At 51.7% G+C, this 46,134-nt stretch carries 44 protein-coding genes, 1 rRNA gene and 2 other annotated features (1 of these 47 running past the window's edge); of the genes, 44 read left to right on the forward strand and 1 reads right to left on the reverse strand.

The window, feature by feature from the left end; translation table 11 throughout:
* The 3 genes from clpP to ispG form a co-directional block, all read left to right on the forward strand.
* Positions 1–73, forward strand: the 3' end of a protein-coding gene (clpP, locus tag ACE41H_RS10800; RefSeq protein ID WP_375355234.1) for an ATP-dependent Clp endopeptidase proteolytic subunit ClpP. The gene continues 518 nt to the left of window position 1, outside the view; only the last 73 of its 591 coding nucleotides appear in the window; its start codon lies off the left edge, out of view; it ends in the stop codon at positions 71–73.
* A gap of 12 nt (positions 74–85) precedes the next feature.
* Positions 86–1,345, forward strand: coding sequence for an ATP-dependent protease ATP-binding subunit ClpX (gene clpX, locus ACE41H_RS10805; RefSeq protein WP_375355236.1), 1,260 nt, complete (start codon positions 86–88; stop codon positions 1,343–1,345).
* 100 nt (positions 1,346–1,445) lie between these two features.
* The gene (gene ispG / locus ACE41H_RS10810) at positions 1,446–2,561 is read left to right on the forward strand and encodes a flavodoxin-dependent (E)-4-hydroxy-3-methylbut-2-enyl-diphosphate synthase (RefSeq protein WP_375355237.1); all 1,116 of its coding nucleotides are present in this window, start codon (positions 1,446–1,448) and stop codon (positions 2,559–2,561) included.
* On the opposite strand, the gene ACE41H_RS10815 is transcribed toward ispG, so the two are convergent.
* The gene (locus ACE41H_RS10815; RefSeq protein WP_375355238.1) at positions 2,558–2,698 is read right to left on the reverse strand and encodes a hypothetical protein; all 141 of its coding nucleotides are present in this window, start codon (positions 2,696–2,698) and stop codon (positions 2,558–2,560) included. The genes ispG and ACE41H_RS10815 overlap by 4 nt on opposite strands.
* Before the next feature lie 46 nt (positions 2,699–2,744).
* On the opposite strand from ACE41H_RS10815, the gene lonB reads away from it, so the two are divergent.
* From lonB to ACE41H_RS11020, 41 genes are all read left to right on the forward strand, one after another.
* On the forward strand, positions 2,745–4,457 hold the full coding sequence (gene lonB / locus ACE41H_RS10820; RefSeq protein ID WP_375355239.1) for an ATP-dependent protease LonB: 1,713 nt from the start codon (positions 2,745–2,747) through the stop codon (positions 4,455–4,457).
* A 164-nt stretch (positions 4,458–4,621) separates the two neighbouring features.
* Positions 4,622–6,958 carry an endopeptidase La gene (lon, locus tag ACE41H_RS10825; RefSeq protein WP_375355240.1) on the forward strand — a complete coding sequence of 779 codons (2,337 nt, stop codon included), beginning with the start codon at positions 4,622–4,624 and terminating at the stop codon, positions 6,956–6,958.
* Positions 6,959–6,975: 17 nt separating this feature from the next.
* Entirely contained in the window at positions 6,976–7,584 is a 609-nt protein-coding gene (yihA, locus tag ACE41H_RS10830) for a ribosome biogenesis GTP-binding protein YihA/YsxC (RefSeq protein WP_375355241.1), read from the forward strand.
* A gap of 260 nt (positions 7,585–7,844) precedes the next feature.
* Positions 7,845–8,432, forward strand: a complete 588-nt coding sequence (locus ACE41H_RS10835) for a non-ribosomal peptide synthetase module (RefSeq protein WP_375355243.1) — start codon at positions 7,845–7,847, stop codon at positions 8,430–8,432.
* Positions 8,433–8,692: 260 nt separating this feature from the next.
* On the forward strand, positions 8,693–9,091 hold the full coding sequence (speD, locus tag ACE41H_RS10840; RefSeq protein WP_375355244.1) for an adenosylmethionine decarboxylase: 399 nt from the start codon (positions 8,693–8,695) through the stop codon (positions 9,089–9,091).
* Positions 9,092–9,336: 245 nt separating this feature from the next.
* Entirely contained in the window at positions 9,337–10,731 is a 1,395-nt protein-coding gene (hemA, locus tag ACE41H_RS10845; RefSeq protein WP_375355245.1) for a glutamyl-tRNA reductase, read from the forward strand.
* Positions 10,732–10,746: 15 nt separating this feature from the next.
* On the forward strand, positions 10,747–11,574 hold the full coding sequence (gene ccsA, locus ACE41H_RS10850; protein WP_375355246.1) for a cytochrome c biogenesis protein CcsA: 828 nt from the start codon (positions 10,747–10,749) through the stop codon (positions 11,572–11,574).
* A gap of 6 nt (positions 11,575–11,580) precedes the next feature.
* Positions 11,581–12,231, forward strand: a complete 651-nt coding sequence (locus ACE41H_RS10855) for a precorrin-2 dehydrogenase/sirohydrochlorin ferrochelatase family protein (protein ID WP_375355247.1) — start codon at positions 11,581–11,583, stop codon at positions 12,229–12,231.
* Between the two features lie 2 nt (positions 12,232–12,233).
* The gene (hemC, locus tag ACE41H_RS10860) at positions 12,234–13,163 is read left to right on the forward strand and encodes a hydroxymethylbilane synthase (RefSeq protein ID WP_375355248.1); all 930 of its coding nucleotides are present in this window, start codon (positions 12,234–12,236) and stop codon (positions 13,161–13,163) included.
* A 4-nt stretch (positions 13,164–13,167) separates the two neighbouring features.
* Positions 13,168–14,709 carry a uroporphyrinogen-III C-methyltransferase gene (gene cobA / locus ACE41H_RS10865; protein WP_375355250.1) on the forward strand — a complete coding sequence of 514 codons (1,542 nt, stop codon included), beginning with the start codon at positions 13,168–13,170 and terminating at the stop codon, positions 14,707–14,709.
* Positions 14,710–14,780: 71 nt separating this feature from the next.
* The gene (gene hemB, locus ACE41H_RS10870) at positions 14,781–15,788 is read left to right on the forward strand and encodes a porphobilinogen synthase (protein ID WP_375355251.1); all 1,008 of its coding nucleotides are present in this window, start codon (positions 14,781–14,783) and stop codon (positions 15,786–15,788) included.
* 1 nt (position 15,789) lies between these two features.
* Complete coding sequence (gene hemL, locus ACE41H_RS10875; RefSeq protein ID WP_375355252.1) at positions 15,790–17,091, forward strand: glutamate-1-semialdehyde 2,1-aminomutase; 1,302 nt, start codon at positions 15,790–15,792, stop codon at positions 17,089–17,091.
* Entirely contained in the window at positions 17,088–17,996 is a 909-nt protein-coding gene (locus ACE41H_RS10880) for an RluA family pseudouridine synthase (protein WP_375355253.1), read from the forward strand. Before hemL ends, ACE41H_RS10880 begins: the two co-directional genes overlap by 4 nt.
* Positions 17,997–18,202: 206 nt before the next feature.
* Positions 18,203–19,522 (forward strand): LysM peptidoglycan-binding domain-containing protein, encoded by a 1,320-nt coding sequence (locus ACE41H_RS10885; RefSeq protein ID WP_375355254.1) that lies wholly within the window; start codon positions 18,203–18,205, stop codon positions 19,520–19,522.
* A 175-nt stretch (positions 19,523–19,697) separates the two neighbouring features.
* Positions 19,698–19,957, forward strand: a binding site (T-box leader).
* Positions 19,958–20,024: 67 nt separating this feature from the next.
* Positions 20,025–22,691 carry a valine--tRNA ligase gene (locus ACE41H_RS10890; protein ID WP_375355255.1) on the forward strand — a complete coding sequence of 889 codons (2,667 nt, stop codon included), beginning with the start codon at positions 20,025–20,027 and terminating at the stop codon, positions 22,689–22,691.
* Between the two features lies 1 nt (position 22,692).
* Positions 22,693–24,099 carry a bifunctional folylpolyglutamate synthase/dihydrofolate synthase gene (locus ACE41H_RS10895; RefSeq protein ID WP_375355256.1) on the forward strand — a complete coding sequence of 469 codons (1,407 nt, stop codon included), beginning with the start codon at positions 22,693–22,695 and terminating at the stop codon, positions 24,097–24,099.
* 4 nt (positions 24,100–24,103) lie between these two features.
* Positions 24,104–25,486 (forward strand): UDP-N-acetylmuramate--L-alanine ligase, encoded by a 1,383-nt coding sequence (murC, locus tag ACE41H_RS10900; RefSeq protein ID WP_375355257.1) that lies wholly within the window; start codon positions 24,104–24,106, stop codon positions 25,484–25,486.
* A gap of 163 nt (positions 25,487–25,649) precedes the next feature.
* Positions 25,650–26,762 carry an SPOR domain-containing protein gene (locus tag ACE41H_RS10905; protein ID WP_375355259.1) on the forward strand — a complete coding sequence of 371 codons (1,113 nt, stop codon included), beginning with the start codon at positions 25,650–25,652 and terminating at the stop codon, positions 26,760–26,762.
* Positions 26,763–26,881: 119 nt separating this feature from the next.
* Positions 26,882–27,124 carry a DUF4321 domain-containing protein gene (locus ACE41H_RS10910; protein WP_375355260.1) on the forward strand — a complete coding sequence of 81 codons (243 nt, stop codon included), beginning with the start codon at positions 26,882–26,884 and terminating at the stop codon, positions 27,122–27,124.
* A gap of 23 nt (positions 27,125–27,147) precedes the next feature.
* Entirely contained in the window at positions 27,148–27,756 is a 609-nt protein-coding gene (locus ACE41H_RS10915; RefSeq protein ID WP_375355261.1) for a Maf family protein, read from the forward strand.
* 13 nt (positions 27,757–27,769) lie between these two features.
* Entirely contained in the window at positions 27,770–28,459 is a 690-nt protein-coding gene (gene radC, locus ACE41H_RS10920; RefSeq protein WP_375355262.1) for a RadC family protein, read from the forward strand.
* Between the two features lie 138 nt (positions 28,460–28,597).
* On the forward strand, positions 28,598–29,632 hold the full coding sequence (locus tag ACE41H_RS10925; protein WP_375355263.1) for a rod shape-determining protein: 1,035 nt from the start codon (positions 28,598–28,600) through the stop codon (positions 29,630–29,632).
* Positions 29,633–29,684: 52 nt separating this feature from the next.
* A complete protein-coding gene (gene mreC / locus ACE41H_RS10930) occupies positions 29,685–30,515 on the forward strand; it encodes a rod shape-determining protein MreC (protein WP_375355291.1) in 831 nt (276 codons plus the stop codon).
* Positions 30,515–31,045, forward strand: a complete 531-nt coding sequence (gene mreD, locus ACE41H_RS10935; RefSeq protein ID WP_375355264.1) for a rod shape-determining protein MreD — start codon at positions 30,515–30,517, stop codon at positions 31,043–31,045. Before mreC ends, mreD begins: the two co-directional genes overlap by 1 nt.
* A gap of 95 nt (positions 31,046–31,140) precedes the next feature.
* Positions 31,141–31,806, forward strand: coding sequence for a septum site-determining protein MinC (locus ACE41H_RS10940; protein WP_375355265.1), 666 nt, complete (start codon positions 31,141–31,143; stop codon positions 31,804–31,806).
* A gap of 3 nt (positions 31,807–31,809) precedes the next feature.
* A complete protein-coding gene (gene minD / locus ACE41H_RS10945; protein ID WP_375355266.1) occupies positions 31,810–32,604 on the forward strand; it encodes a septum site-determining protein MinD in 795 nt (264 codons plus the stop codon).
* Positions 32,605–32,765: 161 nt separating this feature from the next.
* The gene (locus ACE41H_RS10950; protein WP_375355267.1) at positions 32,766–33,608 is read left to right on the forward strand and encodes a peptidoglycan DD-metalloendopeptidase family protein; all 843 of its coding nucleotides are present in this window, start codon (positions 32,766–32,768) and stop codon (positions 33,606–33,608) included.
* The gene (locus ACE41H_RS10955) at positions 33,601–34,461 is read left to right on the forward strand and encodes a M50 family metallopeptidase (protein WP_375355292.1); all 861 of its coding nucleotides are present in this window, start codon (positions 33,601–33,603) and stop codon (positions 34,459–34,461) included. The genes ACE41H_RS10950 and ACE41H_RS10955 overlap by 8 nt, the downstream gene beginning before the upstream one ends.
* Before the next feature lie 143 nt (positions 34,462–34,604).
* Entirely contained in the window at positions 34,605–35,801 is a 1,197-nt protein-coding gene (locus ACE41H_RS10960) for an Rne/Rng family ribonuclease (protein WP_375355268.1), read from the forward strand.
* A gap of 79 nt (positions 35,802–35,880) precedes the next feature.
* Positions 35,881–35,963: a sequence feature (ribosomal protein L21 leader region), on the forward strand.
* A gap of 12 nt (positions 35,964–35,975) precedes the next feature.
* Entirely contained in the window at positions 35,976–36,287 is a 312-nt protein-coding gene (gene rplU / locus ACE41H_RS10965) for a 50S ribosomal protein L21 (RefSeq protein ID WP_375355269.1), read from the forward strand.
* A gap of 13 nt (positions 36,288–36,300) precedes the next feature.
* Positions 36,301–36,627, forward strand: coding sequence for a ribosomal-processing cysteine protease Prp (locus ACE41H_RS10970; RefSeq protein ID WP_375355270.1), 327 nt, complete (start codon positions 36,301–36,303; stop codon positions 36,625–36,627).
* Positions 36,628–36,645: 18 nt separating this feature from the next.
* Complete coding sequence (gene rpmA / locus ACE41H_RS10975; RefSeq protein ID WP_305753298.1) at positions 36,646–36,957, forward strand: 50S ribosomal protein L27; 312 nt, start codon at positions 36,646–36,648, stop codon at positions 36,955–36,957.
* Positions 36,958–37,122: 165 nt separating this feature from the next.
* The gene (locus ACE41H_RS10980; RefSeq protein WP_375355271.1) at positions 37,123–37,860 is read left to right on the forward strand and encodes a Spo0B domain-containing protein; all 738 of its coding nucleotides are present in this window, start codon (positions 37,123–37,125) and stop codon (positions 37,858–37,860) included.
* A gap of 13 nt (positions 37,861–37,873) precedes the next feature.
* Positions 37,874–39,187, forward strand: coding sequence for a GTPase ObgE (gene obgE, locus ACE41H_RS10985; RefSeq protein WP_375355272.1), 1,314 nt, complete (start codon positions 37,874–37,876; stop codon positions 39,185–39,187).
* A 156-nt stretch (positions 39,188–39,343) separates the two neighbouring features.
* Positions 39,344–39,781, forward strand: a complete 438-nt coding sequence (locus ACE41H_RS10990; RefSeq protein WP_375355273.1) for an ACT domain-containing protein — start codon at positions 39,344–39,346, stop codon at positions 39,779–39,781.
* Positions 39,782–39,817: 36 nt separating this feature from the next.
* Entirely contained in the window at positions 39,818–41,104 is a 1,287-nt protein-coding gene (locus tag ACE41H_RS10995) for a homoserine dehydrogenase (RefSeq protein WP_375355274.1), read from the forward strand.
* A 90-nt stretch (positions 41,105–41,194) separates the two neighbouring features.
* Positions 41,195–42,166 carry a homoserine kinase gene (gene thrB, locus ACE41H_RS11000; protein WP_375355275.1) on the forward strand — a complete coding sequence of 324 codons (972 nt, stop codon included), beginning with the start codon at positions 41,195–41,197 and terminating at the stop codon, positions 42,164–42,166.
* Complete coding sequence (gene pheA / locus ACE41H_RS11005) at positions 42,163–43,083, forward strand: prephenate dehydratase (protein ID WP_375355277.1); 921 nt, start codon at positions 42,163–42,165, stop codon at positions 43,081–43,083. Before thrB ends, pheA begins: the two co-directional genes overlap by 4 nt.
* Positions 43,076–43,960, forward strand: a complete 885-nt coding sequence (gene ilvE, locus ACE41H_RS11010) for a branched-chain-amino-acid transaminase (RefSeq protein WP_375355278.1) — start codon at positions 43,076–43,078, stop codon at positions 43,958–43,960. Before pheA ends, ilvE begins: the two co-directional genes overlap by 8 nt.
* A 167-nt stretch (positions 43,961–44,127) precedes the next feature.
* On the forward strand, positions 44,128–45,579 hold the full coding sequence (locus tag ACE41H_RS11015; RefSeq protein ID WP_375355280.1) for a LysM peptidoglycan-binding domain-containing protein: 1,452 nt from the start codon (positions 44,128–44,130) through the stop codon (positions 45,577–45,579).
* A 482-nt stretch (positions 45,580–46,061) separates the two neighbouring features.
* Positions 46,062–46,134: ribosomal RNA gene (locus ACE41H_RS11020) — 16S ribosomal RNA — on the forward strand; the annotation flags it as partial.

Raw genomic sequence — 46,134 nt, forward strand, 5'->3', positions numbered from 1 at the left:
TTTTATGGATGCGGAAGAGACAAAGGCTTACGGCATCATTGACCAAATTCTCACGAAGCCGATCAATTTGTAAAGGGGTGGCCCCATGTTTAAGTTTAATGATGAAAAAGGACAGCTGAAATGCTCATTCTGCGGTAAGTCTCAGGAGCAGGTGCGCAAGCTGGTAGCCGGTCCCGGCGTATATATATGTGACGAGTGTATTGAGCTTTGCACTGAAATTGTGGAAGAGGAACTGGGTCATGAGGAAGAATTGGACCTGAAGGATATTCCGAAACCAAAAGAAATCCGTGATATTCTTGACCAATACGTTATCGGACAGGATCAAGCCAAAAAGTCGCTTTCCGTGGCGGTTTACAACCATTATAAGCGCATCAACACCCAAAGCAAGATCGAGGATGTTGAATTGACGAAGAGTAATATTATGCTGCTTGGACCGACCGGCTCGGGTAAAACCCTGCTGGCGCAAACGATGGCCAAAATTCTTAACGTGCCGTTTGCTATTGCCGACGCTACATCCCTGACAGAAGCCGGCTATGTTGGTGAAGATGTGGAGAACATTCTCCTGAAGCTGATCCAGGCGGCCGACTATGATGTAGAGAAAGCTGAACGCGGTATTATCTACATTGATGAAATCGACAAGGTTGCACGCAAGTCCGAGAACCCTTCCATCACACGCGACGTTTCCGGAGAAGGCGTTCAGCAAGCCCTGCTCAAAATTCTCGAAGGAACGGTTGCATCCGTACCGCCGCAAGGCGGACGCAAGCATCCGCATCAGGAATTCATCCAAATTGATACAACGAACATCCTGTTCATCGTAGGCGGCGCCTTCGACGGACTGGAGCAAATGATCAAACGCCGGATCGGTAAAAAGGTCATTGGCTTCAATGCTTCCTCCGAGCAAAAGGATCTTAAGCCGGGTGAATATCTGCAGCTCGTGCTGCCTGAGGATCTGCTGAAATTCGGACTGATTCCGGAGTTTGTAGGACGCTTGCCTGTCATCTCCACACTGGAGCCGCTTGATGAGGCAACGCTGGTAAGAATCCTTTCCGAACCGAAGAACGCTTTGACCAAGCAGTATCAGAAGCTGCTTGAAATGGATAATGTCAAACTGGAATTTACGCAGGATGCGCTTCAGGAGATTGCCCGCGAGGCGATCAAACGCAACACAGGCGCCCGCGGTTTGCGTGCGATCATTGAAGGCATCATGCTGGATGTGATGTACGAGGTGCCTTCACGCAACGATGTCACCTCCTGCATCATCAATGAGCAGGTTGTGCGGGAGAAGGTTGCCCCTGAGCTACACAGCAATAACGACAAGAACAAGAAGCAAGAAGAGAGCGCCTGAGCATCGAATCTTCGCGATCTCTAATACATGAACAGCCAGCCTCCACTTCCCACTCTTCCGGTGCGGGGGTGGAGCTTTGGCATTATGGGAGAGATAAACCATGTTTTTAAGACAAGACACACGTCCTGTTAAAGTTGGGGACTTGACGATCGGCGGAAGCAACGAAGTCATCATTCAAAGCATGTGTACGACCAAGACGGCAGATGTGAAGGCCACCGTCGCGGAAATTTTGCGTCTGGAAGAGGCTGGCTGCCAGATTGTCAGAGTGACGGTCAATAACGAAGAGGCCGCGGCGGCGATCAAGGAAATCAAAAAGCAGATTCATATTCCGCTCGTTGCGGACATTCATTTCAACTATAAGCTCGCACTGCTGGCGATTGAAAATGGTATCGATAAAGTCCGCATTAATCCAGGCAACATCGGCCGGCGCGAAAAGGTCGAAGCGGTGGTTAAAGCCTGCAAGGAAAAAGGAATTCCGATCCGGATTGGTGTTAACGCCGGTTCCCTGGAGCAGCATTTGCTCGATAAATACGGTTATCCGACGCCGGATGCCATGGTGGAGAGCGCCCTTTTTCATATCGGCATCCTGGAAGAGCTGGATTTCCACGATATTATCGTATCTCTTAAAGCTTCCGATGTGCCAATGGCCATCTCGGCTTACATGAAAGCCGCTGAGATCATTAAGTATCCTCTTCATCTTGGTATTACTGAAGCAGGCACGCTGTTTAGCGGTACGGTAAAAAGCGCTGCCGGCATGGGTGCGCTTCTGTCAGCCGGTATCGGTTCGACGATGCGTATCTCCCTGAGCGCCGATCCGGTAGAGGAAGTGAAGGTTGCGCGTGAGCTGCTGAAAACATTCGGGTTGATTACGAATGCGGCCACCCTGATTTCCTGCCCGACCTGCGGACGTCTGGACATCGACCTGTTCTCCATTGCGAATGAGGTGGAGGAATATATCGCGAAGCTGAAGGTGCCTATCAAGGTTTCTGTCCTCGGCTGTGCCGTTAACGGTCCGGGAGAGGCGAAAGAAGCGGATATTGGAATTGCCGGCGCCCGTGGGGAAGGCCTGCTGTTCCGTTATGGACAGATGATCCGCAAGGTGCCGGAGGCGGACATGGTCGCCGAACTGAAAAAGGAAATTGACATTATTGTCAAAGCCTACGAAGAAACCGGGGAAATACCGGGCCGCAAGGAGCGCCATGCTCCAACCGTTTAGAATATACATTCTTCATGCGCCGGGCAGGTGATTTTTAACGTCATCGCCCGGTTTTTATATTTTTCTTCTGCCGCTTTTGTGAATTCTTTCGTCCATATCCGTTTAGCAGTCTTCGAAAAGGAAATACTGATTTCCATAGAATCCCTCCGCTATGCGGCGAAGGGAGAAACGGAGGCTTAAAACATGGATTGGACGATGATTGTGATTATTGTGCAGCTTTTTTTTGGAATTGTGATCGGGCTGTACTTTCTGAATCTGCTGCGCAGCCAGAAAACGAACCGCAGCGCCGTAGACAGGGAATCGCGCAAGGAACTGGATAAGTTAAGAAAACTGAGATCGGTAACACTGAGCAAGCCCCTGGCAGAGAAAACCCGTCCTGCATCAATAGAGGATATCGTGGGGCAAAAGGACGGATTGCGTGCGCTCAAGGCGGCGCTGTGCAGCGCCAACCCACAGCATGTTATTATTTATGGCCCTCCTGGTGTCGGCAAAACAGCGGCGGCGCGCGTAGTGCTTGAAGAAGCGAAGAAAAACCCGCTGTCCCCGTTCAAGAGTGATGCTAAGTTTACTGAAATTGATGCAACGACGGCCCGTTTTGATGAGCGGGGCATTGCCGATCCCCTGATCGGCTCTGTGCATGATCCGATTTATCAAGGAGCTGGAGCGATGGGGGTGGCAGGCATTCCGCAGCCCAAACCGGGTGCCGTTACAAAAGCCCATGGAGGCATTCTGTTTATTGATGAGATCGGCGAGCTGCATCCAACGCAAATGAACAAGCTGCTGAAAGTGCTGGAAGACCGTAAAGTATTTTTGGAAAGTGCGTACTATAATTCGGAGGATACACATACACCTGCATATATCCACGATATTTTCCAGAACGGGCTGCCGGCTGATTTCCGTATGGTGGGTGCTACGACACGCTCACCTCACGAGCTGCCGCCTGCGCTTCGTTCAAGATGTATGGAAATCTATTTTCGTTCGCTGCTTCCTGAAGAGATCGGGCGGATTGCGGAGGATGCGATCAGCAAGCTGGGCTTCGGAGACTGTCCGGAAGCGGTGCAGGCCGTACAGCGTTATGCAACAAACGGTAGAGAGGCTGTCAATATGATTCAGCTTGCAGCAGGGCTGGCTTTAACGGAGAAAAGAGACAGGTTGGAAGCAGACGAGGTGGAATGGGTTGCAAACAGCAGCCAGCTTCAGCCTCGTCCAGAGCGTAAAATTCCGAACGGCCCGCAGGTCGGTTTCGTAAATGGCTTGGCTGTATACGGGCCCAATCTGGGCATGCTGCTGGAAATTGAGGTGACCGCTGCACCATCTGCCAAAGGGCAGGGTGGCTTTAATATTACCGGGGTCGTAGAGGAAGAGGAAATCGGCGGAGGCTCCAGGACGCTCAAGCGTAAGAGTATGGCCAAAGGCTCGGTTGAAAATGTGCTGACTGTTCTGCGCGCCTGCAGGCTGCGTCCGCAGGATTATGATCTCCATATTAACTTTCCAGGGGGGACGCCTGTGGATGGCCCTTCGGCCGGGATGGCGATGGCTGTGGCAGTCGCATCGGCGATCCGCGGCATCCCGGTTGATCATGAGCTTGCAATGACGGGTGAAGTCAGCATTCACGGACGCATCAAGCCCATCGGAGGTGTTCTGGCCAAGGTGGAAGCTGCTCTGCAGGCCGGTGCCAAGCGGGTGCTCATCCCTGCCGATAACTGGCAGAACGGCTTTGATAAACTGGAGGATATTGAAGTTATCCCCGTGCAGTCCATTCATGAGGCTTTCAGACGGATCTTCGGGGAAGAATGGGAGGAAGCAGCGGAGGTTCGTATTTCTCCTGATACGTTTACGCCCGCTCAATCGCCTTATTTGCAGGCAGATGGATCCGGACAGGGAAGCACCGTGTAAAAAATGGGCTTGCGGAATAAAGCACCTTCATTGGTTTTTCCATGGAACATTTGATAAAATATGAACTATCCCTATCAGAGTAAGCTATGTAAGCGGAACCGCTATAATTATAACCGGTGCATGCAACTTGCTGAACCTGTGAACCATTTGGAGGTGCGAAAGCGATGGGACCAAGCAAAATGAAAGGCCGTCGTTTTCCATTGCTGCCTTTAAGAGGACTTCTTGTCTACCCGAGTATGGTTCTGCATCTCGATGTGGGCCGGGACAAATCGGTCAAGGCTTTGGAAAAAGCGATGGTTGAAGACAACTTGATTCTTCTGTGTTCCCAATCGGAAGTGAACATTGAGGAACCTACACAAGAGGATATATTCAGAATAGGCACGATTGCCAAGGTGCGGCAGATGCTGAAGCTGCCCAACGGTACAATACGTGTGCTCGTCGAGGGGCTCGAACGGGCAGAAATTATTCAGTATATGGACAACGAGGAATATTATGAGGTTCATGCCCGTGAACTGCCTGAGGATGAAACGCTGCATCCGGAGACAGACGCCCTGATGCGGACCGTCCTGAATCAGTTCGAGAACTATATTAATCTGTCCAAGAAGGTGACGCCGGAGACGCTTGCTGCGGTATCCGATATTGAGGAGCCAGGAAGATTGGCCGATGTCATCACCAGCCATCTCTCCCTCAAAATCAAAGACAAGCAAGAAATTCTGGAAACCGTCGATGTCCGCAAGCGCCTCGAAAAGCTGCTCGATATTCTGAACAATGAGCGCGAGGTGCTTGAGCTGGAACGCAAGATCAGCCAGCGGGTCAAAAAGCAAATGGAGAAGACCCAGAAGGAATACTACCTGCGTGAGCAAATGAAGGCGATCCAGAAGGAATTAGGCGAGAAGGAAGGACGGGCCGGAGAAGTCGAGGAGCTCCGCAGTCAGATGGAAGGTCTCGTTCTGCCGGAGAAGGTCCGGGAGAAGATTGAGAAAGAAATCGACCGCTTGGAAAAAACACCGGCAAGCTCGGCGGAGGGCGGAGTCATTCGCAACTATGTGGATTGGCTGCTCAGTCTGCCCTGGAGCAATGCGACGGATGATGACCTGGATATCGCCAAGGCCGAGGAGATACTGGACGCGGACCACTATAGTCTGGAGAAGCCGAAGGAACGGGTGCTGGAGTATTTGGCGGTGCGCAAGCTTGTGAAAACGATGAAGGGGCCTATCCTTTGCCTCGTCGGACCACCGGGTGTCGGCAAGACGTCGCTGGTCCGCTCCATTGCCAAAGCGCTCGGTCGTGAATTCGTCCGCATTTCGCTCGGCGGTGTCCGTGATGAGGCGGAAATCCGCGGGCACAGAAGAACCTATGTAGGAGCCATGCCCGGCCGGATCATTCAGGGTATGAAAACGGCAGGCACGGTCAATCCTGTCTTTCTGCTGGATGAAATTGATAAAATGGCTGCCGATTTCCGCGGGGATCCTTCCGCAGCGCTGCTGGAGGTGCTTGATCCGGAGCAGAACAATACGTTCAGCGACCATTTCGTGGAGCTGCCGTTTGACCTCTCCAATGTGATGTTTGTCACGACAGCCAATGCGATTCACAATATCCCGCGTCCGCTGCTGGATCGGATGGAAGTGCTGAATATTCCGGGTTATACGGAGCTGGAGAAGCTCCAGATTGCCGGACGCTATCTCCTGCCAAAGCAGAAGCGTGAGCATGGCCTGACAGACGAACAGATCACGGTGGAGGAAGACACGCTGCTTAAAGTCATTCGTGAATATACACGCGAATCCGGGGTGCGGAATCTGGAGCAGCAGATGGCCTCCCTGTGCCGCAAGGCGGCAAAATCGGTCGTGTCAGGCATGGAGGAGCATATCGTCATTACCCCGGATAACCTGAAGGATTACCTTGGCATTCCGCGGTTCCGCTATGGCATTGCGGAGCTGGAGGATCAGGTTGGAACCGTAACAGGACTGGCTTGGACGGAGGTTGGCGGAGAAACGCTTACGATCGAGGTTACGGTGGTGCCGGGGACGGGCAAGCTGATCCTGACCGGCAAGCTGGGTGACGTGATGAAAGAATCCGCGCAGGCGGCTTTCAGTTATACCCGGTCGAAAGCGGTCGAGCTTGGAATCAAGCCTGATTTTTATGAAAAGAACGATATTCACATTCATATCCCCGAAGGAGCGATTCCCAAGGACGGTCCTTCGGCAGGAATTACGATCGCAACGGCACTTGTATCTGCCTTGACCAACCGGCATGTGTCCAAAAGCGTTGCAATGACCGGTGAAATTACCTTGCGGGGAAGAGTGCTGCCTATCGGCGGACTCAAGGAAAAGTCACTGGCTGCACACCGTGCAGGCTACAAAAAAATACTGCTCCCCAAGGACAATGAACGCGACCTGCGGGATATTCCCGACAGCATCAAGGAAGAAGTTGAATTTGTGCCTGTAGCCCATATGGACCAGGTGCTGCGGCATGCGCTGGTGGAGCAGACCGGGTTGCAATAGAGAGGAAACCGTAAAACATGAAGGTTACAAAATCCGAATTTATTATCAGTGCTGTCCGGCCGGAGCAATATCCTGCCGACGGCCTGCCAGAGGTAGCTCTGGCAGGCCGCTCCAACGTAGGGAAATCCTCTTTGATTAACAGAATGATCAACCGCAAAAATCTGGCCAGGACGAGTTCGACGCCGGGGAAAACCCAGCAGCTTAACTACTACCTCATCAATGACGAGCTGTACTTTGTGGATTTTCCGGGCTACGGGTTTGCGAAGGTATCCAAATCATTGCGGCAGGCCTTCGGGGATATGATTGAGACCTACCTTACACGGCGTGAGCCGTTGAAGCTGGTGCTGCAAATGGTCGATCTTCGCCACCCGCCTTCCAAGGACGATCTGATGATGCATGAGTGGCTGAAGCATTACAATTTGCCTTTATGTGTCGTCGGCACTAAAGCGGACAAAATACCGCGCACCCGGAGAGATAAGCATATTAAGGTGATCAAGCAGGAACTGGGCATCGGCCCTGGTGACTTATTCATTCCGTTTTCATCCGAGGAAGGTTTGGGCAGAGAAGAATTATGGGAGGTCATTTCCCGATATACCGGGGCAGGACAAGGGCTGTATAAAGAATAAAACATTAAAGAGCGCCTGCGGGTGCTTCTTTTTTTGATGAATAACGGCGTAATGCGATTTATTCTCATTTTTGCAGTTATTTTATATTTGAACCGTAGAGAAAACTGAAGGAGGGATGGTGTATAATATTCGTGTAAAGTTGTAAGCAAGTATCACCGTATGAACCCGCCGGGTGTACGGCAGTCGACCTGAAGAGCATTCGCGCCCTGGTTGGCATGGGGAGTCGGAAAGGCTGTCAGGAAAGAATTGAGGAGATTTTTATGGCTCAGCGGTTAGCCACAGAGTATGTTAACGCCATTTTAACATTGTCGGAAGTTCAAATGGACCAATTTTTGCGTGCAGCAGAAGACCCTCTTGTTCATAGCAGGATCAAAGTGCTGGACAATGGCGGACATGAAATTGTGCTGGAGGATGCTGTGGGAGAAGAAGTTCATTTGCCTTTTGACCGGAAAAAAGGCATGTATGTCTGTGAATTGACTTGCCGCTTGGTGAATCAGCCTTTGACAAATATGATCAGAAAGCTGTTCGTGCGCTTTAAGGGCGAAGGTATCGTAAACCGGGTGTATTATGGATTCACGATGATTTATACCTATCATCAGGGTTCCGTCCGCAGGATTGTAGAAAAGACGGGCAGTGGCTGCAAACTGGTGTATGAGTATAAAAATACATTGCAGGAGCTGCAGCACAAATTTTTGACCCGGGATGTTGAACGTGAAATTATCAGGGCCTATGACGAAATCAATCGTTTATTGGATCTGCGTATCCGAACCCGGGACCATGAACGGATCAAGGAAATTGATCAGCAGCTCCGTACCCTTAGCGCTGCACTATTTACGCTTGAGGCCTAAAGGGGTTCTGCATGATGATTTACAGGCTTGTTTGGTGACGGCGGAAGCGCAAATTTTAACATGTAAACTTTTTCGAAAAACTATTGCATTTGCTCAATATAGATGTTATTTTTAATCTCGTTGAAAACGAATATAGGAACCAGGATTCACTCAGGACATTAATGTTGCGAGAGATTATTCCCTCGGGAAGTGAATGACGTAGGTCCTAGCGGATGAAATTTTTTTTAAACATTTTATTCCTAGGAAGGGGGAACCGGAAGATGGAATATTCAACTTTCGGAAGACACGTTGCTGTTGACACTTGGGGAGTCGGTTTTGAGCTGTTGAATAATGCGGAATTCCTGCAAGTGCAACTGGTGGAAGCGGCCGAGGCTTGCGGAGCAACAGTGATGTCTGTGCAATCGAAGCAGTTTGAGCCACAAGGCGCAACAGTGCTTGTACTGCTGTCGGAAAGTCATCTCTCCATTCACACGTATCCTGAGAGAGGTTTTGCGGCGATTGATTGTTATACCTGCGGTGAGACTGTGGACCCACAATTGGCCATTGATTACCTGGTATCCGTACTGAAGCCTGAGAAGACCTATGCCAAGAAACTGGTCCGCGGACTTGGGGAGCTGCAGGTCGAAACTCCGGAAATGCAGCATGCTGAATTTGTGTAACCTGAAATAGCAATATGCATATACAATAACCATGGATGAGCTCCATGGTTATTTTTTGTCGGTCGAATAAGAAAATGAAGGAATAGCAGGTATCGGGCAAGCTTACACTAATTTAGGCAGACAGGATCTTCATAAAGATTTCATATTACCCCCTCTTTGCAGCGGATTCTCTGTGATATAATTAACATAGTTTGAAGCAGGATAGGATGTTTTCATTTTAGGATTAGAAGGCAGGTGAACTTGCAATGCACATCCTCGTTGTAGGGCTAAACTATCGCACAGCGCCGGTGGAGATTCGTGAACGTTTTACATTTGCGGAGAAGGATTTGCCGGAGGCGCTGAAGCAGCTAAAGCTAACCAAGAGTGTATTGGAAGGCGTCATAGTCGCAACCTGCAATAGAACCGAAATCTATGTCGTTGTTGACCGTCTGCATGTGTGCGGATTTTATATACGGAATTTCATGGAACAGTGGTTCGGAATACCCAGGGATGACTTCACACAGTATTTATATATTTATGAAGATGAGCAGGCTGTTCGGCACTTGTTTCGGGTAGCATGCGGTCTTGATTCCATGGTGATCGGAGAGACGCAAATTCTGGGTCAGGTCAAGCAGGCGTTTCTCCAGGCCCAGGAACAGAAAGCAACCGCCACCTGGTTCAATATGCTGTTCAAGCAGGCGGTTACACTTGGCAAAAGGGCGCATTCAGAAACTTCGATCGGCGAGAACGCCGTGTCTGTGAGCTACGCCGCCGTGGAATTGGGCAAACAGATATTTGGTGATTTTACCGATAAAAAAGTGCTGATTCTCGGTGCAGGCAAAATGAGCGAGTTGACTGTAAAGCATCTGTACGCAGGTGGAGCGGCTGAGGTTATTGTTGCTAACCGGACCTTGGAAAAGGCGCAGGAGCTTGCCGCCCAATTTAACGGCACCCCGTGCACGCTGGAGCAGGCTGCCGAACGGCTGGCCGATGTAGATATCGTGATCAGCTCCACGGGAGCGAAGGGCTATGTGCTGAACAGCCAAACGGTGCGCGGACAGATGAAGCGCCGCCAGTCACGGCCGCTCTTTATGATCGATATTGCCGTGCCAAGGGATATTGATCCGGCCGTCGGCGAAGTGGACAACGTGTTTCTGTATGATATCGACGACCTGGAGGGGATTGTCGAAAGCAATCTGGCAATGCGCCGTGCGGAAGCAGCCAAAATTGAAGTCATGATGGAGTCGGAGATGGAGCAGTTCTATCAATGGCTGAAAACACTGGGAGTCCGTCCGGTGATTCGCGCGTTGCAGGAGAAGGCTTCTTCCATTCATGAAGAGACACTGAACAGCCTGTTCAACAGGCTGCCTGATCTAGACGAGCATCAACGGAAGGTGATCAGCAAGCTGACTAAAAGCATGCTGAACCAAATGGTGCATGATCCGATTAATCGGATCAAGGAAATGGCCGTAGAAAAACAGGGCAATGACGCTTTGGAGATATTTGCGGAAATCTTCGCCCTGGAGGATCGGCTGGAGGAAGCGGCCCAGAAAGTGGAGCAGAGCCATGAACAAGCTTTGCGCAAGCCTGAAGCTGCCGCAAAAAGAGGCTCCAAATCATCCGATTCCATACCGGTGTCTTATGCGCCGGTCGGTCTGTGAGGCAGGTGATCGGCTGTGTTGCCGGGCAGCGGTGTCTATGACGCCTTGATCTATACTTACGCCCTGAGCCTACTGTTCGTATTCTCGGATTGCATTCGGCGCAATACGAGTGCCAAACGGATAGGCACAGGGCTTCTTGTCGTCGTGCTGGTCTTTCAGCTCGTATTTATGGGAATCAGAACCTGGGTGGAGGGTCATCTTCCTTTTCTGATCACCTATGATTTTTTGTTTTTGTTCACCTTTATCCTTGTCATCATATCCTTGATTATGAGCAGGTATCAGCGTCTGGAATTTACGGTCTTCCTGCTGAATCTGATCGGCTTCAGCGTCATCGTGCTGAACAAGCTGTGGTTTCAGCCGGTCGACAATCCGCTGGCCAACTGGCAAACGGTGCATGGATTGCTGATTCTGCATATTGCACTGGCAAATTTGGGGTTTGCGGCTTTGACGGTTGCCGCGGTCTTTTCCGTGATGTATCTGTTTCTCCATCATAGATTGAAAGCCAAAAAATGGACTGAAACGACACGCAGGCTGCCAAGCCTGCAGGTGCTGGACCGCTATACGCATACGGCGATGCTTATCGGTGCGCCGCTGCTCGCTGTTTCCGTGCTTATTGCCGCGATATCGATTATCGCCGAGGGAAGATGGGGGCTGCTGCTTGATTTGAAGGTGCTGGCCACAGCCGCGTCCATGTGTGTATATGTCATCTATCTGATCAGCAAGCGTTCTAACCAGCATTCCGGCCTGGTTATGGCCCGGTGGGCGCTTGTGGGCTATGCTTTTCTGATTATGAATTTCCTTGCGAATTCGTGGTCTGCATTTCATCAATGGACAGGGGAGTGAGAGGGCATGGGCAGGCATTTGGTCCCTGTTATGCTGCGATGCGAGGGGAAAAGCTGCTGTATAATAGGTGGAGGTCCGGTTGCAGAGCGAAAGGCAAAGGGGCTGCTGGGTAGCGGCGCGACGCTTACGGTCATCAGCCCCTTCATAACTCGTGGCCTGCAGGCCATGCTGGAAAATAATCAGCTCCGCTGGATCAAACGCCCTTATCACGAGGGGGATATCCAGGGAGCGTTTCTTGTATATGCGGCTACGGATGATCCGAAAGTGAATGATGATGTGATGCGCGAAGCACGTCGTAGGAGTATACTGGTGAATGTGGCAGATCATTCGGAAAAAGGGGACTTCATTACGCCTGGCGTGGTAAGGCGGGGCAGACTCGTTTTGAGCGTTTCAACCTCGGGGGCTGGCCCTTCTGTATCCACAGCGATAACTTCGAAGCTTGAAGAGACGTTTGGCTTAGAATATGAGGCCTATTTGGATTTTATGTATGAGATGAGAACCCGTATCAAAGGCAGGGTGCCTGATCCGGCTGTCCGGGCCCGTCTGCTCGGAAGGCTGGCACACAGCGGTGTATTGGAACAGATCCGGTGCGGCCGTTTCGCGGAGTGGACGAAGCCTGAGATGGACAGATGGATTGCCGAGAACCAGGAGGAGTAGACATGCGAACGATAGTGGTAGGGAGCAGACAAAGCGCGCTTGCGCTTACACAGACCGGTTATGTTATAGATGACTTGAAGGCGCTTTGTGTCAGACATGGGATCGATATGGACTTTGAAATCCGCAAAATTGTAACGAAAGGCGACCGGATTCTTGACGTAACCCTGTCCAAGGTGGGCGGCAAGGGGCTGTTTGTGAAAGAAATCGAACAGGCGATGCTGGACCACGAAATTGATATGGCGGTGCACAGTATGAAGGATATGCCTTCCGAGCTCCCGGAAGGGTTAGTAAACGGTGCTGTGCCAAGGAGAGTCGATCACCGCGATTGCCTTGTATCGAGGTCTGGGAAGGGGCTCATGGATCTCCCGCATGGCGCGAAGGTCGGCACAAGCAGCCTGCGCCGTTCCAGCCAGCTCCAGTCGCTTCGCCCTGATCTGGTTCTGGAGCCGCTGCGCGGCAACATCGACTCCAGGCTGCGCAAGCTGGAGACGGAAGGCTTTGACGCGATCATTCTGGCTGCAGCCGGACTTCACCGGATGGGCTGGCAGGACCGCATTACGGAATACATACCGGAGGATGTCTGCTTGCCTGCGGTTGGGCAGGGGGCGCTCGGAATTGAATGCCGCGGGGATGACAAGGAATTGCTGGAGCTGCTTTCTTTATATAATGACGAAGCTACTGCAGCGACGGTGGCAGCGGAACGGCGGTTTCTGGGCGAATTGAACGGAGGCTGTCAGGTTCCCATTGGTGCCCATGCCATGCTGGAGGAATCCGGGGTCATTCGGCTGACCGGGATGGTAGGCACTCCGGATGGAGCGGTTATTCTTAAAGATACGCTTGCAGGAAAGGATCCGCTGCAGTTGGGAGAGCGGGTTGCGGCAAGCCTGAAAGCCAAGGGCGCAGAACAGATTCTGTCAGAAGTAAGGGGATGACGTGATGGCGGGTAAGGTTTATTTAGTGGGGGCAGGACCCGGCGATGCGCGGTTGATTACAGTGAAGGGCTGGCAGTGCATGCAGAAGGGGGACGTTGTCGTCTATGACCGTCTCGCGAGCCCGCGGCTGCTGGGATTGATGAAGCCTGGGGCAGAGAAGATTTATGTCGGCAAGCTTCCGGACCGCCATACGATGAAGCAGGAGGATATTAACCGCCTGCTGGTGGATTTGGCGCTGGAGGGAAAAACGGTCATCCGTCTTAAGGGTGGCGATCCTACCATTTTCGGCAGGGTCGGCGAGGAAGCGGAGCTGCTGAGACAGCATGGAATTCCTTATGAAATCGTACCAGGCATCACTTCTGCCATCAGTGTGCCGGCTTATGCCGGTATCCCGGTTACCCATCGGGACATAGCCTCATCGCTTTCGATTATTACCGGGCATGAAAGTCCCGACAAGCTGGACCGGAGCATTCATTGGGACAAGGTGACGAATGCGACCGGTACGCTCATTTTCCTGATGGGGGTCGCGAAGATTGGGTATATCAGCGAACAGCTGATCAGACACGGCCGCTCTCCGGAAACGCCGATAGCGCTCATCCGCTGGGGGACGCGCGCCGAGCAGGAGACGCTGGTGGGCACGCTGGCGGATATTGAAGCCAGAGTGAAGGAAGCGGGCTTTAAGCCCCCGGCGGTGATTGTGGTCGGGGAAGTGGTCCGCCAGCGTGAGCAGCTGAAGTGGGCGGAAGACATGCCCCTGTTCGGCAAACGCATCCTCGTCACCCGGGCCCGCAGCCAGGCGAGCTCTTTGGTTCAGTGTATCGAAGATCTGGGCGGAGAGCCGTATGAATTTCCTGTGCTGGAGACCCGCCTGCCACAAGGGGAAGAACAGTACGGGCAAATACGTGAGGCATTGACCCGGCTGCATGAGTATGACTGGGTTTTCTTTACCAGCGTAAACGGGGTGGATTATTTCTTCCAGCATCTGGAGCGGGAAGGGAAGGATATACGTTCTTTGCATAAGGCGCGTATTGCAGCTGTCGGACCTGCTACCTGTACGGCGCTGCGCAGCCGCGGCGTGGCGGCTGAACAGCTGACAGGCAACTTTCAGGCTGAGGGAATAATAGAGATGTACGGGCGGGAAATGCAGGCAGGCCAAAAGGTGTTATTGCCGCGTGGCAATCTGGCGCGCGCCTGGCTTCCTGACCAACTGCGTGAGCTGGGGCTGGAGGTAACGGAAGCCAGCCTGTATGAAACCGTGCCGGCCGATGTGCGGGACGATGAACTGATCTCCCTGCTGGAGCAGGGAGCGGTGCATGCCATTACGTTTACCAGTTCCTCGACCGTCACCTATTTTATAAGAGCTCTGCGGCAGATGGGCATCGAAAATCCGCCTGATTTGCTAAAAGACATCATGATTGCTGTCATCGGTCCTGTCACCGGAAAGACGGCGGAAGAAGAGGGACTGAAGGTAGGACTCATGGCGGAGGAAGCAACGATAGACAGCCTGGTTAACGCGCTGTGCGTCTGGAATAAACGGACGGAATAAGCAGCGGAGCAAGAAAATATCGCTTTCAAAACCGCCTTTGGCCGATATCAAATTGTTGGGAGTGTATACGCATGAATTTATCTTTTACAAGGCATCGCCGCCTTCGCCAATCCGCAGCCATCCGCAGCATGGTGCGTGAAACGGTTCTGACCCCGGCTGATTTCATTCAGCCGATTTACGTCACCTATGGCAAGGGAGTCAAGCATGAAATCAAATCCATGCCCGGCGTGTACCGATTTTCGCTGGATATGCTCGAAGAGGAACTGCAGGAGATCGTCTCGCTGAACATTCCGGCTGTTCTCCTGTTTGGCATTCCTGAGACGAAGGACAGCGTGGGATCGTCCGCCTATGCGGAGAACGGCATCGTACAGGAAGCGATCCGGCTCATTAAGTCGCGTTGCCCGGACCTGCTGGTTATTGCGGACACCTGTCTGTGCGAGTTCACGGACCACGGCCACTGTGGCATGGTGCATACCTTCGAACGGGACGGAGAACTGTGCGGAGATGTATTAAACGACGAATCATTGGAGCTGCATGTGCAGACAGCAGTATCCCAGGCGCGGGCAGGTGCGGATATTATCGCTCCTTCCAATATGATGGACGGCTTTGTGCAGGCAATCCGCGGCGGACTGGATGAAGCAGGCTTTAGTCACATTCCGATTATGTCTTATTCCGTAAAATATGCGTCCGCCTTTTACGGGCCTTTCCGTGAAGCGGCTGATTCCGCTCCGCAGTTTGGAGACCGGAAGACTTACCAGATGGACCCTGCCAACGCTCGCGAGGCGCTGCGTGAAGCGGAATCGGATGTGCTGGAAGGTGCGGACATGCTGATGGTCAAGCCGTCACTCTCTTACCTTGATGTGATGCGTACCCTCAAGGACCAGTTCGATCTTCCGCTTGTCGCTTACAATGTCAGCGGCGAATATGCGATGGTCAAGGCGGCCGCCCTTAACGGGTGGATCGACGAAAAGACGATGGTTCTGGAAATTTTGACAAGCATGAAGCGCGCGGGCGCGGACATGATTATTACGTATTCGGCCAAGGATGCGGCAAAGTGGCTGCTGGAAGGAGGACGATAAGATGAGTTGGGAAGCTAAGGTCCGGACGGATGAGCGGTCGCACGCGGCTTTTGAAGAAGCGAAGCAGTATATTCCCGGTGGCGTGAACAGTCCTGTTCGTGCTTTCAAATCTGTCGGGATTACACCGATTTATATTGATCGTGGAGAGGGCTCCCGTGTATATGACATTGACGGTAACTCCTTTATCGATTATGTCGGTTCATGGGGACCGCTCATTATGGGGCATGCGCATCCTGACGTAATCAGCGCTCTGCAGGAGGTTGTCGTAAAAGGGACAAGCTTTGGAGCTCCAACGCTGATCGAGACGGAAATGGCGAAGCTTGTCTGCGCGCGCGTTCCTTCCATCGACATTGTGCGCATGGTGAATTCGGGGACGGAAGCAACCATGAGCGCCATTCGCCTTGCACGCGGGTATACGGGACGCAGCAAAATATTGAAATTCGAAGGCTCCTATCACGGTCATGCCGACAGCTTGCTGATCAAGGCCGGCTCGGGCGTAGCCACACTTGGGCTTCCGGACAGTCCCGGCGTGCCGGAGGGGGTTGCAAGCAATACGATTACTGTTCCGTACAACGATCTGGAGTCCGTTCAGCTTGCATTCGAGAAATTCGGCGAGGAAATCGCTGCAGTCATCGTGGAGCCCGTCGCCGGCAATATGGGCGTCGTTCCGCCGCAGCCCGGCTTCCTGGAAGGGCTCCGTAAAGTAACGGAGGAGCACGGCAGCTTGCTGATCTTTGATGAGGTGATGACCGGCTTCCGTGTAGATCTTCATTCGGCACAGGGGCGTTTCGGCGTGACACCGGATCTGACCTGCCTCGGCAAAGTGATCGGAGGAGGACTTCCTGTCGGAGCGTATGGAGGACGCAGGGACATCATGGAGCAGATGGCTCCTACCGGCCCGGTGTATCAGGCGGGCACGCTCAGCGGGAATCCGCTGGCTATGACAGCCGGTTACACAACGCTTAAGCTGCTGACACCGGAGGTTTATGACCGGCTTGAACAGTTGGCAGCGAGATTGCAGGCCGGTTTTGAACGCAATGCCGAAGAAACGGGAATCCCTGTTACGATTAACAGGGTCGGTTCGATGGTATGCCCGTTCTTCACGGACCGTCAGGTCGTGAATTATGATACGGCCAAGACCAGCAATATTGACCATTTCCGCCGTTATTTCGCAGGCATGGTCAATCATGGGGTCAGTGTGGCGCCATCGCAGTATGAAGGCATGTTTGTTTCGGGTGTGCACACCAATGAAGATATTGATGCGACAATCGAAGCAAATTATTATGCATTAAAGCAGCTATGAGCTGGCGTGGTGGCTGGACCAGGAGAGGCATCTGGCTTGAGGTTGCTCCAGGTAAAGAAGTGACGGGCAGCGGGCAGAAGGAAGAGGCCGTCGACCGGTGGCTTCTGGAGGTGATCGGCCTGCCGGAGAAGCTCTGGCAAAGAATGCGGCATGAAAAGCAAATCCGGCTGGCCGGGGACCGGCTAAGGCTCGCTCTTTTTCCGGCAAGGGAGCTTGGCATCGAACCAAGGTGGCATGAGCTTACCGTCTTGTACGAGGATGATTTTTGTCTTGTGGTGCACAAACCGGCTGGCATGGCCGTTCACCCTGATTCATCCAGCTCCAGTGGGCCCCTTACACTGAATCATGCCGTGGCGGCCTATTATGAGATGAACGGCATCGAAGCGGCGGTCAGGCATGTGCACCGTTTGGACAATGACACGACAGGTCCTGTATTATATGCCAAAAATGATTTTGCCCTGCTTAAGCTGGACGAGCAGATGAGAGACAAGCAGATCGGGCGCCGTTATGCTGCGCTTGTGGCTGGCAGGGTGTCCCCGGGATTGCGTACCATTGATCTGCCGATCGGAAAGGACCGGCATGACAAGCAGCGAAGGCGTGTATCACCTTCCGGCCAGACGGCCGTAACTCATGTTGAGGTTGGAGAGCATCTGGGGACAGCGAGTCTTGTGTATTTAACGCTTGAAACCGGACGCACACACCAAATTCGTGTGCATCTCAGCCACGCAGGGCACCCTCTGCTTGGGGATGTGCTGTACGGAGGCCGCAGAAGCGACTTTGTCAGACAAGCGCTGCATGGGGAGTCGTTGTCTTTCAGGCATCCCCTGACAAATGAAAGGATTCAGGTCGCCAACCCGTGGCCGGGCGATTTCCAGGCGCTGTATGACTGGCTGAAAAATAAATAACCGCGCTGCATTTAAAGAGAGCATACTTTCTTTGCCCAGTGCCGAATGGCGCTGCAGGAGAGTCTGCTTTTTTGTTTTGCTGATTGCCTGCGCTTAAATGTAGGCATGCCATCCTTTTTGGCGCATATACATAACCGAGAAGAGGAGCATGGAGTCTCCGTGCCGCATGAGCGGAAGCGGAAGCTGCCGAAAGGAGGATGCCGTCTATGGATAACCGGTCCTACGGTTTGCGTTTTGATATTTATGAACGTGTCCATTTAACGGAGGATGTTGCAGGGATTGCCGAGCTTGAAGAAATTGAACTGGTTCCGCGCATTCAGGTGGTGACTCAGGAGGAGCATGCCGCACTTCGCGGTCATTTACAGCTGCAAGGCGTATACAGGGGAGAGGAAAATGAAATCAGGGAGCTGTACCACCAGATCCCGGTTGAAATTACCATTCCGATGAACCGTGTCACCAGGCTTGAGGATATTTCGATGGAAATAGAAAACTTTGATGTGGATCTGCTGTCCTTGCGGAGCTTGAATATCACGGGCATATTGACGTTGTACGGAGTTGACGGCACACAGACGGAGGAAGCGCCGCCGGGCTGGGAGGATGACGGATACACGACGGCTCATACTCCAGTGCCGGAGCAGCAGGAGCTTGTGGAGCGTTCTGCGGAGGAGTTTGGGCAGGGGCAGCAGTATGAGCAACAACAGCAGTATAAGAAACAACAGCAAAACAAGCAGCAGCAACAGAATAAACAGCAACAACAGTCTGAGCAGCAGCAGTATGAACAGCAGTTTGAGCAGCAGCAAGAGCAGGAGCAGGAGCAGACACTTAATGAAGAGTCGGTACAGACATTCTGGAATTCCCAACCGGAAGCAGCGCAGCCGCAGGAAGCCGAGGATCATACACTCGCAGATGTGATTCGCAATGAGGATCAGGAGATTGCGGATGTTACCAACGGTAAACCCGTAGTCTGGGAGCTGCAGCCCGAGCGGGAAGAGCCGGTGAAGGCAGTGGCCCGTGAGCCGGAGTCTGCCTCTGAGCATGAAGCTATTGAAGTGTTCAAGCAAGATATCCCGATCACGGCTGGACGGCCGGAAGAGCAGATTTCTTTTGCGGAGCCTTCTGTTACGACGTCGTCAGACACACCGGCAGAGGAGAAAAAAGAGCCGAAGGTTGCTTTTGGAAGCAAAAAGGTAACCGGTGTCGTAGCGGCCGAAGCTGCACCTTATTCTTCGCTGATCACTTCACGTCCTGCCAAGGAAGCCGAACTTGTGTATGATGAAAGCGCTGATCTGACTGCCCCTGAAGAAGACGGCGAACCGGGGGTGGATAACGGGAAATGGAAAGCCCTTTTTCAGCATGGATTTCAGGAGGAAACCCGGTTCCGCAAGGTCAGGCTGTGCATTGTTCAGCGTGAGGAGACGCTGGAATCGATTGCGGAACGGTACGAGCTGAGCGCACGGGAGCTGCAGATGCATAACCGGCTAAGCGAACAGAACGTAGAAGAAGGCCAGGTACTGTATATTCCATAATAGCTTGAAGACCCGGACAGCCTGCCGCATGACAGCGGCGGGTTGTTGGTATGCAAAGGGGAAGTCAGGGTTATGCTAAAGAATATATGTCTGAAATTGTGCGCCTCGACGGTTGACTAAGAGGGGCAGGCAAGTTATTATGTGGTATATCAGTTTAGGGAAACAAGAGCTTATATAAAAGACATTGAACGGGAAGAGTAGGCAGTATGACCTTCAGAGAGCGGAATTGCAGCGCTGGGAGATTCCGCAGGAACCAGCTGGCTGAAGTCGCCCGGGAGTCGCCTGTTTGAACATGCCCATTGCGGGGGCCATTAGTAGAACAAGGCCGGTGAGCGGCCGTTATCCGCATGAGTGTCGCAGTCTATGCCGTTTTAGGGCGGGATATGAGTGTGAAACAAAGGTGGTACCGCGAAAGAACAGCCTTTCGTCCTTTGAGGATGACGGGCTTTTTTTATGCCCAAAAAACGACCAATGCCAAAACCAATGATGGAGGTAAGGGAGCATGTCAGAACAAACGAACAAAACAACCTTGGAAATGCCGACGACGTATGATCCGAAGGCGGCGGAACAGAAATGGTATAGAACCTGGATCGAGGAAGGGTATTTCCGCGCAGGCCGTGTTCCCGAAGCGGAGCCTTTTACGATTGTTATTCCTCCTCCGAACGTAACCGGAATGCTGCATATGGGACATGCGCTGGATTTTACGCTGCAGGATATCATTATCCGTGTGAAGCGGATGCAGGGCTATGACGCCTTGTGGCTTCCGGGCGCCGACCACGCCGGGATTGCTACCCAGACCAAGGTGGAGCAAAAGCTGCGTGAAGAAGGGCTCACCCGCTATGATCTCGGCAGGGAGAAATTCCTGAAGAAAGTATGGGAATGGAAGGAGCACTATCTCGACAACATTCACAATCAATGGGAGAAGATGGGTTTTTCACTGGACTACTCCCGTGAGCGGTTCACTCTGGACGAAGGGTTGTCCAAAGCGGTGCGGACTGTTTTTGTTAAACTTTATGAAAAAGGTCTGATTTACCGGGGCAAGCGTATTATCAACTGGGACCCGGTTGCCCGCACCGCTCTTTCCGATATCGAAGTAGAACACAAAGAAGTCAACGGCCATCTGTACCATTTGCAGTACCCACTGAAAGACGGAAGCGGTCATATCACTGTGGCGACAACCCGTCCAGAAACGATGCTTGGGGATACGGCGGTTGCTGTTCATCCTGAAGATGAGCGGTATAAGGACATGATTGGCAAAATGCTCGTTCTGCCACTCACGGGACGGGAGATTCCTGTGATTGCCGACGACTACGTAGATAAAGAATTCGGCAGCGGTGCCGTTAAAATTACTCCTGCGCATGATCCGAACGATTTTGAAATGGGACAACGCCATAATCTGCCGCAGATTATCGTCATGGACGAGGATGGCAAAATGAACGCCGAAGCCGGGAAGTACCAGGGCCTTGACCGCAGCGACTGCCGCAAGCAGATCGTAGCGGATCTGAAGGAGCTGGGCGTGCTGATCCGCATTGAAGACCATGTGCACCAGGTAGGACACAGCGAACGGACCAATGCAGTTGTCGAGCCTTATCTGTCCACACAATGGTTCGTTAAAATGCAGCCGCTGGCTGAAACGGCTATTGAAGCGCAAAAGAGCGGAGAGGGCGTTAATTTCGTTCCGGACCGTTTTGAAAAAATCTACATGCACTGGATTGAAAATGTACGGGACTGGTGTATTTCACGCCAGCTATGGTGGGGACACCGCATTCCGGCATGGTATGATGCGGATACCGGTGAAGTGATTGTATCGGCTGAGGACCCAACGACTCTGCCTGAATATGCAGGCAGAAACCTCAAGCAGGATGAGGATGTGCTCGACACCTGGTTCAGCTCCGCCTTGTGGCCTTTTTCCACGCTGGGCTGGCCTGAGCAGACGGAAGATCTGCAGCGCTACTATCCTACCAATGTGCTGGTAACAGGCTATGATATCATCGGCTTCTGGGTATCCCGTATGATATTCACGGCCCTTGAATTCACAGGCGAGATCCCTTTCAAGGATGTCCTCATTCACGGTCTGATCCGTGCCTCCGATGGACGTAAAATGTCCAAATCGCTTGGCAACGGGGTAGACCCGCTTGAAGTGATCGACAACTACGGCGCCGACGCTATGCGTTACATGGTAGCTACAGGCAGCACACCGGGACAGGATCTTCGTTTCCGCGAGGAACGTGTCGAACAAGCACGGAATTTCGCTAACAAAATTTGGAATGCTTCCCGTTTTGCGCTGATGAATCTGGATGGATTTACCGCTTCCGATATTGATATTACAGGCGAGCTCAGCACGGCGGACCGCTGGATTCTTCATCGTCTGAACGAAACTTCGCGTGATATCACGCGTCTAATAGATGCTTATGAATTTGGCGAAACAGGTCGATTGCTGTATAACTTCATCTGGGACGATCTTTGCGACTGGTACATTGAATTTGCCAAGCTGTCTCTCTATGGTGAAGATGCTGCGGCCAAAAAGAAGACACAGTCTGTGCTTTCCTATGTGCTGGACCGCACGCTGCGCATGATTCATCCGTTCATGCCTTTCATTTCGGAGGAAATCTGGCAGCATCTGCCGCATGAAGGAGAGACGATCACGCTTGCCTCATGGCCGGTCTATGACCCTGCATTTGAAAACAGCGGGGCAGTAGCGGAAATGAACCTGCTGATGGACGTCATCCGGGCCGTACGCAACATCCGTGCGGAAGTGAACGTGCCAATGAGCAAAAAGGTAGAACTGCTGATCAAAGCGGGCGACCAGACGTATCTTGATATCCTGACCCGCAACAGCGATTATGTGCGCCGCTTCTGCAACACTTCCGAGTTTGAAGTCGGGATGGATACCGCAGTGCCGGACAAGGCGATGACGGCTGTTGTTACAGGCGCTGAGCTGTATCTGCCGCTGGCAGGGCTGCTGGATATTGACCAGGAGATCGCCAGACTTGAGAAGGAACTGCAGCATTTGGACAGCGAAGTGCAGCGGGTGGAGAAGAAATTGGCCAACGAAGGATTTGTGGCGAAGGCCCCTGCCAAGGTATTAGAAGAGGAACGCGCGAAGCAGGCCGACTACACGGAAAAACGCGATAAAGTGATTGCCCGCATTCGAGAGCTTAAGGGGTAATATGAAATCCATCGACATGAAGGTGAAGAAGATGTCGGATGTGCGCGGGACCGCTGCTGCGGCCCCCTTACAAACATACAATGAAGCGGTGGAATGGATTAACGGACTCATTCCTTTCGGGATCCGGCCGGGCCTGGAGCGGATTGAACGGCTGATGACCCTGCTGGGCGAGCCGCACCGCCATCTGAAATTTGTGCATGTCGCAGGGACGAACGGAAAGGGCTCGACCTGCGCCATGCTGACGTCGGTGCTGTTGCAGTCCGGGTATGATGTGGGGACGTTTACGTCCCCCTATATCACCAAATTTACGAACCGTTTTCAATTTAACGGCGAGGATATACCGGAAGAAACACTGCTTGAGCTGGCCAACCGGCTGTATCCGTTTGTAGCGGAGATCGCAGCGTCGGAACTCGGTTCACCTACAATGTTTGAGGTATCGACGGCCCTTGCGATTCTTTATTATGCCACTGTGACTTTTCCCGATGTTGTGGTATGGGAAACCGGGCTCGGGGGAAGGATGGATGTTACCAATATCGTTACTCCGATCGTGTCGGTCATTACCAATGTCGGGTACGATCATACCGATATTCTGGGGGATACGCTGGAACAGATTGCAGCGGAAAAAGCGGGGATTATCAAGCCCGGTGTTCCCGTAGTCAGCTGTGTAACCCAGCCTGAGGCGGCGGAGGTCGTCAGGCAGACTGCTGCGGATAAGCGCGCATCGCTGTATCTGGTCGGTGAGCAGTTTACATATGAGCCCTCTGGCGGGGATGCACACGGACAGACCCTCGTATTCCGCGGCCCTTTCCGGGAACTGCAAATCAGCCTCAGCCTGCTGGGTGAGCACCAGTGCGCTAATGCTGCGGGAGCCCTGATGACGCTGGAAGTGATGCGCCAGTATTTGGCGTTCGTCCTGGATGACGAGGATTTGCTGACCGGCTTCAGGAACGCCCGCTGGGCAGGGCGGCTTGAACTGGTATCCGGCAGTCCGCGGATCGTCATTGACGGTGCGCATAATCCGGAAGGGGCGGAGTCGTTGGCCAAGAGCCTGCCTTCAATCTACCGTTACCGGAAACTGATTTTAATGATGGGGATGCTTGCAAACAAGCATCACGAAGCATACTTGAAGCATATACTGCCACTAGTGGATACGCTTATCCTGACCGAACCCGATTTCCGTCGCAAAATGGATGCAGCCGAAATGGCAGGGATCGTGGAGAAACTCCGGCTGTCCTATGCTAAAGAACATGTGGAAGTCATCGTGGAACAGGACTGGAAGAAGGCTCTAGCGCTGCTGAAGTCCCGCACGGAAGCGGAGGACCTGGGGGTAGTCTCTGGCACATTGTATCTGATATCCGATGTGCGCGCGGCCCTTTTGCATCAAAGCGATTCGGAAAAAGGTTGGTGAGATCTTGTTAAATACTACGGAACATGTACATTTTATCGGTATCGGCGGTTACGGGATGAGTGCCATTGCACGCGTAATGCTGGAAATGGGCTATACTGTCACCGGGTCGGATGTAGCTTCACAGGAATTGACGGAAAAACTGGCGGCCAAGGGCGCCAAAATATATATCGGCCATACGGCAGAGCACGTGCAGGGCGCGGACCTGGTCGTATATTCGACGGCTTTGTCCAAGGACAATGTGGAACGTGTGACAGCAGAGCAACTGAACATTCCCACATTGCACCGTTCGCAAATGCTGGCAAGGCTGTTGAACGAACGTAAAGGAGTGGCTGTAGCCGGGGCGCATGGCAAAACAACCACTTCGTCTATGATCGCCCTCGTTATGGAGAAATGCGGGGCTGACCCCACTTACATCATCGGCGGGGAAATCATGAATGTTGGCACGAATGCCAAGGCAGGCGAAGGTGAATGCGTGGTTGCAGAGGCGGATGAGAGCGATGGTTCATTTCTGCAGTATCATCCCTGGATCGGCATCGTAACCAACATTGAGGCGGATCATCTCGAAAATTACGATGGGGATTTCAACCGTTTGAAGAGCGCCTATGTGCAGTTTTTGAATCAGGTCCGTTCGGATGGTACGGCTGTTGTCTGCGCCGATGACGAGAATATTCAAGAGATGCTGCCCAAGGTGTCCTGCAAAGTGACGACTTATGGGATCCATCAACCCGCGGATTATACGGCTACCGATATTCAATTGGGGGATCGCCAATCCTCGTATACCCTGAACAAGGGCGGTGTTCCTTTGGGAGTGATCCGTCTGGCTGTTCCGGGGAGACACAATGTATACAACTCCATGGCCACGGTCATTGCTTGTATGGGGGCGGGACTGGAGTTTGAAAAAATCGCAGCAGCCATCTTCGAATTCAGCGGTGCCAAACGCCGTTTCCAGGTGCTTGGGGAGGCGAACGATATTCTGGTCATAGACGATTATGCTCACCACCCGACGGAAATTGAAGCCACCATCAGTGCAGCCAAGGCGACCGGGAAGCGGATTATCGCGGTATTCCAGCCGCAGCGCTACACGAGGACCTTCTTTTTGCTGGATGCGTTCAGCCGTGCCTTCAGTGAAGCGGATGAAGTCATCATTACGGACATCTATTCCCCAGCCGGTGAACAAGAGATAGAAGGAGTTCATTCTTCCAAGCTCGTCGAATTGATCGTTCAGAACAGCAATGCCAACACGGCATATGTTCCGAGCAAAGAAGCGGTTATCGAGCGGCTCAGCGAGCACCTTCAACCCGGAGATCTTGTCCTGACGATGGGAGCGGGGGATATCTGGAAGGCCGGTGCGGCGCTTGCACGCACAATGAAAGAAAAAAACATATGACCCAAGAAACGGGGATGTCTCGCAAGTAAATTCTTCTACGGAGGATGAGAGACAGCCCCGTTTTTCTGGTTTGCATGACATTTTTGGAAAAGCCTTTGCATAAAGAACACTCCTTCTTCATACATCTGAATTGTAGGCAGTAAGGGACAAGGGAGTGTGCGGAGTGAATAATGCGAAAATGACATTCCGGTTCGATCAGGAAGGCAGAGAAATCAGCCCCAGCCACAATAAGGAACGAAATCCCCCGCATGTGGAGCGTCCCGTTTCCGGTGACCATCCTGTTGAGGGCGTCCGGTTGTTCCCTGCAAACAGCAGCGAGCAGCGGAAGCCGGCCGAGGCAATGGAGGATTACTATTTTGCAGAGGAATGGCAGGATCCCTTCAGCGCTTCCGCGGCATCATGGTCTGCACCAGGATATCGGGATACAGGATCAGGGGTTGTCCCCTCCCCTCCGAAGCGCCAGAACGCCTCAGGCTGGAAGCTGTTCGGGTCTGTGGCCAGCGCGCTGATGACCGGGGGGCTTTTTGGATATATTGTTCTGTATTTGTTTCAGTCGCCGGGCAATGCGGAGATTCCTTCCCTGCCTGCATGGTCTCAGACAGCTGCAGGGAACGGGGCTCAAACCAACGGCGCGGCTTCCGTTTCTCTAATCACGGCGGACATTCCCGCACAAAGCTTCTATATGCTGCAATACGGGGTGTTCAGTACGCCGGAGAGGGCCGAGCAGGCGAAGACGGAACTGCTGCAAGCAGGAACGGCCGCAGGGACGGACCCTTCGGACAGCTATCGTGTATATGCCGGAATATCGCCGGACAGGGAGGAAGCGAAGCTTCTCGGCAGCCGCCTGCAGGGCAGCGGAATCGATTTGTATGTGCGGGAGCTGCAGTTGCCCTCTCTTGATCAGGCTTTCTATAATGGCAGCGAAAATACGCTCCTTTCCTATTTCACAACGAGCACTGAACTGATTCAGCGGTTATGTCATCTGTCCGCCTCTCTGCTGAGTGATGAGCAGCTCCAGCCCGTCTCCGAATCGGACATGACAGCGCTGAATACGCTGCATCAGCAGTGGATGCAAGAGCTCTCGGCATTGACGCAGGGGCTTCCACCGGAGGGGAAGACGCTGTCGTCCGGTCTCGACAAGTCTATGAACGGGGCCATAACGGCTCTTTCCGAATTCAATAAAAACAGCTCAAAAGGACATCTGTGGGAGATTCAATCCATGATGATGCAATATGTCCGCCAGCAGAAGCAGCTGCTTGAATTCCTGAAACAGTAAGCACTCGCCAGCCATCCGGCAGGGAACTGGAAATAGTTCCCCTGCCGGATTTCTGTTTGTATTGAAAAGAAAATCACCGTATAATATGAGGGTGTCAAAAAATGGCGAGGTAGGTCAAGATGAAGAAGAATGCAGGAATGCTTTTATTGTTCATATTGCTGGGTTGGCTTGTCGGAGCATGGATTGCCAAGGCTCTGCAGTCTGTCAGCGTATTGTCTTTTCTTACCCGAGCTACCGACATATCCTGGTCGCCCCGGGCTGATCTGGATATTATAAGCTATAACATACACATTCAATTGCAGATGAGCCTGCTGAGCCTGATCGGCATCATTGCCGCTGTCTGGCTGTACCGCAGGCTTTAATTACTGAAAAAGGAGCCTTGCTCTTGGAAGAGACATGTACGCCCAAGCTTATACTGGCATCGACTTCTCCGCGAAGAAGGGAATTGCTTGCTTCCTTGCAGCTTCCGTTTGAGGTCGTGCCAAGTCATGCCGATGAATCCGTACAGGCAGGCTGGAGCCCCGATAAGATTGTGGAGACACTGGCCTTGCGTAAGGCCGGGGCTGTCGCGCGTACGATCAGGGAGCAGCATGACAACACCTTGATCATCGGCAGCGATACCATTGTAGTACTGAACGATGAAGTATTGGGGAAACCGGTTGACAAAGCGGATGCGGCGAGGATGATCACTTTACTGCAGGGCAGAACGCACCGGGTATTTACGGGAGTAGCCTGCATACATACGGGGACCGGTGAGCAGCGCGTTGGCTTCCGGGAAACTGCCGTGACCATGAAACCGCTTGATACAGAGGCGATTGCTGCATACGTTGAGACAGGAGAGCCTGCAGACAAAGCGGGCGCTTATGCCATTCAGGGACTTGGCGCTACATTGATCGAAGGTATTCAGGGTTGTTATTTTAATGTGGTGGGGCTGCCGATTTCGTTGCTCTCGGACATGCTGTCCGGTTTCGGAATTCGCGTGCTGCGCCCGTAAAGGGGAAGAAACAATGGAGTCGCCAACCTTAATGCTTCGCGACATCCCCCATGAGGACAGACCACGAGAACGAATGCTTCAGTATGGGCCGGAAGCCGTAAGCAATGCTGAACTGCTGGCTATTTTACTGCGTACGGGAACTCGCAGCGAATCTGCGCTGCATGTGGCCCACAGGGTTCTTCAGACCGCTGGGAGCCTGCGCCAGCTTGTAGATTTGAGCGTATCGGAGTTTACACAAATCAAGGGAATCGGTCTGGCCAAGGCGATCCAGTTAAAGGCAGGCATGGAACTGGGGCGGAGGCTTGTTCTGGCGCGCCATATGGAGTCGCCTGTCATCAAGAGCCCGCGTGATGTGGCTGATATGCTGTCCGAGCAGCTTCGTTATTTGCAGAAGGAGCATTTTGTATGCCTGTTTCTGAATACGAAAAACCATGTTATTGCCAGGGAAACACTGTCTATCGGCAGCTTGAACGCGGCTGTGGTGCACCCCAGGGAAGTATTCAGGGCCGCCATCAAGTGCAGCAGCGCTTCCATCATTTGTGCCCACAATCACCCGAGCGGTGATCCGTCACCAAGCACCGAAGATATCCAGTTGACCCGTCGTTTGGTTGAGGCGGGCAATATCGTCGGGATCGATGTGCTGGATCACATTGTCATCGGTGACGGAAAATACGTCAGTTTGAAGGAGCAAGGACTTATATAATATAATGTGTTGAGGATTTTAGCTAAAATCCGACGGATTTATGGTTTATACGTTTTTTTTCTGATGATGAAAATGATGGCCGTGCGGCGTGATACACAACAAAAGAGAATTTCAGGGAATAGAAAAGGAGATTACAGCATGTTTGGTGGATTTACTAAGGATTTGGGAATTGATCTGGGGACAGCGAATACACTGGTATATGTACGCGGCAGAGGCATTGTGGTAAGAGAGCCATCGGTAGTTGCGCTTCGTACGGACACCAAGAGCATTGAAGCGGTTGGTGAATCGGCCAAGAAGATGATCGGCCGGACTCCGGGGAACATCCGTGCCATCCGCCCGATGAAGGATGGGGTTATTGCAGATTTCGACACGACCGCTACGATGATCAAGTATTTTATCCGCCAGGCTCAGAAACAGCGCTCATTCTTCCCGCGTCACCCTAACGTTATGGTATGCGTGCCATCAGGCATTACCGCAGTGGAACAGCGTGCGGTCGAGGATGCGACCAAGCAGGCTGGAGCTCGCGAAGCTTATACGATTGAAGAGCCATTTGCGGCAGCCATCGGTGCGGATCTCCCTGTATGGGAGCCGACGGGCAGCATGGTTGTGGATATCGGCGGAGGAACGACCGAGGTAGCCGTTATCTCTCTCGGGGGCATTGTGACAAGCCGCTCCGTGCGTGTGGCGGGGGACGAAATGGACGAGTCCATTATTCAATATATTAAGCGCCAGTATAATCTGATGATCGGTGAGCGTACTTCGGAGCAGCTCAAGATGGAAATCGGTTCGGCTATGCCGCTGGAGCAGGTGGAAACGATGGAAATCCGCGGTCGTGACCTCGTATCCGGACTCCCCAAAACCATTACGATTACTTCTGATGAGATCAGCGAAGCGCTGTCCGACACCGTGAGTGCAATCGTGGACGCAGTTAAAGTTACACTTGAGAAATGTCCTCCGGAACTTGCGGCTGATATTATGGACAGAGGTATTGTGCTGACAGGCGGAGGGGCTCTGCTGCGCAATCTGGACAAACTGCTTGCCGACGAAACGGGAATGCCGGTCATTGTCGCCGAGAATCCGCTGGATTGTGTAGCGATTGGTACGGGCAAGGCGCTGGAAAATATTCATTTGTTCAAATCGCGCAGCAGCTCTGCAGTCCGCTCCAAACGCTGAGACGGGGGTGTAACAACTGTTTAAGCTGCTAGGCAACAAAAGGCTTTTCGTTCTGTTAATCGGTATCGTGTTGTTTATTGCCTTGATGGGAATTACACTCGGACAGCGGCAATCTCTTTCCTGGCCTGAGAAGTTTGTGAGAGATACGACCGGTTTTGTACAGAGTATTTTTTACAAGCCCGCTGCATTTATAGCGGGCTTCTTTGAAGATATCGGCAATATGAGGGCCATTTATGAGGAGAATGAACGGCTGAAGATCGGTGCAGCCCAGTATCAAACGGATAAGGTCCGCTTTAGCGGCCTGGAGGAAGAGAACAAGCGGCTCCAGGAGGCCCTGAACTTTACGGAGACGCAGCGCAACAAGTATAACTATGAGAACCGGATTGCACAAGTCCTTAGTGTGAGCGGTAACCCGACAGACAAAACACTGGTCATCGATATCGGCTCCAAGGACGGGGTCAAGCCGGGAATGGCGGTCAGATCCATCGACGGTCTCGTCGGAACCATCAGCAATACAAGCAATTTTAGTTCTACAGTCAAGCTTCTCACCTCGTTGGATGCCAAAGACCCGACCTCCAACGGGATTGCGGTTACGGTGGTCGGCAAGGAAGAATCCTTCGGCGTGCTGGAAAACTACAATCCGGCTAATGGCGGAACCTTTGAAGTGACCAAGATTAAAGAGGATGATCCCATCAAAGATGGAGACCAAATTATGACATCCGGTACAGGGGGAGCATTCCCAAAATACCTGCTGGTCGGGAAAGTAAAGGAAATCCGTGTGAGCGAGTTCGGCCAGACGCGAACGGCTATTATTGAGCCTGCAGCAAACTTTGTGGACTGGAAGGAACTGTTTGTTGTATTTACCCCAGAGGTGCAGGAATAATGCGGGTGCGCGGCCAAGTTTTGATTCTGCTGCTGTTCGTTTTGTTTATTGCGGAGGATACGATCCTTCCCTGGCTTATTCCGGATGCATGGCAGTTCCGCTTTTCGCCGAATCTCACGTTTGTTGTTATCCTTTTTGTGGCGGTTTATTACAGCCGGCATACCGCTCTTGTGTTGGGCCTGGTATTCGGACTGTTGCATGATATTATTTTTTACGGTTCCATGATCGGGGCTTACTCTTTTGCCATGGGACTGTCCGCTTATGTAATGGGGCTTGTTTTTCATTCACCGCGTGCGCTGATGCCGGTTATGATGAGCGTTGTTCTGCTGGGGAGCCTGCTGCTCGATTCCACCGTCTTTGGCATATACCAGCTTTTTCAGCTGAACCATCAGTTCTTTGACTGGGCGCTTGTGGAATACATGGCTCCCGACTTGTTTTTGCACTTTGTGTTTGCCCTTATTATTTATGTTCCCGTACGAAAGCAGCTTGAACGGCTCGAAAAACGGGTGAAAAAGGAAGAAGCGGCCTGAGTGGGCCGTTCGGGATGTGTAAGGACGATTTTTCCATGGTTTAGCAGGATTTTGGCGTTCCGACACGAAATGATTGGGATAGGAGGTACAGGCTAATGGCAGTAAAATCGAATCTTGTTACGATTAAAGGCATCAAAGACGGCCTGGTATTCCTGCTGGACGATCAGTGTGAATTTGAGGAATTGCTCGAAGAACTGCGTTATAAACTGGAACATACTCACCAAAATATTTTGACCGGACCGATTGTGCATGTGGATATTAAGCTGGGGAGCCGCGAAATCGGCAGCAGGCAAAAGGAGCTTCTGCTCGATACATTAAAGCAAAAAGGAAATCTGCTCATCCGTTCCATTGAGCCACCTGGGCCTAAGTCTGATCCAGAAAAGAAAAAGGAAAGCATTCACACGGTAACAGGAATGGTCCGGTCGGGACAGGTGCTTCATCATGACGGCAATCTGCTTTTTCTGGGAGATGTCAATCCCGGCGGAACGATAACTTGTACGGGCGATATATTTGTTCTGGGCGCATTGCGCGGGATAGCTCATGCGGGCAACGAAGGCAACAGGAACGCTATTATTGTCGCTTCCTACTTCTCCCCGACACAGCTCCGGATATCCGATGTAATCAGCCGCCCGCCGGACGAATGGGAAGCACGCGAGGCCGGAATAGAATTTGCGTATTTGCAGGAAGGCACCATGCAGATCGACAAGATGAGCAATATAGGCCGACTTCGCCGGGAATTTAATGTGTTTAAAGGAGTGTAGCACATGGGAGAGGCTATAGTCGTGACTTCAGGAAAAGGCGGCGTCGGCAAAACGACGACGTCAGCCAATATAGGTACCGCTCTTGCGCTACTCGGTAAAAAAGTATGTCTGGTGGATACCGACATCGGGCTGCGCAACCTGGATGTTGTGATGGGGCTGGAAAACCGGATTATATATGATTTGGTCGACGTTGCGGAAGGACGCTGCCGTTTGAACCAGGCTTTGGTGAAGGACAAGCGCTTTGACGAGTTGTATATGCTGCCCGCTGCGCAGACCAAGGACAAAAACGCCGTCTCGCCTGAGCAGGTGAAAGATATTATCCTTGAACTGAAAAAGGACTTTGAATATATCATTATCGACTGTCCGGCCGGCATTGAGCAGGGCTTCAAAAATGCCATTGCAGGCGCGGATCAGGCCATCGTTGTGACGACACCGGAGAACGCCGCCGTGAGGGATGCCGACCGTGTGATCGGCCTGCTGGAAAGCTCACATATTGCGTCTCCGAAGCTGATCGTGAACCGCATTCGCAACAGTATGGTTAGATCAGGGGATATGCTGGACATCGATGGCATACTCCAGGTGCTTAATATTGATCTTGTCGGTATTGTTCCTGATGACGAACTGGTAATCAAGGCGGCGAACACAGGGGAGCCTACGGTCATGAATCCTGACTCCCATGCTGCGATCGCATACCGCAATATTGCCAGACGCATTCTGGGAGATACGGTGCCTCTGATGCAGCTGGACCAAAAACAGGGTGTACTGACACGTTTCAAAAAATTTCTCGGCATAGGCTGAGTGTCTTCAATTAGCTGTAGAATATTACAGCTATCGTACTTTTTTTCCTCCGGGGCCTTTTGGCACCGGTTTTTCTTATTTTAGAAGGAAGATAAGTTCAACATAAGCGAGTGCCCGTCCTCATATACATAGTAGCAAAGAACCTCAATGGGGGGCTGGATATGGACAGGAAATCGGGAATTAAACAGCGCAGGGAGGAACGGATCCAGCGGCTGACCGAAATGCGGGGAGCTTCGGCGCCGACTGATGAACGTCACTGGACCGGCAGAATATCGGAACTGTCAAGCTATATCGATTTACCGCAGAGTGCCGAGCCTGACCCGGAACTGGTTTGGAAAAAAGAGCGTGAGCGTATGCACTCTGCCTTCAGGGAAGAACGAGGACCGTCCTTCCTGGCCACTTTAAGATGGCGTTTCGTGATTAGCTGTATACTGTTTGGAGCCATTTGGGCTGTGTTCCGTTGGGATATCCCCTATGCGGCCGAATCCAGACTTTTTATTGCAGATGCACTCAGCCGTGACATGGATATGACTGCAGCAGCGGAATGGTATACAGCCCATTTCGGGGGGGCGCCGTCCTTCCTGCCAACGTTCGGCGAGGAGGAGACAAGCTCGCAGGAGGTGAGCGCATCCGGCCACCCTGCAGCGCCGCTCGTGGGCACGGTTGTTCAGAGCTTCGCGGTAAGCCTTAAGGGGATTGAAATCGTTCCGGAACGGAACGGGACCAACCCGGCCCAGGTCAAAAGCATTGACGCAGGCCGTGTGCTGGAAGTGACGCATCATCCGCAGAACGGAACGACCGTGGTAATCAGGCATACAGGGGGGCTCACAGCCATATACGGAAAGGTAACAGGCACACAGCTGCAGGTGGATGATTGGGTTCAGAAGGGGGAGGCGATCGGACTTATTGCTGTCCGGGAAAGCGGGGAGAATGCCACCCTGTATTTTGCCGTCAAGCAGGATGATCGCTATATTGACCCTACGGAAGTGGTATCCTTTGATTAACATTCGCGGCGTAACGTTTGCTCTTCACCCCCTCTTTGTGCTGATTATGCTGGCATCCGTGTTCACCGGACATTTTATTGAGCTGATTACGCTGTTTGCTATCGTATTGATTCATGAGCTTGGACATGCTGCGGCGGCAGCTTTGCTTGGAGTCAAGGTGCTTTCGATTCAGCTGCTGCCGTTCGGAGGCGTGGCGGTAATGGAGGACCGGGGATGCCTGCCGGCCTGGAAGGAGATTGTCATCGCACTTGCCGGTCCCCTGCAAAATGGATTGATGATTCTGGCCCTTCTGTTTCTTAAAAGCTTTTTATGGGTAAATAACGACTTTACAACATATGCGATCCATGGCAATATCATCATCGCCCTGTTCAATTTGCTTCCGATTCTCCCTCTGGATGGCGGGAAAATTGTACAGGCCTTACTGAGCCTGCGGCTGCCCTATCATGTGACTTTGCTGTGGACGCTGCGGACGAGCATTTTGTTCAGCGCTTTATTTTGCCTTTATGCCGCTCTCCCCTTGTGGCTGAATACAGGAGGGCTGCAGCTCAATATGCTGGCTGTCGGTATTTTTCTGCTGTATTCCAATTTGGTCGATTACCGAAATATCCAATACCGGTTTGTCCGGTTTTTGCTGGGGCGGGATGCTCTCTTTTACCGACAGGCGGTTCAGGGGAATTTTGCCGTTCCTATATTCTCGCTCCCGGTGAAACATTTGGATTCGATATTGCGTCTGTTTAGAAGAGACAGGTATCATATTATATATGTTATGAATGAGCACGGCAAAATTATTGCCGTTCTGCCGGAGCAGCGAATTATCCGCTCCTACTTCAGCACACACGGAGGGAGAACGTGAATGTGCAGCGGCCCGGTCCAGAACCGGAGCCTCTATTCTGCAGTGTATTTTAATACCCGGGATAAAACTTTACAGTTATATAGAAGCAGCCGAAGCTGCCTGAATAAATGAGGCTGTACACGTTCTTCAAGATAGGAGAAACCATGAAACAGATGATTGTACACTGCAAACAGAATTCAACACAGATGGCTCTTCTGGAGAACGGAAGGCTGGTGGAATATGCGGCGGAGCGTGCCCGCAACCAGGGGACGCTGGGGGCGCTTTTTAAGGCGCGGGTTGTCAATGTCGTTCCTGGAATGCAGGCTGCATTTGTAGACATAGGGCAAAAGAAAAACGCTTTTTTATATGTAGATGATGTCCTTCATGCCCACCTGGATAAGCAGCCGTCCGTGAAACCAGCCATTACGGAACTGCTCAAACCTGGCCAGGAATTGATCGTACAGGTGTTCAAGGAGGCGGTTGGAAGCAAGGGAGCGCGTGTCACGACCCACTATTCGCTGCCTGGCCGCTGGATCGTTTATATGCCTGCCGCCGATTATATAGCAGTCTCCAAGAAAATAGAGCGTGAAGCCGAGCGCTCCAGGCTGAAGGGGATTGGTGAAGAAATCCGGCAGGGGGAGGAAGGATTGATCATCCGCACCGTATCCGAGGATGAGAGCCGTGAAGCGCTGAAAAGAGATCTGGAGCAGCTGAGAAAGCAGTGGCATGCGATTGTGAAGAAAGCGGGGCAGCAGACTGCGCCCTGCCTTCTGCATCGTGATTTGAGCATTGTTCAGCGGTTCATCCGGGATACGTTTACTCCGGAGCAGGATGAACTGATCATTGACCATGAGGGACAGGCGCAGGATGCGCTTTCCTATTTGCAGGATATGGGCATCACCGATGCAAGGGTCCGTTTGTATGACCGGGAAGAGCCGATTTTTCAGAAATTTGGCGTTCAGGAACAGCTGGACCGTGATTTTGCACGCAAAATATGGCTTAAGGGCGGGGGCTATATTGTCATTGATCATACAGAGGCCCTTACCGTCATTGATGTGAATACCGGAAAGTATACCGGCGGAAGCAATCTGGAGGAAACCGTAACCCGCACCAATCTTGAGGCAGCCGCGGAAATTGCACGGCTGATGAGTGTACGGGATATCGGCGGTATTATTATCGTGGATTTTATCGATATGGAGCGCGAGGAGCACCGCAGGGAGGTATCCGCTATTCTCGAAGAAGGCTTGAAGCAGGGCCGGACAAAATCATTTGTCGTCGGCTGGACCAAACTGGGTTTGCTGGAGATGACCCGGAAGAAGGTGCGTGCGGAAAGCCTGCCGGAGGAATGGAACAGCAGGTGAGATTGTAAAGGCTTGAAACATATCATGTCTTATGCTATACTCATTGAGTATGTGTACGGCGCTGAGATTTAGTATGCTGCACATGCTGTAACCGCTCCGAGCTGGTTGAAGTGTGTTCCCGAAGGGGAATGCCACCTGCATCAGGCGAGTCTGAGACATAAGGAGGTGCAGACAATGTACGCAATTATCGAGACAGGCGGTAAACAATACAAAGTTCAAGAGGGCGACGTATTGTATATCGAGAAACTGAACGCTAACGATGGTGACACTGTGACGTTTGACCGTGTTCTGGCAGTATCCGGCGACAATGGTTTTACAGCAGGCACACCACTCGTTTCCGGCGCTTCTGTAACGGCTACTGTGGAGAAGCATGGCAAAGGTCAAAAGGTTGTTGTTTATAAATACAAGCCGAAGAAGAACTACCATGTGAAACAAGGCCACCGTCAACCGTACACAAAAGTGACGATCGGAAAAATCCAGGCATAAGAGGGTCCGATAAGTGATTATCGTACAAATTAAACGTATGGAAGACGGAAGCATCCGGGGCTTTTCGGTGAAAGGTCATGCGAACTATGCCAAGCGCGGGGAAGACATTGTCTGCGCAGGCGTATCCGCTGTAACGGTCGGCACCGTCAATTCCATTGAAGCATTGGCCGGAGTGGTGCTTGATGCGAAGATGAGGAACGGCTTTTTGAGCGCCGATATTCCTGATCTGCCGGATGAAGGGGTCCGTTCCAAGGTTCAGCTGCTGATGGAGTCCATGGAGCTTATGCTGGAAGGTATTGCTGAGTCATACGGTGAGTATATTCAAATACAAAATAAATAAAAGAAGGAGGGGACATTCATGTTGAAATTGGATCTTCAGTTATTCGCATCGAAAAAAGGTGTAGGTTCCACAAAGAACGGACGTGACAGTAAAGCGAAGCGTCTGGGCGTAAAACGTGCTGACGGTCAGCTCGTGACTGGCGGAAGCATTCTGGTTCGTCAACGCGGAACGAAAATTCATCCGGGTACGAACGTAGGAATCGGTAAGGACGATACTTTGTTTGCGAAAGTGGACGGCGTTGTGAAATTCGAGCGTTGGGGCCGTGACCGCAAAAAAGTAAGCATCTATCCGGTTGATGTCGCTCCGGTAGCGGCTGCAGTAGAAGCTTAAACAGCGGTGTAATTCCGTGACAAAGCCTCCGGCATTTCTGCCGGGGGCTTTTTTTACACAAGCATGGACAGCGTTTTGTGCAGATGGTAATGAACTGGTAAGTAAGTCATGCTATACTTGAAAAGACTGATTAGCCATTTCAAGATCCAGAACGGAGAGAAAACCATGTTATCGCGGAAAAGGTTACCTCTGCTAGCGGTATGCTCGGCTCTAGCTCCCTTGGCGCTTGCTCTGCTGATTCCATGCCCCGTAACGGTCATCATTCTGGGTGCCTGGGGAGCAGCAGCAGCCTTGGCCGGGGTTGAGATTACCCGGCGAAACGCCGGGAAAGAGAATGCAGCGATGAAACGAGCGCTGGAAGAGACGGCGAACGCCGCTTTCAATCATCACAGGCATGATTGGATGAATGATTTACAGGTGCTGTATGGTTATATCCGGATGGGAAAGCATGATAAATCTGTAGAATATGTGGAAAGAATAAAGGAGCGTACCGCAGAGGACAGCAAGATATCCAGGCTGGGAATTCCTGCGCTTATATTTTATTTGCACACATTCCGGGTAACCTCTCAGAGCCTGCGGCTTGAGGTATATGTGGAAGATCAATTGCAACTGGGAGCTGTCATGTCTCCCGAAGACGGCGAGTCGCTCGCTTCGGCAGTAAGGGATACGGTGCAGGCGTATCAATGCGGCGTGGGCCGGTCGTCCTGGGGAGAAGTGCGCAGCTTGAAATTATATTTCGGTATGGATCAGGGAGACGTCATTGTCCGGTTTGAAGGCAGAGACCTGCCGGCCGATTCGGAAATGCTGATGCAGGTACGGGCCAAGCTGGAGAACCAAAGCTTGTGGATGGAGCAGCTTCCGTCCGGGCAAGCCTTTCAGCTTCGGATGCCGTACCAAACATAAGGATGGTGTACACATGTTTGTTGATAAAGCGAAGATTTATGTGAAGGGCGGCGACGGAGGCGACGGGCTTGTAGCTTTCCGACGCGAAAAGTATGTGCCTAACGGAGGTCCGGGCGGCGGCGACGGCGGCAAGGGCGGGGACGTTATATTCCGGGTGGATGAAGGGCTGCGTACGTTGATGGATTTCCGCTACCAGCGGCATTTTAAAGCAAAGCGTGGCGAGAAAGGCCGCAATAAAAGCCAGCATGGAGCCAATGCGGAAAATATGATTGTGCGTATTCCGCCAGGAACGGTCGTCATCGACGACGATACCGGAGAGGTGATTGCCGACCTGACCCGTCACGGGCAGCAGGTGGTCGTGGCCAGGGGTGGCCGCGGAGGCCGGGGAAATATCCGGTTTGCGACTCCGGCGAATCCCGCGCCAGAGCTTGCCGAGAACGGGGAAGAAGGTCTGGAGCGTTATGTTACGCTTGAGCTCAAGGTGATGGCTGATGTAGGACTTGTCGGTTTTCCGAGTGTGGGCAAGTCAACTCTTCTGTCCGTAGTTTCTGCGGCTCAGCCCAAAATCGGAGCCTATCATTTTACAACCATCACCCCTAATCTGGGCGTAGTCGAGGTAGAAGAGGGACGCAGCTTTGTGATGGCTGATCTCCCCGGACTTATTGAAGGGGCTCATACTGGTATTGGCCTCGGACATGAGTTTCTAAGACATATTGAGCGGACGCGGATTATTATTCATGTCGTGGATATGGCTGGCTCGGAGGGACGCGACCCGTTTGACGATTGGTTGAAAATTAATGATGAGCTGAAGCTGTATAATGCAGGGCTGGCCGAACGGCCGCAGATTGTGGCCGCGAATAAGATGGACATGCCGGAGGCCGAAGAGCATCTGGAGAGGTTTAAGGAACAGGTGGCAGCCGTTCGGCCTGACCTCGAAATTATGCCCATCTCTTCGCTGACCCGCCAAGGCGTGAAGGAACTGCTGTACCGAGCGGCTGATTTACTGGACCAAATACCGGAAGAACCGGATGTGGAAGAGGTTGCGGAGGTGCAGGAGCGGAAGGTCTACAAGCTGGAAAAGGAAGAGGACGAGGGGTTTCGGATTGTGCGTGAAAACGAAACCTTTATTGTTGAAAGCCCGAAAATTGAGCGCATGATGAAGCGGATGCAGCTCAATTCCCATGATGCGATTCTCAAGCTGGCAAGAACGCTCCGGCATATGGGAGTGGATGATGAGCTGCGCAAAAGGGGAGCCGTGGACGGAACCATTGTCCGCATCGGCGATTTTGAATTCGAGTTCGTGGAAGGAAGCAGCTATTATTATTAAACGCTGGTTCATTTCTTTAAAATAGCTGTACAAGGGTGTCCCTGGCCGGGCACCTTTTTTTCAATAGGGTAATTACAATCATCTATTGCCCTCGCTTGTCAGATTCGTTATAATGTCCTCTATATATATACAAAAGTCTCTGAGGAGAGGACGAATGTGAAGGAACGCTATTATTTGGTGCGGGAAGACATCCTGCCTGAAGCCATTGTCAAAACCATTCAGGTAAAACAGCTTCTTGCCTCTGGAGACGTTAAGACGGTGCATGAAGCCGCTGAACAGATTGGCCTAAGCCGAAGTGCTTTTTATAAATATAAGGACGGTATCCATCTTATTAATCAGCTGGAACGGGACCGGATCGTGAATATTTCGCTGGATCTCGACCATCAGTCCGGGATGCTTTCCAAGGTTCTTGCTGTCATTGCTGATTATGGGGGAAATGTGCTGACCATTCAGCAGAGCATTCCTCTACAGGGCAGGGCCAATGTCGTCATCTCTGTTGAAATGTCCAGGCTCAGCGAAGAGCTGGGGAGCCTGCTCACAGGATTGCAGGCATTGTCCGGGGTCAAGCGCGTTCGTTTGATCGGCCAGGGATAGAGGGCAGTGATGTTATGAATAGAGGGGGAATCCGTGATGAAGCCGGTAAAGGTAGGGTTGTTGGGATTGGGGACGGTTGGAACAGGTGTGGTCCGTATTGTGGAGGGCAATCAGGAGGATTTGAGCAGCCAGGTAGGTTCCCCGATCGTGGTTGAGAAAATTGCTGTCAAGAGTGTGGAAAAGGCACGTTCCGTTGAGGTGGACCCCTCCAGGTTGACAGGAGACCCATGGGATGTGATCAACGATCCGGAAATCGATGTGATCATTGAAGTGATGGGCGGGGTGGAGCAGACCAAAGCGTATCTGCTGCAAGCGCTCGAGAACGGAAAGCATATCGTTACTGCCAATAAAGATCTGATGGCTCTGCACGGAGCCGAAATATTGGCCAAAGCGCAGGAGAAGCAATGCGACGTATTTTATGAGGCAAGTGTAGCCGGGGGGATTCCCATTATCCGGACGCTGATCGAGGGGTTCTCGTCCGACCGCATTATCCGCATTATGGGCATCGTTAACGGAACAACCAACTATATTTTGACTAAAATGAGTCAAGAAGGCGCTTCTTACGATGAAGTTCTCAAGGAGGCTCAGGAGCTCGGATACGCCGAGTCTGACCCGACTTCGGACGTCGAAGGTCTGGACGCTGCCCGCAAGATGGCCATTCTGGCCACGCTCGGTTTCCGTTCCAATGTGGAGCTTGGGGATGTCAGTGTTAAAGGCATCTCGCACATTTCCAGCGAAGATATCGCATTTGCCAAGAAGCTTGGTTATGAAATGAAGCTGCTTGGTATCGCAGATAGAAACGGTGACCAGTTTAACATTAGCGTACAGCCTACGATGGTCAGCCAGAACCATCCCCTTGCTTCGGTGAACGGGGTTTTCAACGCCGTATACGTTCATGGGGAGGCGGTAGGTGAAACGATGTTTTACGGGGCGGGTGCGGGCGAATTGCCGACAGCAACGTCTGTTGTGGCCGATCTCGTTGCTGTCGTTAAAAATCTGAAGCTGGGCGTCAATGGATTGAAGGCGATCAGCCCGTATAAGCCTAAGCTCCTTACCAGTGAAGAAGAGGTGTTCAGCAAAAATTTTATTCTGCTGCATGTGGACGACAAAGCCGGGGTGCTCGCTCAAATTACCCAGGTATTTGCCGAATTCGGCGTCAGCCTGGCATCGGTGGTGCAGCAGCCGAACGAGCATAATCCGGATGCGGAAATTATCATCATTACCCACAGCGCCAGCAAGGCAAATATGCAGAAGGTGCTTGATCACTTTGAATCGCTGGAAGTCATCCGTAAAATAAAGAGTGTATATCGGGTTGAGGGCTAGAATCCCCGTTGTGTTTCATTTTGCGGATATGAGATATTTTCATAACTGAGATGTGATGGTTGCAAGGCATCGCGAGTGGAGGCGGAAGGAATGTTCGATTCACCGGTAGTTAGAGTCCGGGTTCCGGCGAGTACGGCCAACCTGGGACCCGGGTTTGACACGCTGGGAATGGCTCTTAACCTGTATGCATGGATTGAAATGAAGCAATCCGATGAAACAAGATTTCATTTGTACGGGGATCAGCTTAAGGGTATTCCTGGAGACAAGTTCAATCTGATTTACGAAGTGGCGCAAATGGTTTTTAACGAAGCGGGGGTATCCGTACCGGAGCTGGAGGTATCCATGTATTCGGATATTCCTTTGACCCGTGGTTTGGGCAGCAGCGCATCCGCGATTGTTGGTGCACTGGCTGCGGCGAATGCCCTGATCGGTTCCCCGCTGTCCGATGCCAAGCTGTTTGATATGGCCACGGTTATAGAGAAGCATCCGGACAATGTGGGCGCTTCCTTGTATGGAGGGATTATTACAGCAGTATGGGATGGTGTGCATGCCCAATGCATAAGGCTGGACCCGGGTGATCATCTGGAAGCTCTGGTTGTCATTCCGGGATTCGAGCTGGCGACCTCCAAGGCGAGAGGTGTGCTGCCAGCGGAATTTTCGCTGCAGGATGCCGTGTATAATATCAGCCGTTCCTCTCTTCTGGTAGCAGCTTTAGCTGTAGGGAATCTCGAGGTCATTGCAGAGGCTATGAAAGACCGGATTCACCAGCCCTACCGGGCTGCTCTGGTTCCAGGCATGGCGGAAATATTGAAGGAAGCGCCGCGCCATGGAGCGCTTGGGGCCGCCTTGAGCGGGGCAGGCCCGACCCTGCTGGCGCTGGTAGACCGGCGTGAGCAGCGGAAGGCAGAGCTGGAGCGTTTTTTGAAGGAAACGATGCAGCGCGAATCCGTCCCGATCCGTATGATGTGGCTTAAGCCCGAAGCGCAGGGGGTAAAAGTCTACACAGACGCAGAAAGTGGTCGTTCGTTTTTGGATATGATAAAGGGGGAAAGCGTGCTGTGACACGTATTGCAGTTTTGCCGGAGGGCTCGGTTTCTCATGAGGCGGTGGATTACCTGCTAGGGGATCAGTCTTGCGAACTGGTTCACTACCAGCAAATCACGGAGGTTTTCCGTTCCACAGACAGCGGAAATACCGATTACAGTGTCATTCCGATTGAGAATACGATCGACGGGTCAGTGAGTCTACATATGGATTGGCTGGTTCATGAAGTGGATATTGCCATGCAGGCGGAATGGATTTATCCGTCCATTCAGAATTTGATCGGGCATCGAAAGGAATTTTTAGATCAAGCAGGCCAATTGGACTTAAGCAAAATTACCAAGGTCATGTCGCATCCGGTTGCCCTGCCGCAGTGCCAGCAGTTTATACGGGAGCATATGCCGCATGCCGAGCTGGAGAGCACCGGCAGTACGGCGGAGGCAGTAAAAATCGTTAAACGGAGTCCGGGTAAGGGCTGGGCAGCGATCGGAACCCGTTTGGGCGCGGCTACACATGATTTGGATATTTTGGCTGAGGGGGTGACAGACCATCACAACAATTTCACCAGATTTGTGTTGATTGGACACCATCCGATAGAGCTGCAGCGGAAGCCGAAAGGATACAGGACCAGTGTTCTGGTTACGCTGCCTGAGGATTTTCCGGGAGCTCTGCACCAGGTGCTGTCGGCCTTCGCCTGGCGCCGGTTGAACCTGTCGAGGATTGAGTCGCGTCCGACCAAGAGGCAGCTTGGCAGTTATTATTTTTACATTGAAGTCATGGAATCCTTGGAGTCGGTGCTGCTTACGGCGGCTTTTGCAGAAATTGAGGCGTTGAAATGTCAGGTCAGAATTCTCGGTTCTTATCCAAGCTATGCATATGATAAAACATTGAACTCTTGTGATGAAGCAGGAAAAAGCGGAGGTGTCCTTAATGACTGAGCAATGGATATATTTAGATGGGGAATATGTAACGAAAGAAAATGCAAAAGTATCGGTCTATGACCATGGTTTCTTGTACGGTGACGGGATATTTGAAGGTATTCGCATTTACAATGGCAACATTTTTAAATGCAAGGAGCATTTAGACCGGCTTTATGATTCGGCCCACTCCATTCAACTCAACATTCCGCTTTCCCGGGAGGAAATGCTTGAGGCAATGGCGGAAACGATCCGCCGCAACGATATGCACAGCGGTTATATCCGGCTGGTTGTGTCGCGTGGCCCTGGCAACCTTGGTCTGGACCCGCTTCGCTGCCCGAAAGCCAGCGTCATTATTATTGTGGAAGAGCTGTCGATCTATCCGGAGGAAGCCTATCTTACCGGTCTAAAAACGATATCGGTATCCCAGCGACGCAATATTCCAGATGCGCTGAATCCAAAAATCAAATCGCTTAACTATTTGAATAACATTCTGGTTAAAATTCAATCCAACTACGCCGGTGCTGGTGAGGCGATCATGCTGAATTCCCAGGGATATGTAACGGAAGGATCTGCAGATAACATTTTTATCGTTAAAAACGGGACGGTATTCACGCCTCCATGCTATTTGGGTGCTTTGGAAGGCATTACCCGCAACGCCATTATCGATATTTGCAGCGAGCTTGGTTATGCACTGAAGGAGCAGCCTTTCACTCTGCATGACGTCTATGTGGCCGATGAGGTATTCTTCACCGGTACGGCTGCGGAAGTGATTGCCGCAAACGAAGTGGACGGACGGATGATTGGAACGGGGGCTGCGGGTCCGGTTACTTTGAAGCTGCTGGAGGAATTCCGCAAAATTGTAAATCTCGACGGTTATAAAGTTTGGGAATCCTAATTCCATCGTGTGCTGCCTCAGGAGCGGGTATTCTTGCTCCGGGGGCAGCTTTTTTTCAGATTTTTTTTGAATAGGGATGTCATTCGCCTACTGCGTGCATAAGATGTTATTAACGATAAGCGGGCACAGGTCAGCCCGTAAACGAACGTTTAGGAGGTTTTGACACCGTGAAAATACACATCCTCAAAAAAGGGGAGTCATTGTATGAGCTATCGCAAAAATATAAAATCCCCCTTGAGCAGTTGATCAGTGCCAATTCGCATATTACAAATCGGGATGAAGTCATGGCAGGCACCAAAATCAAAATTCCGTCCCCGGCGTCGGCCGCTATGCCTGCACCGCCCATGGCGGTGGCTTATCAACATAAGGTAAAACAAGGAGACACCCTTTGGAAGCTTGGGAAAGCGTGGGGGATACCGCTGAAGGACATGATTGACGCGAATCCCCAGCTTAAAAATCCTAATGCTCTCATGACCGGCGAGATTGTTAATATTCCAAAAGCTGAAGGTACACAGGCAGATCCAGGGCAAACCAATGCCTCGGAAAATCAGGCAGGCGGAAATGTGAAGTTGCCGCTGAATAAAAAAAATACCGGAGTAAAAGAGGAGAATACATCCAACCCGGAAATGCCTTATGAAATGTTTGAAATGCCCGAGATTCCCGAGATGCCAAATATTCCGCAAAAACTTCCTGAGAACGAGAATGTGATGGAGGAAGCTGAAAACAAAGAGAAGGAAAACGAAGCAGTGGAAAATGCAAACATAGAAAATACAGATAATACAGACAGTACAGAAAATACAAATGCGGCTATCTCTCTTGAAAATATCTATCAGAGCCCCGAAACAAATAAGCCGTTCGAAATGCCGATTTACGAGACGTACTCCCCTCCCTATGTGGCTCAATCAGAGGTTAATAATATGTATCCCGGAATTATGGCTGAGCATGTCAACCCGAACATCCCTGCTCCAACTGCAGTAAATCCGGCTTACTATAAACCGTATAGTGAAGAAAATAAACCTTATAGCGCTAACATGATGTATTCGAACTATCCCTATGGAGAAAATTCAGCATTCAAGCCGCAGTGGGAAACTGGCATGACATCGCCAGTGAATTCGCAATTCGGTGAGCATCATTATTACACTTACCCGAGTGCCGGCTATACTCCTACAGCGAATCCGTACCCGGCAGGGGAATCCTTTGCCTCTCCGGTTTATTCTCACCCCTACTACCCGTCGATGCATACTGCTGCTTCCAATATTCCTGCACACAACGATCCGTATGTGCCTATGACTTATTCACCGTATACAAGCGCTCCATCATTTCCGCCGATTTATTATCCGCCCGGGTATCCGCAACCGTATGGATATCGTACGGAGTTGAACCAAGCTTCTCCATGGACGGTGCCCCTGCAAGAGGGGAAAATTCATGCCACCGGGTTGGCAAACGAAATCACAGCCGAGCCGGAGCAAGCTTTAGCCAGTGTTGCTGAAAGTACAGCGAAAGCAAAAATCTCCAATAAAAGCAATGGCTTAGACAAAAGATTCAACGAACGAAGAGCAGGAAATCAACGAAAACGGACGGCAAAACCAAAACGCAAAAACCCCTGGATCAAGAGATGACAGACTCTCGTAAAAGAACGGAATGTTTACATCCGTTCTTTTATGTTTTTTTGCTGTAATTAAGTACGGTGATAAGAAAATATAATTAAAAAAATGCTTGTATCATAATGCTAGATGTGATATATTCTAATTCCGGCCAAAATGAAACAAAAACTTTGAAAAGATACTAAAAAAAAGTGCTTGCCAAAATGGTCGTGAGATGATAAGATATAAAAGTTGCTGATGCGATGAGCTAAAGCAAAGAAAAGTTTGATCTTTGAAAACTGAACAACGAGTGAGTAGGTTTTACATCGTAAAACCGATCCGTGAAGCCATTTGGTTCGTGTCTATGACAGAATAAATGGCGGAGCGAAAAATGAGATATCAAATCTCGTCAGATTCAAATGAGCTTAATCGCTTTTGCAATAGACTGAATTTCATTCATCCGCTCTGTACGAGATGGACCGAATGGAATGCAGGGACGATCATTCTTTGGATGATCTTTATTGGAGAGTTTGATCCTGGCTCAGGACGAACGCTGGCGGCGTGCCTAATACATGCAAGTCGAGCGGACTT

This window comes from Paenibacillus enshidis (assembly GCF_042136365.1).
In the GTDB taxonomy this organism is placed as follows: domain Bacteria; phylum Bacillota; class Bacilli; order Paenibacillales; family Paenibacillaceae; genus Paenibacillus; species Paenibacillus enshidis.

Bases quoted from the DNA above. Each gene is read 5' to 3' on its own strand.
- ACE41H_RS10885 (WP_375355254.1), top strand. From the start codon at position 18,203: ATGGATAACCGGTCCTACGGTTTGCGTTTTGATATTTATGAACGTGTC.
- obgE (WP_375355272.1), top strand. From the start codon at position 37,874: ATGTTTGTTGATAAAGCGAAGATTTATGTGAAGGGCGGCGACGGAGGC.
- ACE41H_RS10910 (WP_375355260.1), top strand. From the start codon at position 26,882: ATGAAGAAGAATGCAGGAATGCTTTTATTGTTCATATTGCTGGGTTGG.
- ACE41H_RS10895 (WP_375355256.1), top strand. From the start codon at position 22,693: ATGAAATCCATCGACATGAAGGTGAAGAAGATGTCGGATGTGCGCGGG.
- ACE41H_RS10960 (WP_375355268.1), top strand. From the start codon at position 34,605: ATGAAACAGATGATTGTACACTGCAAACAGAATTCAACACAGATGGCT.
- ACE41H_RS10880 (WP_375355253.1), top strand. From the start codon at position 17,088: ATGAGCTGGCGTGGTGGCTGGACCAGGAGAGGCATCTGGCTTGAGGTT.
- hemL (WP_375355252.1), top strand. From the start codon at position 15,790: ATGAGTTGGGAAGCTAAGGTCCGGACGGATGAGCGGTCGCACGCGGCT.
- rpmA (WP_305753298.1), top strand. From the start codon at position 36,646: ATGTTGAAATTGGATCTTCAGTTATTCGCATCGAAAAAAGGTGTAGGT.
- rplU (WP_375355269.1), top strand. From the start codon at position 35,976: ATGTACGCAATTATCGAGACAGGCGGTAAACAATACAAAGTTCAAGAG.
- lon (WP_375355240.1), top strand. From the start codon at position 4,622: ATGGGACCAAGCAAAATGAAAGGCCGTCGTTTTCCATTGCTGCCTTTA.
- cobA (WP_375355250.1), top strand. From the start codon at position 13,168: ATGGCGGGTAAGGTTTATTTAGTGGGGGCAGGACCCGGCGATGCGCGG.
- ACE41H_RS10940 (WP_375355265.1), top strand. From the start codon at position 31,141: ATGGCAGTAAAATCGAATCTTGTTACGATTAAAGGCATCAAAGACGGC.
- ACE41H_RS10815 (WP_375355238.1), bottom strand. From the start codon at position 2,698: ATGGAAATCAGTATTTCCTTTTCGAAGACTGCTAAACGGATATGGACG.
- minD (WP_375355266.1), top strand. From the start codon at position 31,810: ATGGGAGAGGCTATAGTCGTGACTTCAGGAAAAGGCGGCGTCGGCAAA.
- ACE41H_RS10950 (WP_375355267.1), top strand. From the start codon at position 32,766: ATGGACAGGAAATCGGGAATTAAACAGCGCAGGGAGGAACGGATCCAG.
- hemC (WP_375355248.1), top strand. From the start codon at position 12,234: ATGCGAACGATAGTGGTAGGGAGCAGACAAAGCGCGCTTGCGCTTACA.
- ispG (WP_375355237.1), top strand. From the start codon at position 1,446: ATGTTTTTAAGACAAGACACACGTCCTGTTAAAGTTGGGGACTTGACG.
- mreD (WP_375355264.1), top strand. From the start codon at position 30,515: ATGCGGGTGCGCGGCCAAGTTTTGATTCTGCTGCTGTTCGTTTTGTTT.
- clpX (WP_375355236.1), top strand. From the start codon at position 86: ATGTTTAAGTTTAATGATGAAAAAGGACAGCTGAAATGCTCATTCTGC.
- lonB (WP_375355239.1), top strand. From the start codon at position 2,745: ATGGATTGGACGATGATTGTGATTATTGTGCAGCTTTTTTTTGGAATT.
- ACE41H_RS10925 (WP_375355263.1), top strand. From the start codon at position 28,598: ATGTTTGGTGGATTTACTAAGGATTTGGGAATTGATCTGGGGACAGCG.
- hemB (WP_375355251.1), top strand. From the start codon at position 14,781: ATGAATTTATCTTTTACAAGGCATCGCCGCCTTCGCCAATCCGCAGCC.
- hemA (WP_375355245.1), top strand. From the start codon at position 9,337: ATGCACATCCTCGTTGTAGGGCTAAACTATCGCACAGCGCCGGTGGAG.
- speD (WP_375355244.1), top strand. From the start codon at position 8,693: ATGGAATATTCAACTTTCGGAAGACACGTTGCTGTTGACACTTGGGGA.
- thrB (WP_375355275.1), top strand. From the start codon at position 41,195: ATGTTCGATTCACCGGTAGTTAGAGTCCGGGTTCCGGCGAGTACGGCC.
- ilvE (WP_375355278.1), top strand. From the start codon at position 43,076: ATGACTGAGCAATGGATATATTTAGATGGGGAATATGTAACGAAAGAA.
- ACE41H_RS10835 (WP_375355243.1), top strand. From the start codon at position 7,845: ATGGCTCAGCGGTTAGCCACAGAGTATGTTAACGCCATTTTAACATTG.
- yihA (WP_375355241.1), top strand. From the start codon at position 6,976: ATGAAGGTTACAAAATCCGAATTTATTATCAGTGCTGTCCGGCCGGAG.
- ACE41H_RS10855 (WP_375355247.1), top strand. From the start codon at position 11,581: ATGGGCAGGCATTTGGTCCCTGTTATGCTGCGATGCGAGGGGAAAAGC.
- ACE41H_RS10890 (WP_375355255.1), top strand. From the start codon at position 20,025: ATGTCAGAACAAACGAACAAAACAACCTTGGAAATGCCGACGACGTAT.
- ACE41H_RS10995 (WP_375355274.1), top strand. From the start codon at position 39,818: ATGAAGCCGGTAAAGGTAGGGTTGTTGGGATTGGGGACGGTTGGAACA.
- radC (WP_375355262.1), top strand. From the start codon at position 27,770: ATGGAGTCGCCAACCTTAATGCTTCGCGACATCCCCCATGAGGACAGA.
- ACE41H_RS10980 (WP_375355271.1), top strand. From the start codon at position 37,123: ATGTTATCGCGGAAAAGGTTACCTCTGCTAGCGGTATGCTCGGCTCTA.